Here is a 57,671-nt window from a genome sequence, read left to right on the forward strand (position 1 = left end):
GGCCACCGGCTCCAGGGCGAGGACGTACACCGCCGCCTGCCGCGCCGCGGCGCCCACCTTGGCGGCGTCCGCCGAACCGTCGATCATCGGGAAGGACTTGATCTCGACGACCGTCCAGCTGCCGTCCGGATGCACCACCACCGCATCCGGCTCCACATAGGCGGGCGAGCCGGCCACCTCGACGGCCAGCATCGGATGGTCGAGCAGCGCCCAGCCGCCGGCCGCGGTCGCCTCGCGCAGCGCCAGCGCCGTACGTGCCGTACGGCCCTCGGGACCGGCCGCGGACAGATCGGGGGTGGCGACCTCCTCCGGGGCGGGCGGCGGGGTGCCGGGCGCCAGCCGTTCGTGCAGCAGCCGCAGCAGGTCCGTGCCGCCGTCGGACTTCACCCGTGCCTCGAAGGCGTTGCCGCGGACGATCGCGAACTGGGACTGGCCGTACGCCGCGGGCGAGCCCAGCGCCTGGGCCAGCGCGCCCTTGTCGACGCCCGCCCCGTCCAGCAGCGCACGGCGGCGGCAGCCGGGGTTGGCGGCCAGTGCGGCGAGCGCGCGGGCGTCGAGGGGGCGGGGGCGGACACCGGGGCCGCGCAGCTCGGCGAGCCTGGCCCGGCTCGTGCGAGGGGATGCCCCCGGCCGCGGGCCCGGTGCCGCCGGCCGCTCCGGCGAGGGGGCGGCCGACGCGGGTCGACTGTCGCGGAAAACGTTCACCCGCCGAAGTCTCGCATCCGCCGCTGACATGCGGGGCGACCGCCCGCGGACCGGCCGTCCGCGCGGGCCGCTCCCCGACGGCGCCCGTACGCCGTGGGGCAGCCCCTGCCGGACCGCCCCGGACCGTACGAGTCCGCTGGTCGGCGGCAGGACGGCCGCCCCGGCCGGGGACAAATCGACCCGGTGCGCGATGATGGAAATCCCGCGGTCGACGCCGCCCGCACCGAGCAACGACAAGCCGAGAAGTCGGCGAGAGGTACGACCATGGCAGCGCGCATCTTCCTGGCCAGGCACGGGCAGACCGAGTGGTCCCGCTCCGGCAGGCACACCGGCCGTACGGACATCCCGCTGCTGGACGAGGGCCGGCGCGGCGCCAAGCTGCTGGGCGAGCGGCTGCACCACGCCCCCTGGGACGGCCTGCCGGGCGTCGAGGTCCGCACCAGCCCCCTGGTGCGCGCAGCGGAGACCTGCGAGCTGGCCGGCTTCGGCGACCGGGCCCGGCCGTGGGACGCGCTGATGGAGTTCGACTACGGCGCGTACGAGGGCCTGACGCCGGCCGAGATCAAGTCGGGGCGGCCGGACTGGCTCATCTGGCGCGACGGCGTGCCGGAGGGCGAGACGCTCGCCGAGGTCGCCGCGCGGGCCGACGAGGTCGTCGGCTGGGCGCGGTCGGCCGATCGCGATGCGCTGGTCTTCGCGCACGGCCACATCCTGCGCGCCCTGGGCGCCCGCTGGCTGGGCCTGGACATCTCCTTCGCCGCCCGCATCCGGCTGGAGCCGACCTCCCTGTCGGTGCTCGGCTGGGCCTACGGCGAGCCGGCGATCGAGCGGTGGAACGACACGGGGCACCTGGGCTGAGGGACACGGCCGGTTCCCGGGCCCGGGCCGTGCGGGCCGCCTGACGGCCCGTCGGGCCGGGCGGCCCGTCGGCCCGGGCGCCGTCAGCGGGCGGCGTCCGGGGCCCGGCCCCCGTCACCGTCGCCGTCCCCGGATGCGGCCGAGGCCGCGTGCCGCTCCAGGAAGCCGGCCACCGCCCCGCAGTCGCGGTGCGCGCGCAGCGTACGGGCGGTGTCGTCGAGCATCGTGCGGATCCGTGCCGAGCGGACCCGGGTCAGCAGCGTCAGCACCCGGTCCCCGGCCGCGGCGGCCTCCTCGGGGGCGCCGCTGTCCGCGAGGTCGCCGGCGAGCTCCGCGGTGAACAGGGCGATGTTGCGGCTGAAGTGGGGATCCTGCAGCGCCACCGCCCAGCGCGCGTGCTCCACCGCGCGCCCCGCCTCGCCCAGGGCCGCCCAGCACTGCGCCTGAAGGCCGGCCAGTTCGGCCTCGCCGTAGAACGTCATCCACTCCGGGTCGCTGTCCCGCGGCCCGCCCGCGAACAGCCGCTCCGCCCGCGCCAGCGCCTGCTCGCAGCCCGAGCGGTCCGCCAGCCCGGCCCAGCCGCCCGCCTCGCGCAGGGCCAGCAGCGACAGCAGGCGCGGCGAGGCCAGGTGCTTGGCGGCCTGCTGCGCGGCCTGCGCGGCGCGCACCGCCTCGCGCGGGCGCCCGGCGTCGCGGGCGAGAAAGGCCGTGTTGCAGAACGCGTGGGCCTCCAGGGCGGCGTCGCCGCAGACCCGGGCGGTGGCCAGCGCCTCGGCGTAGTGGGATCTGGCGTCGTCGAAGCGTCCCGAATCGTGGGCCAGCCAGCCGACGGTGATGGCGAGTTCGCCCGCCCCCGCATGCAGCCGGTCGGACACCGATCTGCGCCGGACGCCCGCGTCCAGCAGTTCGTAGGCGGCGCGCAGCGGTTGGGTGGCGCGGTGGTAGATGCCCTCCGCGCCGTGCCGGTCGTCCAGCAGCCGGATCTGCCGGACCGCCTCCTCGACGGCGGTGGCCTCGGCGGCGCCGACGCGGCCGCCGGATGCCGCGCGGGGGCCCGGCACGGGGGCGGAAACGGCGGCAGCGGCCTCGATGGGGTGCAGGGCGGCGAAGCCCAGGGCTGCTGCCGGGCCGCCGGTGATGAACGCGCGACGCAGCACGTCGCTCTCCTCGCAGATCTGGATACGGGTATCGCGGTGGTCGGGGTCGGTTGCCAGGGGTACGGCGCTGACCGCCGCCGTACGCGCCCCCCGTCCGCGTACCGCCTCGCGCGGCGCGAAGCCCATGTCGGGCAGCGTCAACCCCGGGAACATGTGCCGGAACACCCGCTCGTAGGCGTAGTTCGGGCACCGGATCTCCCCGGACTCGACGCGCCCCACATAGCGGGCGTCGCACGAGACCTGCTCGCCGATCTCACGGGCGGACCGTCGGACCGCCGCCGCGAACTCGCCCGGTGACAGCCGGCCGCGCAGCTGTCGGAAAGCGAGGTTCGGACGGGCGGGTACGGTGCGGGACGACGCTGAACTTGCTGCTGGCGACGCCATGGCGGACCCTCTCCGTGCCCTCTCCGTGCCATCAGGTGGCGTTGCCGCCTCCTGGCGGTGCGGCGGGTTGACCGTACCGGCTGTGATGGCTCCGATACGGAGAGTTTGGCCACAAACCGGATATCTCGCGCGCGATCTGCCATGAACTGCCATCCTTTGCAGCGTTACGCCGCCGTAGCTGTTGACACGCCTGACCGTTGAAGACGGTGTAAAGGGTCTGGTGCGTGCAGGAGGAGGGGTTCTCCGTGTGGGAGACCGGCGTGAGCAGGGGCGGCAACGGGTCCGCGGGCCAGGCCGTCGCAGACGGGGCACCGGCCGTTTTGGCGCAGTCGTGCGACCTCGTGACGGTGCCCGCCCGGCAGGGGCTGGAGGCCGTCGACATCCTCCGGCTGCGGGACGGGGTCGGCCCCGTCCTGCACGACGGCGCCTGCGACACCCTCGGCTTCCTGGTGCCCGCGGGCACGGCGGCGGGCTGGGACGTGCCGGGCAGCGCGTGTACCCAGACCTCCGGGCGGGGCATCGCGCTGGGCGCGCTGTGCGGTGAAGGGGCCGCGGCGGAGCCCCCGGTGACCGGCACCGGCTGGCTGGTGCCCCCGGAGGGTGCGGGCGCCGCCGCCACCGACCCGGCCGTGCTGCGCGCGGCGCTCGGCGAGGCGGCCCGCACCATCGAGGCCGTCGACCGCTGCCAGTGAGCGGCGCGGGGGCCGCCCGGCCGGTGCCGGACGGCCCCCGCGGGCCGGGTCGCCCGGGCCCTACGTCCCGTGCGGGGCCGGTGCGCCGTCCCGTGCCGGACGGGGGATGGTGGTGGCGCCGCGCCGGTCGCCGAGCCGGCGCTGTACGCCCCGCAGGAGGCGGGGCGCGGTGAAGTCCGCGCCGTGCACGAAGCGCATCGCCGGGCCGAAGGACGCGGCGGTCAGCGGCCCCGCGAAGAACAGGCCCGGCCAGGACGACTCGAATCCGGCGCTCAGTTCCGGCAGCCGGCTGCCGCCCACCGTCCGCAGCGCGCTGCGCACCTGCGGGGCGAGCAGCCGCAGCCGCCCGAGGTCGGGGCGGTATCCGGTGGCCGCCACCACGTGCTCGGTGTCCAGGGTGTCCGTCCGGCCGTCCGTATGGGTGAGGTGGAGCCGCACCCCGTCGCCCCGCGGGACCGCCGCCCGGATCCGGTGGTTCAGCAGCACCGGCACCGCCTGCTCGAAGCGCTCCCGCAGCCACCAGGCGCCGGCCGGGCCCGGCGCGGTCTCGGCGAGGCGCACCCGGGTCGCCGGGGGCAGGTGGCGCACCGCCCACGGCGCCCGCCACCACAGCCGGCCCAGCCGGCCGGTGCCCGGCCCGAAGGGCGGGCCGCCGCGCTCCGGCGGCTGCGGCGGGGAGGCCCAGCGCAGCCGGTCGGCGCGGGCCACGAGGCGGGGCCGGGCGCCCTGTTCGGCGAGCAGGGCCGCGGTCTCCAGCGCGGACTGACCGGAACCGAGCACGGTGAGGTGCTTGCCGGAGAAGCGGCGCAGCTCGCGGTGGTCGCTGCTGTGCGAGGCGAGGTGCGGGGGCAGTTCGAGCAGCGGCCAGGGACGGTTGGCGAACGGCATCGCGCCGACGGCGAGCGCCACGGTCCGGGTCGTGATCCGCTCCCCGGTGTCCGTCTCGACGCGGAAGCCGTCGCCGTCCGGGCGCACGGCGGTGACGGTGACCTCCTCGACCTGCGGCACCGCCCGTTCCCCGAACCATCTGCCGTACGCGGTGAAGGTGGCGAGGGGCAGCGGGGTGCCGTGCCCGGCGGCCGGGTCGTGGGCGGCGCGGTAGTCGGCCAGGGTGTGGCCGCCGTCCGGGGCGGAGAGGCGGGACGACCGGGACCCGGAGGTGAGGAGCATGCCGTCGGGCATGTGGTCGCGCCACGTGGCCATCGGCCGGCCCAGGACCCGCAGCCGCAGCCCGGCCGCCGCCGCATGGGCGGCGACCGAGAGTCCGTAGGGGCCGGCGCCCACCACCACGAGGTCGTACATGGAAGGTCCCTGCTCTTTCTGTTCGTGCGGGGCGGAGGGCTGTCGGGGACCGGTGCGCCGGACCGCGGGGCCCTGCGGAGCCGGCGGCCGGCGGGCACCGCGGCCGGGGCGCCCGCGCCGGGCCCGCTCGTTGGCCGGTCGCCTCGTGCCCGCGGCCGGCCGCACCGGCGGCACGGGGGGCGGGCGGCACCCGCGGTCGCGGCCCCGCCGGGGTGCCGTCCGCGCCGTCCGCACCTGCCTGCCCGGCGGCCGTCGGCCGGACAGCGCGGGGCGGCCGGCGGCCACGGCGGTGCCTACCGGTTCGGGAGCGGGGTCGGGTCGGGCGACCGGGACGGGTCCGGCAGCGAGACCGCCGCCGCGGGGAACGCCGCGGCCCGGCCCTGCTGCGGGGGCGCCGCCACGGGCGTCCGGCGCCGTGCCGGGGCGCCGGCCAGCGCCCGTTCGTACACGGCCATCAGGGCCTCGGCGCTGCGGCCGATGTCGTAGCGCCGCACCACCGGCGGGACCGGCAGCCGGCCCGGCCCCTGGCGCCGCAACTCCCGCAGGGCGGTGCCGAGTTCATGGACGCCGAGGCTGAAGCGGCGGGCACCGGGGGCCTGGTCGGCGGGCAGTTCGTCGACCGCCGGGCAGCTGCCGTGGAGCACGTGCAGCCCGGACCCGAGGGCCTCCAGGACGGCCAGCCCGAACGCCTCGTCCGGGGAGGGCGAGACGAAGACGTCGATGGCCGAGAGCAGGCCGGGGATGTCGGGGCCGTCGGCTCCCTGCCCCTCCGCCGCCCGTCCGCCGGCCGCTCGTCCGCCGGCTCCCCAGCCGCCGGCGCTCCGCCCGTCGAACGCGGCCTCGACCGCGCCGTCGCGCTCGCCCAGCAGATGGATCCGGTCGCCCGAGCCGAACTGCTCCGCCATCCGCCGCAGCGTCTCCCGCTCCGGCCCCGCTCCCGCCAACAGCAGGTGCACGCCCGGAAGCTGGGTCACCGCGCGGACCAGGACGTCGAACCGCTTGCCGGGCACCAGCCGGCCGGCGCCGCCGATCACGAACGCGTCCAGCGGCAGCCCCAGCCGGGTGCGGACCAGGGCACGGGCGGCCGGGTCGAAGGCGAAACGGCGCGCTTCGATGCCATTGGGCACCACATGGATCCGCTGCTCCGGCACGCCCCAGCGGCGCAGCCGGGCGGCGACGGTGTCCGAGACGGCGACCGTCGCCGTCCCCAGCCGTTCGGTGGCCCGGTAGAGCGTGCGGACGCCACGGGTCAGCCGGCGTCCCTCGATGACGGCGTCGCCGAGCGAGTGCTCGGTGGCCACCACGGCCCGTACGCCGGCCATCCGGGCGGCGATCCGGCCGTAGACGCAGGCCCGGTAGAGATGGGTGTGCACCAGGTCGTAGCCGCCGCCGCGGATCAGTCCGGCGAGGCGGGGGAGCGCGGTCAGGTCCCGGTCGCCGGTCATGCCGAGGTGGGTGACGGGGATGCCGTCGGCCTCGATGCCCGCGGCGACCGGGCCCGGACGGGTCAGGGTGACGACCTCGCAGTGGGCGGGCAGCCGGCGCAGCAGCAACCGCAGCTGCTGCTCGGCGCCGCCCACGTCGAGGTCCGTGATGACGTGCAGTACCTTCACCGGATGCCTCCTGAAGTAGCGGCCGGGGTCGTGGTCTCGTCCACGGGCAGCGCCCGCGCGAGGGCCGGTGCGCCCGCGCTCATCCGCGCTCCCGCCGCACCGGCGGGGCCGCGGTGCGCAGCAGGATCCTGACGTCCTGCCACAGCGACCAGCTGTCGATGTAGAGGTTGTCGAAGCGGGCCCGGTCCTCGACGGCGGTGCCGCCGTGCAGCCCGTGCACCTGCGCGAGTCCCGTGAGGCCCGGCCGCATCCGGTGCCGGGCGCCGTACTCCGGGTGGGCCCGGGTGCAGCGCTCGACGCAGGAGGGGCGCTCCGGGCACGGCCCGACCAGGCTCATCTCACCGCGCAGCACGTTCCACAGCCGGGGCAGTCCGGCCGGCGCGGTGCGCCGCAGCAGCCTGCCGGCCCGGCCCGTCCGGCCGTCGTCCGCCACGCCCGACGACGCCGCCTCGGGCGCGTCGCCCGGGCGCCGGGTCCGGAACGTCAGCAGGGTGAAGGGGCGCCCGCCGCGGCCGGTGCGTTGCTCGCGGACGAGCACGCCGGGCCCGTCGGCGAGCCGCAGCGCCAGCGCCCAGCCCAGCAGCAGCGGGGCCGCGAGCACCAGCGCCGGGCCGGCCAGCGCCAGGTCCAGCACCCGCTTTGCCGGGCCGCCGTGCCGCGGCGGGGAGGTGTCCAGCCGCCGGCAGGCGAAGCCGCCCCACCGGCCGGTGTCCGCGTACGGGGTGCGGCCCTCGCGGGCGGCCGCCGGGCCGGCCAGCCAGATCGCCGAACCCTGGTCGACGAAGCGGCGCAGCAGCGCGGCGGTGTGCGGGTCGGCGTACGGCGGCAGCGTGAACACGGCGTCCCGCACGGTGTGCTGGATGACGGCGCGGGTGATGTCCCGCGCGGAGGTGAGCCGCGGCAGACCCCCGCGGGCCGGGGGCAGCGCATCGGACCCGCCGGGCGGCGCCGGAGCGACGATGCCGACCGGGCGCAGGCCGTACTCGGGGTGGGCGTGCAGCACCGCGGCCAGCCGCCGGGCGGCCGGGTCGGTGCCGACGATCAGAGTGGCGCGCGGTCCGCGGCGGGCGGCGTTGCGGCGCGCCCGGTGGACGGTGGCCCGGCCGGCGCAGACCAGCAGGGTGTGTGCCGCCACCGCGCCCCCCAGTACGGCCGGCGGCAGCGCCCGCCCGGGATGGAGCGCGGCGAGCACCGCGGCCACCGCGCACCAGCAGACGGCGGACCGGGCCAGCAGCGCCGGCAGGTCGTTCGGCACGCTCGGGGCGGGGCCGGGACGGTAGAGGCCGGCCCGGGCGTGGAGCAGCAGCACGCCCAGCACCACGGCGGCGGTCGCGGCCGGTGCCGTCCCCGTGCCGGGGACCAGGAGTGCGGTGCCCGCGGTGGCCAGGCAGTCGGCGGCGAGCAGCGGGGCGACGGTCCGCCGCCGTGCGCCGCGGCCGGGCCGGGGCGGGGGCAGAGTGGCGCGGCCCGGCCCGCGGGGCGGCCGGACGGCGGCGGCCGGCCGGGGCAGGGCCGACGGGGGGAGGGCCCCGGCACGAGGCGGCGCGTCCGCGCGCTCCGTCGTCATCGGCCGACCCGCTCCCGGCTCTCCGGGCGGACCGCGCTCTCCGGGACGGCCGCACCGAGCAGTTCGCGGTACAGCCCGAGGACGGCGGCCGCGGTGTCCCGCACGTCGTACGCCGCCCGCATGTGCTCCAGCGCCCGGTGGCCCAGCGTCGCGCGCAGCCCGGGGCGGGTCAGCAGACCGCAGACGGCCCGGGCCAGGGCGGCCGGGTCCGTGGGCGGCACCAGGCAGTGCGGCGCCGCGCCGGGCGGCAGGCACTCCCCGGCCCCGCCGACGTCGGTGACCACCACGGGCCGGCCGCAGGCCATCGCCTCCAGAGGGGCCAGCGCCCTGCCCTCCCCGCGGGAGGGGAGGACGACCAGATCTGCCGCCCGGTACCAGGGGACGGCGTCGCGCGCCGCACCCGCGAACCGCACTCCGGGCGGTGCGGCGGCGTGCAGCAGCTCGCGGTCCGGGCCGTCGCCGACCAGGACCAGCCGGGCGCCGGGGACGGCGGCGGCGACCGCCGGCCACGCCCGCAGCAGCGAGAGCTGGCCCTTTCGCGGGCACAGCCGCCCCACGCACACCACCAGGGGCGCGTCCGGCGGCAGATCACCGAGGGCGGGCAGGTCACGGCGGAGCGCACGCCGCACCGCGTCCTCGCGGTACGCGGGCGCGCAGCGGTCCAGGTCCACCCCGTGGGGGATCACCGCCCACCGGGCCGGCACCCCCGCTTCGGACCCCCGCAGCCGCTCCGCCCCGCTCGCGCACAGCACCCGGTCCGCCCAGCGCGCGGCGTACCGCTCCCAGCCGAGCACCGGCCGCGCCGGCGTCCCGCCGGGTCCCTCGAAGGGCCAGGAGTGCGGCTGATGGACCGTCGGGATACGGCCCCGGACGGCCAGGCGGGCGGCGAACCCGGCCCTGCCGCCGTGGGTGTGGACGAGGTGCGGGCCGACCCGGCGGATCAGCCGGGCCAGCCGTCCGGTCTCGACGGCGAGCGCCGGGCCCGGGGACGGGCGGGCCGGCCAGGGGACCACGTCGGCGCCCGCCGCCGCGGCGTCGCGGTGCAGCGTGCCACCGGGCGGCGCGGCGACCACGGACCGCACGCCCGCCGCCGCGTGGCACCGCACCAGGTCGGTGACGACCCGGGCGACCCCGCCGTCGACGGGCCGGGAGACATGGAGAACCGTTGGCCGCTCTGGGCACTGCAGGTCTTGCGGCAGCACGTACTGCTCCCCTGATGACCGGGCGGACAGAACTCTGCGGGAATTGCCGGGGGCGCGCCGTTCAGTGCCTGGTATTGGTCTGCAGGAAGAGCGCGCCGAGCAGATATCCCGGATTGCTGGTGGTGAAGCGGAAGGTGAGCCGGTCGCCGCCGGGCCGCAGCGCGGGCGTGATGTCGAATACGTCGGAATCGAATCCGAGGGTGTTGCGGTGGGCGGGCAGCCGCTTCGTCTGCCGGCCGAATTCGGTGATCGTCGAGTTCATCACGTCCCGCGCCGGATTCGCGGCATCGTGCACCCTGTGCGCAGGGTGCCGGCCCGCCCGGACGGAGAGCGCATCCTTTCCGCGGCCGCGGTCGGCGTCGTATGCCACGACACCGGCCCGGCCATGCGAATGCGCCGGGATATTCAATCCGTTCAGCCGAACAGAAAAACTGCGATGGCCGGGTCCGAGCGGCTGGAATCCGTCCCACAGGACGATTCTGCGCAGCGGCTGCCTGCTGTTCTCGTACGCGGCCACCAGCGTCCAGCCGCCCCAGGTGCCGGCCGGGGAACCACCCTTCGCGACATTGATCCGGCCCACGGTGTAGGAGCCGGCGCCGCTTTTCCGCACCAGGTCGGTGACGTCCGCCGACGCCTGGAAGCCGTCGGCCGACGAGGTGGTGCGACGGCCGGTCGGTGTGTCGGCGAGCACCTCCTTGTAGTGGCCGCCGGGCCCGGCGAGCAGCACCCGCCCGTTGTCCCTGGCCCGCTTGTGCGTGCTGCCCCGCAGGTTGCCGCCCCAGTACAGCCGGGCGTAGCTCACCCGGGAGCCGGCCGGGAGGCGCAGCCGCGCGGTGCTGGAGTTGCCGGTGCGGGCGTCGGAGTCGACATCGGCGAACGCCGTCCGGTACGGGCTCTTCCGGCCGGCGCCGCTCTGCTGGGCGGCCGGGCACGGTCCGGCCGCGCGGCGTCCCGCTGTGGTGCAGGCGATCGCGGAGTTGGCCGCCCGGGCGATACCGCCGTGCTGGGTCACGTGATAGCGCTCGGTGAAAGGAATTCGGGTGGATTCCCCGGGTGCCGGTGCGGCCGACGCCGAAGACAGGGCGGCGGACAATGCCAAGGAGGCCACTGCGCATACGGCGCCGCGCGCGGTGCGGTCCAGCGACTTCGGCATGTCTTCCTCTCCGACTTCAATCAGTCAAACTGGAGAACACTCTGACAGAAATCATGTTGGAATCCGCGGCAGGCACGCCGGACCCCCTCGGGGATTCCGCGCCATGGAATACCGGCTCCGCCGGCGCCACCGGAGTTTCTGCCAGAAGGGCTAAGATTTTCCCGGACGAGGGAACGTCCGCACCCCTGACTCATTTCGCTCGTTGTGACCGGTTGCCCCATTCACACACTGAAAGGAGAATGGGATGAATCGGTTTACCAAGACCGCCGCAACGGCTGCGGTCGGCTGCGCCATCGTGCTAAGTGGCGCAGGCGTCGCCTCGGCCAGCGGGGACGGCCACCATGGCCGTAACGGTCGTCACCACGACCACGATCGTTACCGTAACGACCATCGCAATCTCTTCGCCCACCGGAGCGGTGCCAACGCGGCGGGCTTCGCCGCGGGCTCCCCGGGCATCCTGAGCGGCAACAACATCCAGGTCCCGATCAACATCCCGATCAACCTGTGCGGCAACAGCCTCAACGTCGCCGCCCTGTTGAACCCGGCTTTCGGGAACATCTGCGTCAACCGATGACCCGGCGCCGGTCCGCCAGGGATGTCGGGCCGGCATGGGTCGCACAGTGCAGTCGGCGGATCGCCCCGGCCTCGGTCGCGGGTGGTCCGCCACTCTGCCGCCCGGCGCCCACCCGCCCCGCAGCCGGTCGTTCCTACCCCGCTGACCAGCGGATACGGCCTGCCGGGCAGGGGTCATACTGGGGTGCATGGCGAAGAGCAGACGCGGGCGCGGCGGACCGGAACCCGTCACCGAGACGGTGGACGGCGGGCTCGCCGAGCTGCGGCCCGACCGCGACCGGCCGCGCGGCTGGACGCTGCTGATCGACGGTGCCCCGCAGTCCCATGTGGACCTCGACGAGCCGTCGTATCTCGACTTCTCCTACCAGCGGCGGCTGGGACACATCGCCGACCTCGCGGGATCCCCGGGCAAACCGCTGCGCGTCGTCCATCTCGGCGGCGGCGCCCTGACCCTGGCCCGCTATGTCGCGGCCACCCGCCCGCGGTCCACCCAGCAGGTGGTGGAGATCGACGCCCCGCTCGTCCACCTCGTGCGCCGCCGGCTGCCGTGGGACAGCGGCTGGCGGATACGGGTGCGCGGCGGCGACGCCCGGGCCGGCCTGGCGAAGGTCCCGGACGGCTGGGCGGACCTGGTCATCGCCGATGTCTTCGGCGGCGCCCGCACGCCCGCACACCTGACCAGCACCGAGTTCCTGACGGAGGCGCACCGGGCGCTGCGGCCCGGCGGGTTCTACGCGGCGAACCTCGCGGACGGGCCGCCGCTGCGGTTCCTGCGCGGCCAGATCGCCACGGCCCGTACGGTCTTTGCCGAGCTGTGCCTGACCGCCGACCCCGCCGTCCTGCGCGGCAAGCGCTTCGGCAACGCCGTGCTGCTCGCCGCCGAGGGGTCGCTGCCGGTCGCCGAACTCACCCGGCGGGCGGCCACCGATCCGCAGGCCGGGCGGGTCGAACACGGCCGGGCGCTGCTGGACTTCACCGGCGGCGCGGCCCCGGTCACCGACCTCACGGCCCTCGCCTCGCCCGCCCCGCCGGCCGCGGTCTTCGACTGACGCCGGGTGCCGGGCGCCGGGTGCCGGGGCGCAGGGACGCCTGGACGCCGGGCGATCGGGCCGTCGTGCCGCCCGGCCGTGCGCCGCGGCGGGTGCGGCGCTACGTCCCGTGGTCCGTGGTCTCCACCGTCGGCGGATGCCCGTTCCAGGTGCAGAACACGGACGTGTGGGCGGCACCGCCGGAGAAGTCGACCCGGATCCACCCGTCCTGCTTCCACACCTGCATCTCCCAGCCCGAGTTCGGCGTCGCCGACACCAACTCGGCCGCCCGGCTGCCCATGTCGAAGACCACCCGCCCGCCCGCCGTGGCGTAGCTCTTGACGCGGCCGTCGGCGGCCGGCGCGGAGCTGCCCGGCGAGGAGCCGCCGGGGTGGCGCGACCGGGGGGCGCCGCTGTGGGACGGGGTGGCCCGGGGCGACGGCGTGCCCTTGTCGGGCACCGGGCCGCGGTCGGGCGAACGGGACGGCTTGGGGCGGTGGGTGGAGGAGACGCGCGGTGCCGCGGCGGCGTCGTCCCCCGTCGTCGAGGACGCCATCCGGCCGGAGAGCGGCAGTGCGCGCGGCGCGTCGTACGCCGTGCCGGACAGCACGGTGTGCACCCCGAACCACGACAGGGTGACCGCGGCGCCGGTCGCCAGCGTCCAGGCCGCCGCATGAACCAGTCCTCGTTGCATCCGGCTCATACTGCACCACCCGACCGCCCTGTTGCAGCCCGTCGCGTACGCCGGAGTGCGCCGCCCGGACGTCAACCTCGGACGGGGAACCCCGCCCGAATGGCGTACGGTGCCGCCCATGGCACGTGTGCTCGTCGTCGAGGACGACCAGTTCGTACGCTCGGCTCTGATCCGGCATCTGACCGAGGCCGCCCACACGGTGCGCAGCGTGGGTACCGCGCTGGAGGCGCTCCGCGAGGTGGCGCACGTCGGCTTCGACGTCGTCATCCTCGACCTCGGCCTGCCCGACCTGGACGGGGGCGAGGCGCTGAAGATGCTCCGCGGCATCACCGACGTCCCTGTGATCATCGCCACCGCCCGGGACGACGAGGCGGAAATCGTCCGGCTGTTGAACGACGGCGCGGACGACTACCTCACCAAGCCGTTCTCCGTCGAGCACCTCTCGGCCCGGATGTCGGCCGTACTGCGCCGCTCCCGGGCCACCGCGGCCGGCGCAAAGCCGCCCTCACGAGTGATACGGGTCGGCGGCCTGTCCATCGACCCGCTGCGCCGGCAGGCCGAACTCGACGGCACCGCACTCGATCTGACCCGCAGGGAATTCGACCTGCTGGCCTTCCTCGCCGGGCGCCCCGGCGAGGTCGTCCCGCGCCGGGAACTCCTCGCCGAGGTCTGGCAGCAGTCCTACGGCGACGACCAGACCATCGACGTCCACCTGTCCTGGCTGCGCCGCAAGCTGGGCGAGACCGCGGCCCGGCCCCGGTACCTGCACACCCTGCGGGGCGTCGGCGTGAAGCTGGAGCCGCCGCAGTGAGCCGGGGGCACCTCCCGGCGGCAGCCGGGGGAGCGCGCGAGGGCGCCGGGCCGCAGCGGACCGGGGGCCCCTCCCGGGCCCTTGGGGCGCCGGGGGAGAAGGCCGCACTTGTGCGCCTCGCGGGCGGAGCGGCAAAGGGTCAGACACCGTGAGATGGGCCCTGGTCAAGGTGGCGCTGGCGGTCACCACCATGGTCGTGGTCGCGTTCGCCGTCCCCCTCGGACTGGTCGTCAAGGAGCTGGCCCGCGACCGCGCCTACGGAAGCGCCGAACGGCAGGCCGCCACCATCGGCCCGGTCCTCGCCATCACCACCGACCGCACCCAGCTGGAGCGCGCCGTCGCCAGCGCCGAGACCGGCCGCGGCGGCCGGATCGGCGTCCATGTCCCGGCGAGCGGCAAGGACGGCAAGCCCGCCGAGATCGGCTCCCGGCGGGCCGCGCAGCGCGACGTCGAGGCCGCCGCGAAGCTCGGCCGGGCCTCCATCTCCCCGGTGCGCGGCGGCTCCTCGCTCCTCCAGCCGACCGCCGTCGCCTCCGGCATCGCCGTCGTCGAGGTCTTCGTCCCCGACGCGGCGCTCACCAACGGCGTCGCCACCTCCTGGGTGGTGCTCGCCGGCGTCGGCCTCGCGCTGGTCATCGGCTCGGTGGCGGTGGCCGACCGGCTGGGCACCCGGATGGTGCGGCCCGCCAAGCGGCTGGCCGGCGCCGCCCACGACCTCGGCAAGGGCAGGCTCGGCGTCCGCGTCCCGGAGGACGGCCCCAAGGAACTGCGGTCCGCGGCCAGCGCCTTCAACTCCATGGCCGACCAGGTCGTCCAACTGCTGGCCAACGAACGGGAACTGGCCGCCGACCTCTCGCACCGGCTGCGCACCCCGCTGACCGTGCTCCGGCTCAACGCGGCCTCCCTCGGCGACACCCCGGCCGCCGAGCAGACCCGGGCCGCCGTCGCGCAACTGGAGCGCGAGGTCGACCAGATCATCCGCACCGCCCGCGAACAGAAGGCCCAGTCCCGGCAGGCGGCCGCCGCGGCCGGCTGCGACGCCGCCGAGGTGATCCGCGAGCGGATGGGCTTCTGGTCGGCGCTCGCCGAGGACGAGGGCCGCACCGTGCGCACCGCCGGCGCGGACCGCCCCGTACGCGTCCCCGTCGGCCGGCCCGAACTCGCCGCCGCCCTGGACGCGATGCTCGGCAACGTCTTCCGCCACACCCCCGAGGGCACCGCCTTCGCGGTCGACGTCCACAACGCGGAGGACGCGGTGATCGTGCTGGTCTCGGACGCCGGCGGCGGCATCGCCGACCCGGACGCGGCGCTGCGCCGCGGGCACGGCGGCGGTGGGGACGGCTCCACCGGCCTCGGGCTGGACATCGTGCGGCGGCTGGCCGAGTCCACCGGTGGCGATGTGCGCATCGGCCGCTCCGTCCTGGGCGGCACCGAGGTGCGGGTCTGGCTGGCGCTGGACGGCCGGCGCGCCCCCGGCGCCCGCCGCGGCCACCGGCTGCGCCGCACGCTCGGCGGCCGGCGCCGGCGGACCGCGCCCACCGGCTCCTGAACCCGCCGGCCTCCGGGTCCCGAACCCGCCGGCCTCCGGGTCCCGAACCCGCCGACCTATGGGTCCCGAACCCGCCGCCGACCGGGCATGTGCCCCTGGCTCTTAACCACTCCCTTCCGCTTCCTTAAGGCGTTCATAAGTCCACCAACCTCCGCACCATTACCGACATTTGTCCGTTTCCCTGTCGCTAGCGTGCGGGACGCACCACGGTGCACCCCCCGCCCCCCATGTGACGACAGGCAGGCACGAGATGAGTTCCTCGGCACACCGCCGGCGCAAGAGCCGCACCACCAAGCTGATCGTGAGCGGCGCGGCCGCCGTGGTCGCGGCCGGCGGCGCCTTCGCCGTCGCCGGATCCGCCCTGGCCGCCAAGGCACCGCGGACCACCGGCACCGGTCAGGCCGCCCCCAGGGCCGCCGCCGGCTTCGCCCCGTACGTCGACACCTCGCTCGCCCCCGCCCACGACCTGGCCGGCACCGCCCGCAAGACCGGGGTGAAGAACTTCAACCTGGCGTTCGTCACCTCCGGCGGCGGCTGCACCCCCAAGTGGGGCGGCGCCGGCGAGCTCGGCAGCGACCCGGTGGCCCGGCAGATACCCGCCCTGCGCAAGGCCGGCGGCGACGTCCGGGTCTCCTTCGGCGGCGCCACCGGCTCCGAGCTCGGCCTGGCCTGCGGCTCCGCGGGCGAGCTGGCCACCGCGTACGGCAAGGTCATCGACCAGTTCAAGCTCACCAAGGTCGACTTCGACATCGAGGGCGGCGCCCTGCCCGACACCGCGGCCAACACCCGCCGCGCCCAGGCCATCACCCAGCTCCAGAAGAAGCACCCCGGCCTGGACGTCTCCTTCACCCTGCCGGTCATGCCCGAGGGCCTGACCCAGGACGGGGTGAACCTGGTCGCCGACGCCAAGAAGAACGGTGTCAAGATCTCCGCCGTCAACATCATGGCGATGGACTACGGCTCCTCCTACAGCGGCGACATGGGCACCTACGCCATCCAGGCCGCCACCGCCACCCAGGGCCAGCTGAAGAAGGCCCTCGGCCTGAGCGACGCGGCCGCCTGGAAGACCGTGGCCGTGACCCCGATGATCGGCGTCAACGACGTCCAGAACGAGGTCTTCAAGGCCGACGACGCCACCCAGCTGGTGAAGTTCGCCAAGGGCAAGCACCTGGCCTGGCTGTCGATGTGGTCCGCCACCCGCGACCAGGCCTGCCCGGGCGGCGCCGGCACCTCCGCCCAGCCGACCTGCAGCTCCGTCGAGCAGCGCCCGCTCGCCTTCACCAAGGCCTTCGGCGCCTACACCGGCTGACCCCCACCGACGGCCCGGCCCCCCAACCGCGCCGTCCGCCCCAGGCGGGGCGCAGCGGATCCCCCCACCGCTGCGCCCCGCCGTCGTCCTCCGCCGCGCGCCGCATTCCGGCCCGCACCGGCCCCGCGCCACCCCGGGATCTCCCACCGCCCTTCCCGGCGTGGAAGCCGCCGGCGCTCCACCGTGCCCTCGGGCCGGCCTCCAGGCCACCACGGTCGTCCGCCACCCGCGAGGATCACCACAGCCGCGAAGATCACCGCGGCCCCTCCCCGGCCCGGCCGTGACCACCGGCGACGTCCTCTCCCCGGTGCCCGTCTCCGTCGCCGTCGCGGCCAAGGGGCGCGACGTCCCGGCCACCGCGGTCGGCGGCAGCTGACGGTGACCGGCCGAGGCAGACCGCCACGGTCCGGGCGGCCGCCGAGCCCCCCGTCGCCGGACTGCGTGCCCTCGGCGGTACGGCACCAGGCTGATCTTCGTCGCCGGCACCGGCTCGCTGCGGCCCCCGGACGACCCCGCGGGCCGGACGCGGAGGGACCACCGGAATCCCTGCTGCAGATCACGCGCGCTCCGCCCCGCCGGCAGACCCTTCACCGTCGGCGACCGAGCCGCGACCCCGGGCTCCTCGCCCGCCCGCGCTCCCGCCCGCACAAACGCCAAGGCCCCCGACCTGAGGTCGGGGGCCTTGATGTGGGGTGAGTAACGGGACTTGAACCCGCGACATCCTGGACCACAACCAGGTGCTCTACCAGCTGAGCTATACCCACCATGACCGGTGCTGTGTGGTTCTTTTTCCCCACCGGCTGAGAAAAAGTGTACAGGGTCCGAAGGGGTGCTCGCGCCCAGGTTTCGTGTCCCGGGGCCGAGGGCGTGTCGTGCGCGTCACGGCGGACCCGCCGGGACGTGCACGACACGCGCCCTGTGCCCTGCTACGGCGTGGACTGCGGCTCAGCAGGAAGGACGTGCTTGGCGGCGATGGCCTTCGCGGTGTCCGAGTCGGGGCCGGGCTGCGGCACGAAGACCGCCTCCCGGTAGTAGCGCAGTTCCGCGATGGATTCGCGGATGTCCGCCAGCGCCCGGTGGTTGCCGTTCTTGTCCGGGCTGTTGAAGTAGGCCCGCGGATACCAGCGCCGGGCCAGCTCCTTCACGGACGAGACATCGACGATCCGGTAGTGGAGGTAGTCCTCCAGCGTCGGCATGTCCCGCAGCAGGAAGCCGCGGTCGGTGCCGACGGAGTTGCCGCACAGCGGCGCCTTCCGCGGCTCCGGCACATGCTGCTTGATGTACGCAAGCACCTGTGCCTCGGCCGCCTCCAGCGTCGTCCCGCCGTCCAGCTCCGCCAGCAGGCCGGAGGCGGTGTGCATCTGGCGCACCACCTCGGGCATGGTGCCGAGCGCCTCGGCCGGGGGGCGGATCACCACATCCACCCCGTCGCCCAGCACATTCAGCTCCGAGTCGGTGACCAGTGCGGCCACCTCGATGAGCGCGTCGTTCGCCAGCGAGAGCCCGGTCATCTCGCAGTCGATCCACACCATGCGATCGTTCATACATCTCACCCTACGGGGCGTTCGCGCTGTCCGGGCAGCACGGGGCGGACCGCTCCCCTCCCCACCGGGGATTCGGGCAGCCGGGCGGCGTAGACGTCCGACTGCGGTTTGCCCGCTTCGCCCGCTTCGGCGGATCCCAGGCCGTGGCCGGCCATCGCCGCGGCGGAGAACCGCTCCGCTCCCGCGCCCAGGGTCGCCCGCTCGCGCTCCGGCCGGTCGGCGCGCTCGGCACGCTCCGGTCTGAGCACGGGTTCGGCCGCCCCGTTCTGCGGTCGCCGTGCGCGGTAGGCCGCCCGGTAGGCGGCGGGCGAGGCGCCCAGCTGCCTGCGGAAGTGGCCGCGCAGGGCGACCGGTGAGCGGAAGCCGCAGCGCCCCGCGACCTCGTCCACCGAGTAGTCGGAGGTCTCCAGCAGCCGCTGGGCCTGCAGCACCCGCTGGGTGATCAGCCACTGCAGCGGAGCGCTCCCCGTCAGGGACCTGAAGCGCCGGTCGAAGGTGCGCCGGCTCATATAGGCACGCGCGGCGAGCGTCTCCACGTCGAACTGCTCGTGGAGGTGCTCCAGTGCCCAGGCGACGACCTCGGCCAGGGGGTCGGCGCCGATCTCTTCAGGTAATGACCTGTCGAGGTAGCGCTGGTGTCCCATGTCCGAGGCGGTGCGCCGGGGCGGCACGACGAGCCGGCGGGCCAGCGCGTTCGCGGCGTCCGCGCCGTGGTCGGTGCGCACGATGTGCAGACACAGGTCGATGCCGGCCGCGGTTCCCGCGGACGTGAGCACATCGCCGTCGTCGACGAAGAGCTCGCGGGGATCCACATGGACGGACGGATAACGCTTGGCGAGCGTCGGCGCGTACATCCAATGGGTCGTGGCCGGGCGGCCGTCGAGCAGTCCGGCCGCGGCGAGGACGAACGCCCCCGTGCACAACCCGACGATTCTGGCCCCTTCTTCATGCGCGCGGCGCAGCGCGTCGAGCGCCGCGGGCGGCGGCGCCTGGGTGATGGAGCGCCAGGCCGGCACGACGACCGTCCCGGCACGGGAGATCGCCTCCAGCCCGTAGGGGGCTGACAGTTCCAGCCCCCCGGTCGTGCGCAAAGGCGCATCTTCGCCCGCGCACACAAGCAGCCGGTACCGCGGAACGCCTGCGTCCTGTCGGTCGATGCCGAAGACCGAGAGCGGAATGGAGCTCTCGAAAATGGGGCCGCCGCTGAAGAGGAGCACCGCGACTATTTCGCGGCGTCGTCGGGCGGCGAGCTTGCGTGCGGCATCTGGTACGGCAGCGGAGTCCTGGCTCATGGCACTTAAGCCCCCCTCGGTCGTCTCGCCCTCTCGGTCCTGCACAGTTCCCCCGCCGTTACTACCAAGATCGAATCTACTGTGTTCCGTGAGGATGGAGTGCCAAGTTCACCACCCGCTGGTATGTCGATATGGCAACTTGGCGCGAAGCATTCGATCACGAAGCGTTCCACTCGTCGGGCCTACATGGGAAGTACGCGTCTCGGCTCTGCCCGTTCGCAGTAGGGCACAACCATGCCCAGCGGTCCTTTCCTCCCTGCTCACACCAGGGTTGAGGGGTACTCAAGGCAAGGTACTGACCTCGGCCGGAAGTTGGCTGAAAACGGTCGCGCGCAGACTTGCAAGCGCCTCAGTCGACCGGCGTACGCCCTTCGGAGTGCCGACCGCCCTCGTGCGCCGTCGGGCCCAGATAGGCGCTTCTGTCCCGGTGTCTTCCGGTCTCGCGCACCCGGATCCGGGCCGCGGTCCGTTCGGATTGCCGCAGCAGCGCGCGGCAGGCACAGGCCACCGCGGCCAGACCGGCGGCGGTGCCGGCCGCTCCGGCCCAGGAAACACCGCTGATGATCAGTACGAGGGGTACCAGGGCGCAACTGAAGGCGCCCCAGCGCATGACATCGCTCACTGGGTCGGGTGATCTGTCGGACGGCATCGGCACCACGTGCTCCCCTCGGACGGGCTGCTACTACAACGCCGCCGACGATCATGGGTCACCGTGAGGGGTACGTACGGGGGCAGGCCGGGGCATTGCCATCCGCGCCACGCTCCGGCATGCTCCGGGGAACGTTCGAGGCCCCACCCACCTCGCGCGGGCGCTCCGCGTCCGCGGCGGGCTCTGGGCAGCGGGGGAGTGGCGCCGTACTCTTGGGGTATCGGGTTGGGAAGATGATTCCCAGTCGTATCGTTCCTCTTTGAACTATGGCTCCCGCGCCTCGATCGAGCCAGCTCAGTCAACTGCCGGATCAAGTCAATCGCTGTTCCCCGTTCGCCCCTCCGCAAGAGGACGCCCTCGCCGAGACACCAATGGCCGGTCACGAAATTCCCGAACCCGCGGACCGCAAGCAGGTCGCCGATCCGATGGCTGACCTCGAAGCGGCGGAAAAGACACGCCATTCCTGCGACCCCGCGTTCCGGCACGGCGTCGTGGTCGGCTTCGACGGATCCATGTCGAGCGAGCGGGCGTTGGCGTATGCAATCGGTATGGCCCGGCGGCTCGGCTCCGGGTTGATCATCGTCCATGTGGCCAACCGGCTGCCGACGACCGTCTGGGCGGGCTGTGAGCCGCCGGTCTTCGTGGACGTGCCCGATCACCGCACCGAAGTGCTCGGCTTGGAGCTGGCCTGCGCCGATCACCTCACCGAGGTCCCCTGGATCCTGGTCGAGCGCGGCGGCGACATCTGCCACGAGCTGGAGGAGGTCGGCCGGGAGTACGAGGCCGACGCGATCGTGGTCGGCTCCACCCACGGCATCGTCGGCCGGATCTTCGGCTCGGTGGCCGGCCGGCTCGCCCGCCGGGCGCAGCGCCCGGTGATCGTGATTCCCTGACGCGCCCGTCGCGCGCCGCCGCCTCGCCCCGTCGTGCGCCGTCCCGCCGCGCGCCGCGTCCGCGCGGTGCCGCGCGTCCCCCCGCGCCTCCCGACGTGATCAATTCTCCGCGGCTTGCGCACAGTTGAGGGGGCGTCATGAGGATTGTGCGCAGCCGCATTTCTGCCCGCGTGCGCAGGTGAATTGTGCGCCGGCGAGGGGTAGAAAACGGTCACGTGGGCGCGCCGCATCACGGGCCCGGCGGCCGCGCGCACGGCAACTTCGTGCTGCCGGCCGGGAAGTGACGGTTCCCGGGGCGGCGGCATCCCGCCGGCGTATGGGCGACGCCGGCAAAGGGGAGGCAGCGGCTCCGCGCGCGTATGGTGGCACGCCCGCGGAGCCGCGGCCCACCCCTTCTTCGCCTGAACCGGCGCCGCTTTCGCGGAGCTGGTCGAGCGCCGTGGGGGCCGGGCAATCGCCGCTCCGGTGGGACGGGGGACCGCCGTACTTCCCCCGGGTGCTTATTCCACCGTCACGGACTTGGCGAGGTTGCGGGGCTTGTCGATGTCCCGGCCCAGGGCCAGCGCCGTGTGGTAGGCGAGCAGTTGCAGCGGAATGCCCATCAGGATCGGGTCCAGCTCGGGCTCGTTCTTCGGCACGACGATGGTGTGGTCGGCCTTCTCCTGCTCCTGGTGCGCGACGGCCAGGATGCGGCCGCTGCGGGCCTTGATCTCCTCCAGGGCGGCGCGGTTCTTCTCCAGCAGGTCGTCGTCCGGGACGATCGCCACGGTCGGCATCGCGGGCTCGATCAGGGCCAGCGGGCCGTGCTTGAGCTCGGAGGCCGGGTAGGCCTCGGCGTGGATGTAGGAGACCTCCTTGAGCTTCAGGGAGGCCTCGCGGGCCACCGGGTAGCCGCGCACCCGGCCGATGAACATCATCGACTTGGCGTCCGCGTAGGCGGCCGACAGCTTCTTGATCTCTTCCTCGCCCTTGAGGATCTCGTCGATCTGGCCGGGCAGCTTGCGCAGGCCCTCGATGATCCGCTTGCCGTCCGCGACCGACAGGTCACGGATGCGGCCGAGGTGCAGGGCGAGCAGCGCGAAGGAGACCACCATGTTGGTGAAGCACTTGGTGGAGACCACGCAGACCTCGGGGCCGGCGTGGACGTAGATGCCGCCGTCGGTCTCCCGGGCGATCGCCGAGCCGACCACGTTGACCAGGCCCAGCACCCGGGCGCCCTTGCGCTTGAGCTCCTGGACGGCCGCCAGCACGTCGTAGGTCTCACCGGACTGGGAGACCGCCACGTAGAGGGTGTCGGGGTCCACGACCGGGTTGCGGTAGCGGAACTCGGAGGCCGGCTCGGCGTCCGAGGGGATCCGGGCCAGCTCCTCGATCATCTGCGCGCCGATCTGGCCCGCGTGGTACGAGGTGCCGCAGCCGAGGATCTTCACCCGGCGCACGCCGCGCGCCTCGCGGGCGTCGAGGTTGAGGCCGCCGAGGTGCACGGTGGAGAAGCGGTCGTCGATCCGGCCGCGCAGGGCGCGGTCCACCGCGTCGGCCTGCTCGGAGATCTCCTTGTGCATGTACGTGTCGTGGCCGCCCAGGTCGTAGGACTCGGCCGCGTACTCGACGGTCTCCGGGGCGGACGTGGTCCGCGAGCCCTCGGTCGTGTACGTGCGGTAGTCGTCGGCCTTGAGGGTGGCCATCTCGCCGTCGTCGAGGGTGACGACCTGGCGGGTGTGCGAGACCAGCGCGGCGACGTCCGAGGAGACGAACATCTCGTGCTCGCCGATGCCGAGGACGACCGGGGAGCCGTTGCGGGCGACCACGATGCGGTCGGGGAAGTCGGCGTGCAGCACGGCGATGCCGTAGGTGCCCTCGATGTGGCGCAGCGCCTCGCGGACCCGCTCCTCCAGCTTCTCGGCCGTGGAACGGCCGATCAGGTGGGCGAGCACCTCGGTGTCCGTCTCGGAGGCGAAGACGACGCCCTCGGCGGTCAGGCGGGTGCGCAGGTCGGCGGCGTTGTCGATGATGCCGTTGTGGACGACGGCGACCTTGCCCTCGGTGTCGAGGTGCGGGTGGGCGTTCTCGTCGGTGGGCGCGCCATGGGTGGCCCAGCGGGTGTGCGCGATGCCGGTGGAGCCCGCGAAGCGCTTCGGCAGCCGCGACTCCAGCTCACGGACCCGGCCCTTGGCCTTGGCCGTCTTCAGGCCGCCCGCGGCCTTGCCGGTGCCCTTGGCGTGGATGGCGATGCCCGCGGAGTCGTAGCCCCGGTACTCCAGGCGCTGCAGGCCCTCCAGAAGCAGCGGAGCAACATCGCGTTTGCCGATATAGCCGACGATCCCGCACATGAAAGTGACCCTCCGAGAAGAACGTTGTGGCAGTTGTGGCAATGTCCGTGCCGCCCGGCGTCCCGGGCGTGGCCGTCAGCCGTAGACGAGGCGGCGCAGTTGGCGGGACGAGAGATCGGGCGGGGCCACGGCGCGGTGCGGCATCTCGTGGCGGATCCGTTCGAAGATCTCCTCGTTGCGCAGTCCCTGGGACTGCAGCTCCCGGTGGCGCCGGCGGACGAACTCCTCCGTCGTCTCGTCGAAGTACGACAGCACATCGAGCACCACCCGGGTGGCCTCACCGCGCTGCAGCGGTGTGCTGCGCACCAGGTGGTCCACCAGGTCTTCGTGCGGCGCGTCAGCGCTGCGGTTACGGCGTTCGAGCACCCGTCGATATTGCGGGGCGCGGAGCGGAATCGCAAGAAATCTGCCCGCTATCGGGCACGTCCCCGATTTGGCGGCCGGAAAGTGGTCGGAACCTTGACCGGAATCGAGGCTCACGGTACGCATGGTCACCGTTCGGTCGCTCCATGCCATGCACGTCGTCCTGTACGAGGTTCGCCGAAGGGAGCGTCGATGAGACGCCGCAGACTGCTGTTCTCGCTGCTGCTGGTCGCGGCGGCGGGGCTGGGAACCGCCGCCGTACCGCCACCGGGGGCCGCCGGCGCCGCCTCCCGGGCCGCCACTCCACTGGACCAGGTGATCCCCGCGCCGGCGTCCGTGCGCAGCACGGGGGACGCGTACACCCTCGGCGAGGGCACCCGCATCCGGGTGCCCGGCGGCTCCGCCGAGGCCCGGGGCGTGGCCGGCTATCTGGCGGGGCTGCTGCGGCCCGCCACCGGCTTCGGCCTCCCGGTGACCACCAAGGACGGCCGGGACGGCATCGTCCTGCGCCTCGGCGGCAGCGGCACCGGGGACCTGGGCCGCGAGGGCTACCGGCTGACCTCCGGCGGCCGCGGGGTCACCCTCAGCGCCGCCCGCCCGGCCGGCCTCTTCCACGGCGTCCAGACCCTGCGCCAGCTGCTGCCGGCCGGCGTGGAGCACGAGCGCGCCGTACGCGGGCCCTGGCGGATCGCCGGGGGCACCATCACCGACTCCCCGCGCTACGCCTACCGCGGGGCGATGCTGGACGTCTCCCGGCACTTCTTCACCGTCGCGCAGGTCAAGCGGTACATCGACCAGCTCGCCCTGTACAAGATCAACAAGCTGCATCTGCACCTCTCCGACGACCAGGGCTGGCGGATCGCCCTCGCGTCCTGGCCGCGGCTCGCGACCTACGGGGGCTCCACCCAGGTCGGCGGCGGCCCCGGCGGCCACTACACCAAGGACGACTACCGCGAGATCGTCCGCTACGCCGCCGCCCGCTACCTGACCGTCGTGCCCGAGATCGACATGCCGGGCCACACCAACGCGGCGCTGGCCTCCTACGCCCCGCTCAACTGCAACGGCCAGGCACCGCCGCTCTACACCGGCACCAACGTCGGCTTCAGCTCGCTGTGCGTCCCCAAGGAGGAGACGTACGACTTCGTGGACGACGTCCTGCGCGAGCTGGCGGCGATGACCCCCGGCCGGGCGCTGCACATCGGCGGCGACGAGGCGCACTCCACCAGCCATGACGACTACGTGACCTTCATGGACAAGGTGCAGCCGGTGGTCGCGAAGTACGGCAAGAGCGTGATCGGCTGGCACCAGCTGACCGGCGCGCACCCGGCGAAGGGCGCCGTCGCCCAGTACTGGGGCTACGACAAGACCGGCACGGCGGAGCGCACCCAGGTCGCCGACGCCGCCAGGAACGGCACCAGGCTGATCCTCTCGCCCGCCGACCGCGCCTACCTCGACATGAAGTACGACAGGAACACGCCGCTGGGCCTGAACTGGGCCGGCTACGTGGGCGTCCAGCGGTCCTACGACTGGGACCCGGGCAGCTACCTCGACGGGGCGCCCGCGGGCTCCGTCCTCGGCGTCGAGGCGCCCCTGTGGTCGGAGACCCTCTCCACCTCCGCCCACATCGAGTACATGGCCTTCCCGCGGCTGCCCGGCATCGCGGAGCTGGGCTGGTCCCCGGCCCGCACCCACGACTGGGACGACTACAAGGTGCGGCTGGCCGCCCAGGGGCCGCGCTGGGACGCGCTGGGCATGAACTACTACCGCTCTCCGGAGGTGCCCTGGCCCGCGAGGTGAGGGACCGGGCCGGCCGGGCGTCCGACGGCGCCCGGCCCGGCTCGCGAGCAGCGGGCGCCGCTCCCCGGCGCGCCGGCCGGCCCCGGGGTGGCAGGGGCCGGCCGGCTGGGACGCCGGGTCAGGCGCCGACGCCCAGCTCCCGGGCGATCAGCATCCGCTGGACCTCGCTGGTGCCCTCGCCGATCTCCAGGATCTTGGCGTCCCGCCACATCCGGGCGACCGGGTACTCGTTCATGAAGCCGTACCCGCCGTGGATCTGGGTGGCCTCGCGGGCGTTGTCCACCGCGCTCTCGGAGGAGTAGAGCTTGGCGAGCGCGGCCTCCTTCTTGAAGGGCTCGCCGTGCACCAGCCGGGACGCGGCATCGCGCCAGGCCAGCCGGGAGGTGTGGGCGCGCATCTCCATGTCGGCGATCTTGAACTGGATGGCCTGGTTGGTGCCGATGGCGCGGCCGAAGGCGTGCCGCTCCTTGGAGTAGCGCACCGACTCGTCCACACAGCCCTGCGCCAGGCCGGTGGCCAGCGCCGCGATGGCGATCCGGCCCTCGTCGAGGATCCGCAGGAACTGGGCGTACCCGCGGCCCTCCTCGCCCAGGAGGTTGCCGACCGGGACCCGGACGTCGGAGAAGGACAGCTCGCGGGTGTCGGAGGCGCTCCAGCCGACCTTGGAGTACGGGGCGCCGACCGTGAAGCCGGGGGTGCCGGACGGCACGATGATCGAGGAGATCAGCGGGCTGCCGTCGTCCTTGCGGCCGGTGACGGCGGTGACCGTGACCAGACCGGTGATGTCCGTACCCGAGTTGGTGATGAAGCACTTGCTGCCGTTGATCACCCAGTCGTCGCCGTCCCGCACCGCGGTGGTGCGGGTCGCGCCGGCGTCCGAACCGCCGTCCGGCTCGGTCAGGCCGAAGGCGCCGAGCACCTCACCGCTGCACAGCTTGGGCAGCCACTCGCGCTTCTGCTCCTCGGTGCCGAAGTGGTAGAGCGGCATGGCGCCCAGCGAGACGCCGGCCTCCAGGGTGATGGCCACCGAGGAGTCGACCCGGGCCAGCTCCTCCAGGGCGATGCCGAGCGCGAGGTAGTCGCCGCCCATCCCGCCGTACTCCTCGGCGAACGGCAGGCCGAACAGGCCCATCCGGCCCATCTCCTGCACGATCTCGTACGGGAACGCATGCTGCTCGTAGTACTCGCCGATCTTCGGGGCGACGACGTCGTGTGCGAACGCCTCGACGGTGCGCCGGAGTTCTTCCAGCTCGGCGGGCAGACGGTGGTCCAGGGACATGAGGGTCACTCCTTGTGGGAGAGGGCGCGAAGGGTGCGGGAGGGGCTCGGCCGGCCCAGGACGTCCGCCATCCACACGCTGGTGGCGGCCAGTCGGTCCAGGTCGACCCCGGTCTCGATGCCGAGACCGTGCAGCATCCACACGAGGTCCTCGGTGGCGAGGTTGCCGGTGGCGCTCTTGGCGTAGGGGCAGCCGCCGAGGCCGCCCGCCGAGGCGTCGATGGTGGTGATGCCGTGCTGCAGCGCGGCGAAGGTGTTGGCGAGGGCCTGCCCGTAGGTGTCGTGGAAGTGCACGCCGATACGGGAGGTGGCCACGCCGGCCTCGTTGAGGGAGGCCAGCAGGGTCTGCACATGACCGGGGGTGGCCACGCCGATGGTGTCGCCCAGGCTCAGCTCGTCGCAGCCCAGGTCGAGCAGCGCCCGGCAGACCCGGACGGTCTGGGCGACGGGCACCGGGCCCTCCCAGGGGTCGCCGAAGCACATCGAGAGGTAGCCGCGGACCTGCACCTTGGCGTCCTTGGCCCGCGCGACGACCGGCGCGAACATCGCCAGCGCCTCGTCGACCGTGCGGTTGAGGTTGGCCTTGGCGAAGGACTCGGTGGCGCTGCCGAACACGGCGATCCGGCGGGCGCCCAGGGCGAGCGCACGGTCCAGGCCGCGTTCGTTGGGCACCAGCACCGGGAGCCGGTGCGGATCGATGCCGTCCAGCTGCGGGAACAGCTGCTCCGCGTCGGCGAGCTGGGGCACCCACTTGGGGTGGACGAAGCTGGTGGCCTCGACGGTCGGCAGGCCGGCGCCGACGAGCCGGCGGATGAACTCGGCCTTGATCTCCGTGGGCACCACGGTCCGCTCGTTCTGCAGGCCGTCGCGCGCGCCGACCTCATGGATCCGTACGCGGGTGGGCAGCCCCTCCGCGGTGACCTCCATCGGCAGTCCGGCTGCGGTCATCGGGCGCTCCCCTGCTCGTCCTCGGGCGCCGTCGCGGGCGCGGCGGCCTGGTCGCGGTCCTCGTGCGGAGTGAGCACGGCCAGGATCTGGTCCATGGCGACGGTGCTGCCGGCGGTGACGTCCAGTTCGGTGACGGTGCCGGCGTGCGGCGCGGAGATGACGTGCTCCATCTTCATCGCCTCGACCACCAGCAGGCCCTGGCCCGCGGCCACCTCGTCGCCGACGGCCACCTTGACGACGGTGACGGTGCCCGGCATCGGGGCGGCCAGGGTGTCCGCGCCGTGGGCCCCCGCGGCCCCGCGCAGCGCGGCGGCCACCGGGTCGTAGGAGGTCACCTGCCAGGAGTCGCCGTCCCGGCCGAGCCAGTCGCCGCTGCGGCGGAAGCTGTGCAGCACCCCGTCGACGGTGACCCGTACGCCCTCCGGGGTGACCTGCCCGGACGGGCCGCCGGGCGCTGCGTCGTGGGCGACGGGGTCATGGCCCGGGACGCGCAGCCAGTGGCGGACGGGCGCGGGCTCGCCGCCGAGGCGGAAGCCGTTCGGCGCGGCGAACGGGTCGCGCCAGCCGCCCTCGGCCACCGCCGGCTCCAGGGCGGCCTGCCGCACCGCCGCGGCCGCCGCGTACACCTCGTCCGGCACCGCGGCGTCGACCAGCCCGGCCGCCTCGCGCTCCACCAGCCCGGTGTCCAGCTCGCCGGAGACCACGTCCGGATGGGCCAGCAGCCGCCGCAGGAAACCGGCGTTGGTGGTCACGCCGAGGGTGACCGTCTCCGCCAGCGCGGCCCGCAGCCGGCGCAGCGCGCTCGCCCGGTCCGGGCCGTGGGCGATGACCTTGGACAGCATCGGGTCGTAGCGGCTGCCGACCTCCACGCCCTGGGACAGGCCGGAGTCCGTGCGCAGCCCGTCGCCCTGCACCTCGTGCAGGGCCAGCACGGTGCCGCCGGTCGGCAGGAAGTCCCGGGCCGGGTCCTCGGCGCAGATCCGGGCCTCGATGGCGTGCCCGGTGAGGGTGATGTCCTCCTGGGCGTGGCGCAGGTGCTCGCCGGCCGCGACCCGCAGCTGCCACTCGACCAGGTCGATGCCGGTGACGAGCTCGGTGACCGGGTGCTCGACCTGGAGGCGGGTGTTCATCTCCATGAAGTAGTAGGAGGCCGGGTCCTTGCCCGGGACGATGAACTCGACGGTGCCGGCGCCGCGGTAGCCGCAGGAGCGGGCCGCCTGCACCGCCGCCTCGCCCATCGCGGCGCGGGTCGCCTCGTCCAGCAGGACCGAGGGGGCCTCCTCGATGACCTTCTGGTGGCGGCGCTGGAGGGAGCACTCGCGCTCGCCGAGGTGGATGACGTTGCCGTGGCCGTCCGCCAGCACCTGGATCTCGATGTGCCGGGGCCGGTCGATCCAGCGCTCGACGAGCAGGGTGTCGTCGCCGAAGGAGGAGCGGGCCTCGCGGCGGGCGGAAGCGATCTCGTCGGCCAGCAGCGCCTCGTCGCGCACCAGCCGCATGCCCTTGCCGCCGCCGCCCGCGGACGGCTTGAGCAGCACCGGCATGCCGATCTCCCGGGCCGCGGCGGCCAGTTGGCCGTCGTCCAGCCCGCTGCCGGAGGAGCCGGGCACGACCGGGACGCCGGCCTCCCGCACCGTCTCCTTGGCCCGGATCTTGTCGCCCATCAGCTCGATGGCGTCGGCGGACGGGCCGATGAAGACCAGCCCGGCGTCCGCGCAGGCCCGGGCGAAGGCGGCGTTCTCGGCGAGGAAGCCGTAGCCCGGGTGGACCGCCTGGGCGCCGGTCCGGGCGGCCGCGTCCAGCAGCCGTTCCACGGACAGGTAGCTCTCGGCGGCCGGGGCCGGGCCGATGCGGACGGCGGTGTCGGCCTCGCGGACGTGGCGGGCGTCGGCGTCGGCGTCGCTGAAGACCGCGACCGAGCGGATGCCGAGGGCGCGCAGCGTGCGGATGACGCGGACCGCGATCTCGCCGCGGTTGGCGATCAGCACGGTGTCGAAATTGGTGGCCATTGCTGGGGACATCCCTCTCACATCCGGAAGACGCCGTAGCCGGGCGCGGTGCGGTCCTTCTCGGGCAGCGGGGCGTTGGCGCAGGCGGTCAGCGCCAGCCCCAGCACCTGCCGGGTCTCCAGCGGGTCGATCACGCCGTCGTCCCACAGCCGCGCGGTCGCGTAGTAGGCGTTGCCCTGGGTCTCGTACTGCTCGCGGACCGGCGCCTTGAAGGCGGCCTCCTCCTCGGCGCTCCACTGTTCGCCGTGCGCCTCCAGCTGGTCGCGCTTGACGGTGGCGAGGACGGAGGCGGCCTGTTCGCCGCCCATCACCGAGATCTTGGCGTTCGGCCACATCCACAGGAAGCGGGGCGAGTAGGCCCGGCCGCACATGGAGTAGTTGCCCGCCCCGTAGGAGCCGCCGATGACGACCGTCAGCTTGGGCACGCGGGTGCAGGCCACCGCCGTCACCATCTTCGCGCCGTGCTTGGCGATGCCGCCGGCCTCGTAGGAGCGGCCCACCATGAAGCCCGAGATGTTCTGCAGGAACAGCAGCGGGATGCCGCGCTGGTCGCACAGCTCGATGAAGTGGGCGCCCTTCTGGGCGGATTCGGAGAACAGGATGCCGTTGTTGGCGACGATGCCGACCGGGTGGCCGTGGAGGTGCGCGAAGCCGGTGACCAGCGTCGTGCCGTACTCCGCCTTGAACTCGGCGAAGCGCGAGCCGTCCACCAGCCGGGCGATCACCTCGCGGACGTCGTAGGGCGTACGGGAGTCGGCGGGCACCATGCCGTAGAGCCCGGCCGGGTCGGCCTTGGGCTCCTCGACGGTCCGCACGCTCCACGGGAGCGGCTCGCGCTCGCCGAGCGTGCCGACGATGGTGCGCACCAGGCGCAGGGCGTGCGCGTCGTCCTCGGCGAGGTGGTCGGTGACCCCGGAGGTCCTGGAGTGCACCTCGCCGCCGCCCAGCTCCTCGGCGGTGACGACCTCGCCGGTGGCGGCCTTCACCAGCGGCGGCCCGCCCAGGAAGATCGTCCCCTGGTTGCGGACGATCACGGCCTCGTCGCTCATCGCCGGGACGTACGCGCCGCCCGCCGTGCAGGAGCCGAGGACCGCGGCGATCTGCGGAATCCCCGCACCCGACATCCGCGCCTGGTTGTAGAAGATCCGCCCGAAGTGCTCCCGGTCGGGGAAGACCTCGTCCTGCATCGGCAGGAAGGCGCCGCCGGAGTCCACGAGATACAGGCAGGGCAGCCGGTTCTCCAGGGCGATCTCCTGCGCCCGCAGGTGCTTCTTGACCGTCATCGGGTAGTAGGTGCCGCCCTTGACCGTGGCGTCGTTGGCGACGATCACCGTCTCGCGGCCGGAGACCCGGCCGATGCCGGCGATCACGCCCGCGGCCGGCGCGGCCCCGCCGTACATCCCGTCCGCGGCCAGCGGCGCCAGCTCCAGGAACGGCGAGCCCGGGTCCAGCAGGGCGTCCACCCGGTCGCGCGGCAGCAGCTTGCCGCGCGCGGTGTGCCGCGCCCTGGCCTTCTCGCCGCCGCCCAGCCGGGCCGCGGCGAGCTTCTCGCGCAGCTCGGCGGCCAGCTCGCGGTGCGCGGCCTCATTGGCCCGCCAGGAGTCGGACGCCGGATCGGCGGTACTCCCCAGCACCGGTGCCTGCTCCATCAGTACGAGCCCCCTTGCTCGGTCGACTGTCCCGGTGCCGCGGTCCGCGGCTGCCGGGCCATCCGGGTTAATGGGCGTTAACCACATGTGGCTTCAGGTTAACGAGCACTAACCCGGCTGTCTACAATCGACGGCATGAGTAATGCGCAGGCCCCCGCCCCGACCAGCCGCCGCGAGCAGATCCTCAAGGAGGCCGCCCGGCTCTTCGCGGAGCGCGGCTTCCACGGCGTCGGCGTGGACGAGATAGGGGCGGCCGTGGGCATCTCGGGCCCGGGCCTCTACCGGCACTTCGCCGGCAAGGACGCGATGCTCGCCGAACTGCTCGTCGGCATCAGCGAGCGGCTGCTGGAGGGCGGCCGGATGCGGGTGGCGGAGGGCGGCGAGAGCCCCGAGGCGGTGCTGGACGCGCTGATCGACGGCCATATCGACTTCGCGCTGGACGACCGGCCGCTGATCACCCTGCACGACCGGGAGCTGGACCGGCTGCGGGAGGCCGACCGCAAGCGGGTCCGCCAGCTCCAGCGGCAGTACGTCGAGCTGTGGGTGGCGGTGGTCCGCCGGGTCCACCCGGTCCCCTCCGAGTCCCGGGCCCGCGCCGCGGTGCACGCCGTCTTCGGCCTGCTCAACTCCACCCCGCACCTCGGCCGGCCGGGCGCCCTGCCGGGCCGCACGGAGATGGCGGAGCTGCTGCACCGGCTGGCGCTGGGGGCCTTCGGCGCGGTGGCCGGGGAGCCCGCGGGCGGGGAACCGGCGGCGGGGGAGTCGATCGCGGTGGGTGTGCCGGGGGCGTAGCGCGTACGGGGCGGGGCGCGGCGCGTACCGCAGGGACGGGTGGCGCGTACGGGGCGGGTGTGTGGCGTGGCCCACCGGTTCCGTTCGCCTCTGGACAGCCTTAGTGACTGGCCGGTAGCTTTCGCTTCAGAGGAAGCTGAGCAAGCGCTTAGCCAGACGCGGCGGTCTAAGGAGGCCATGGCATGCGCCGTACGGTGTTCAACGAGGATCACGAGGCGTTCCGGGAGACCCTGCGGGCCTTCATCGAGGCCGAGGTCGTGCCGGTGTACGACGAGTGGTTCGCCGCGGGCCAGGCGCCGCGCGACTTCTACTACAAGCTCGCCGAGCTGGGCATATTCGGCATCCGCGTGGACGAGGAGTTCGGCGGCGCGGGCATCGACTCGTACAAGTTCGAGGCCGTGATGTACGAGGAGACCGCCCGCGCGGGTGTCTCCTTCGGCGGCTCCGGCGTCCATGTGCTGCTCGGTCTGCCGTACATCAAGATGCTCGCCACCGACGAGCAGAAGAAGCGCTTCCTGCCGAAGTTCGTCTCCGGTGAGGAGATGTGGGCCCTCGCGATGACCGAGCCGGGCACCGGCTCCGACCTCGCGGGCATGAAGACCACCGCGAAGCTCTCCGAGGACGGCACGCACTACGTCCTCAACGGCGCCAAGACCTTCATCACCGGCGGCGTGCACGCCGACCGCGTCATCGTCTGCGCCCGCACCGCCGCGCCGAAGGAGGACGACCGCCGCTTCGGCATCTCCCTCTTCGCCGTCGACACCAAGAGCGAGGGCTACTCCGTCGGCCGCAAGCTGGACAAGCTCGGCCTGAAGACCTCCGACACCGCCGAACTGGCCTTCGTCGACGTCAAGGTCCCGGTCGAGGACCTGCTGGGCGAGGAGAACAAGGGCTTCTCCTACCTGGGCCTGAACCTCGCCTCGGAGCGCTGGGGCATCGCCTTCGGCGCCTACGCGCAGGCCGCGGCGGCCGTCCGGTTCGCCAAGGAGTACGTGCAGGAGCGCACGATCTTCGGCAAGACCGTCGCCTCCTTCCAGAACACCAAGTTCGAGCTGGCCGCCTGCCAGGCCGAGGTGGACGCCGCGCAGGCCGTCGCCGACCGCACCCTGGAGGCCCTGGACGCGGGCGAGCTGTCCCCGGCCGAGGCCGCGAGCGCCAAGCTGTTCTGCACCGAGGTCGCCCACCGTGTGATCGACAAGTGCCTCCAGCTGCACGGCGGCTACGGCTACATGAACGAGTACCCGATCGCCCGCCTCTACGCCGACAACCGCGTCAACCGCATCTACGGCGGCACCAGCGAGGTCATGAAGTCCATCATCGCCAAGTCCATGGGCCTCTAGGCCGTAAGGGCACCGTGCACGTGAACGACGCACTGAGGTCGCTGCTCGATCTGCTCGCCCTGGAGCGGATCGAGCAGGACATCTTCCGCGGTGAGAGCCGCGCCTCGGTCGTGCCCCGGGTCTTCGGCGGCCAGGTCGCCGCCCAGGCCCTGGTCGCGGCCGGCCGCACGGTCCCCGCCGACCGGCCGCCGCACTCCCTGCACGCGTACTTCCTGCGTGCGGGAGACCCCGGTGCCCCCATCGTCTACACCGTCGACCGGATCCGCGACGGCCGGTCCTTCACCACCCGGCGGGTCGTCGCCGTCCAGCACGGTCAGCCGATCTTCCACCTCTCGGCCTCCTTCCAGGTCCACGAGGAGGGCCTGGAACACCAGGAGCCGATGCCGCCGGCACCGGATCCGCTGACCCTGCCCACCCCGGCCGAGATCCTGCCGCGGCACGCCGGCCGGTACCTCACCCCGGCCGTCGCCGACCGGCTGCTGGAGGCCCGGGCCGCGATCGACCTGCGGTACGTCGACGAGCCGCCCTACGCCACCGTCGGCGAGGTGCGCGAGCCCCGCTCCCAGGTCTGGTTCCGCACCAACGGCGACCTGGACAAGGCCCTCGCGGACGGCGCCGACTGCGGCGACACCGTCACCCGCCCCCTGCTCGACATCTGCCTGGTCACCTACGTCTCCGACATGACCCTGCTGGACTCGATCCTGCTCGCCCACGGCCGCGGCGGCTGGGCGGTCGGCGACGTGGTCGGCGCCAGCCTCGACCACGCGATGTGGTTCCACCGCCCGCTGCGCGCCGACGACTGGCTCCTCTACGACCAGGAGTCGCCCACTGCCCAGGCGGGGCGCGGGCTGGGGAAGGGGCGGATCTTCACCTCCGACGGTCAATTGGCGGTTTCGGTGATCCAGGAGGGGGTCATCCGGGTGCCGCGGGGTTAGGGTCCCTCACTCCGGCGTGAACTCGTACTGGAGTTCATGGAGATGGCCCGCTTTGACCATGATGGTGGCCTCGATGGGCCGCTCGCCGTCGCTGTAGACGACTCGCAGGGTCCGGAGGACGGGCAGGTTACCGGGAAGGCGGAGGGCCTCGTACTGCTCCTGAGTGGGCACCCGGGCGGAGACCCGGTCGACGCTGAGGCGGGGCGGGTAACCCAGCTCGGCCAGGAGAGTCGGCGTACCGCCCTTGATCCTGCGGCGTTCCGTCATCGCGGTACCACGGGCGAGGTCCAGCGGGTAGTAGGACTTGACCAGTTCGACCGGCTCGTCGTCGATGAAGAGGATCTGGCGGCGGAGCAGCGCTGTGCCACCGTCCGGGAGGCCCAGGGCCTCTGCGGCGTCACTGGGCGGCGTGACCTCGGTGACCTCCAGCAGCTCGCTGTGCGCCCGACCGCCGCGCTTCGTCGCCTCGGCAAGCCAGCGGTACTGCTCGCCGGCGCCGGCCGGTGCCACGAACGAAGCGGGGCGCATGGTCTGCTGCCGGTGTTCCCGTACAGTCACCGCCGCTCCGGCGCGACCCACGACCAGGCGTTCGTCCTTGAGCAGCTGGAGCGCTTTCTGCACGGTGGCGCCGGAGGCGTCGAACCGTTCCTTGAGATGCGTCGTGGAGGGCAGCTTCGCGCCCGGTTCAAGGTCGCCCGCGTATGCGAACGTTCCGCTCGTCACCCAATGGGACGACGGACGGCATACGGGCAGCGAGTCCGGGACCGTGCCGACCAGTTCGGCGAGTATGCCGTCGGTCGTGGCCGCGATGCTGCGCGACCTGGACGTGAGCGACGGAACGCGGGTGCTCGAAATCGGCACCGGCACGGGATGGAACGCCGGGCTCCTTGCTCACCGGCTGGGGAGCGGGAACGTGGTCAGTGTCGAGATCGACGAGGCAGTTACCGGTCGGGCCCGGGGAGCGTTGCTGCGCGCCGGCCTTCACCCCAGGGCAGTCCACGGGGACGGCGGGGACGGGTGGCCGGACGGGGCACCGTATGACCGGGTGATGGTGACGGCAGGGGTGCGAGCTGCTTCGCCGCGCTGGCTGGAGCAGTCACGGCCGGGCGCGGTCATCCTTGCCCCCTGGGGCACCCACTACAGCGACCAGGACGCACTTGTCCGGTTGACCGTGGAGGAGGACGGCTCCGCGTCGGGTCCGTTCCTGCGCATGGTCGAGTTCATGAAGCTGCGGGACCAGCGCTTGGACTGGAACCGGTTCAGGGAGCACGTCCCGGATTTCCCCGGCGACGCCGACGTTTCCCTTACGACGGTTGCTCTGCCGGACCTGGGGGACCGCTACGAGCCCGCACGGTTCGTCATGGGGCTGTGCGTGCCCGGCTGTGCCCACGTCGTCAACAGGTCGGACAGCGGAACCGCGAAGGCGTGGTTCTTCGACCTGACGAGCCGGTCATGGGCCGCCACTGTTTTCCGCAAAGGCGAACCGGGGGCCACGGTCTACCAGTCGGGGCCGCGTCGCCTGTGGGACGAAGTGGAGGCGGCCCTCCGATGGTGGGCCGGCCGGGGCGAGCCGGGCCACACCCGGTTCGGTCTCACCGTCACCGCGGAGGGGCAGCGGGTGTGGCTGGACGACCCGGCCGACTCCTGGGCCATCTGAGGAACGGGACCGACTCTCATGTCGCGTGCTTGCCGGTGCAGCGCCACGACGACGGGCGGCCTGCTGCCACGTGTATTGCGTTGTGCGCCCAGGAATGCGGCCCATAAGGTCACCGGCATGTCATTGCGTCTTCGTATGCGTCAAGCACTGCCCGAAGCCATGCGCGCCCGTGACAAGGCTGCGGTGAGTGCCCTGCGTGCCACGCTTGGCGCGCTGGACAACGCGGAGGCGGTGCCGGTGGACGAGGCCGGGCTCCGGGGGGTGGCTCTTGAGCATGCGCCGGTGGGCGCCGGTGCCACCGAAGCGGCGCGGCGTGAGCTGAGTGAGCGCGGTGTGGTGGACGTCGTACGTGCCGAGGCTGCCGAACGGCTGGAGGCCGCGGCGCAGTTGACCGCACCAGCGCATGCTGACCGCGCCGCGCGGCTGCGCGCGGAGGCTGCCGTGCTGCTTCGGTTCCTTGAGGCTCCTTGAGGGCCCGGTGTCTCCCAGGAGCCGCCTGGGGACTCTCCGGGGACTGCCCAGGAGCCGCCTGCGGGCTCTCTGGGGACCGCTTAGGACCCACGAAGGAACCACGAAAGACCCGCAAAGGACCGCCCAGGGCACGGCGCCGTCCCGGCCCCGCTCGCTCAGGCAAGCCCCGCCGCGTCCAGCAGATAGGCGGTCAGCGGGTCGTAGTGGCGCGGGCTCAGGACGTGGTCGTCCAGGGGGATCGTCACCTGGAGGGTGCCCTCGGATTCGGCGAGGAAGAGGGCCGGGTCGTTGCAGTCGGCGAAGCCCACCGCGTCGATGCCGCGCTGGCCGGCGCAGCCCGCCCAGCCGTGGTCGGCCACCACCAGGTCCGGCAGCGGGCGGCCCTCGCGCTCCAGGCCGTCCAGGACGGCGGCCATCGGCTCGGGGGAGTGGGTGTGCCACAGGGTCGCGCCGCGCTCCAGCATCGCCACGTCGGCGAACTGGAAGACCATGCCGTCGTCCGCCCGCAGCCCGTCCGGGATGACGACGATCTCGCAGCCCGCCGCGCGCAGCGCCTCGGCCGTCGCCCGGTGCACATCGAGCAGTCCGCCCGGGTGGCCGGTCGCGAACAGCACCCGCTGCCCGTCGGCGGCCGCCTTGCGCAGCACCGCGGCCGCCCGGTCCAGCGCGTCCACGGTCAGCTCGGGGTCGATGGTGTCCTGCCCCTGCCGGTGGTGCGGGTCGTCGATGACCCCGCAGCGCTCCGCCATCACGGCCAGCACATCCTGCTCGTCCGTCCAGCGGTCGCCGAACTCCAGGCCGAACCAGTAGTGGCGCTCGCCGTTGGCGAGTCTGCGGTAGTGGGAGAGGTTGTTCTCGCGGGGAGTGGCGACCTCACCGGCGATCCGGGTCCGTACGAGGTGGTCGACGAGTTCGGCGCGGGAAGGGGCGGCGGCTGCGGAGGCTATCGGCATAGCGCCCATTGTGCCCGTACGCCTCTTCCGGGGCGGTGGAGTCCCGCAGCCCGGACACCGGGGTGCGGATGCCGGAGCGGGGGCACCGCGTTGCGGACGGCGGGGTGGGCGGCGGAGGGGAGCCTCCGGTCGCTGCCCGGTCTCTGCCGGGGCGCTGCCGGGGCGGCTGCTCCGGCCGCCGGCCCGAGGGCGGTCGCTGGCCGAAATGTCGAACGGGCCGGCCGGCGTCTCCGGAAATGTCCATGTGCCCCGGGCGCCGTCCTCCCTACGCTCGCCTCATGACCACCGCAGCCAGCGCATCCAACGAGCCCGTGGGCCCCGTCGACTCCTCCCGCATCCCGCGGTACGCCGGGCCCGCGACCTTCGCCCGACTGCCCCGCCTCGACGAGGTCGGCGGCCGGGCCGATGTGGCCGTCGTCGGTGTCCCCTTCGACACCGGTGTCTCCTACCGCCCCGGCGCCCGCTTCGGCGGCAACGCCATCCGTGAGGCGTCCCGCCTCCTGCGCCCCTACAACCCGGCCCAGGACGCGTCCCCGTTCGCGCTGGCGCAGGTCGCCGACGCGGGCGACATCGCCGCCAACCCGTTCAACATCAACGAGGCCGTGGAGACGGTCGAGGCCGCGGCGGACGACCTGCTGGCCTCCGGCGCCCGCATGATGACCCTGGGCGGCGACCACACCATCGCCCTCCCGCTCCTCCGCTCGGTCGCCAAGAAGCACGGCCCGGTCGCGCTGCTGCACTTCGACGCCCACCTGGACACCTGGGACACCTACTTCGGCGCCGAGTACACCCACGGCACCCCGTTCCGCCGCGCCGTCGAGGAGGGCATCCTCGACACCTCCGCGCTGTCCCACGTCGGCACCCGCGGCCCGCTCTACGGCAAGAAGGACCTCGACGAGGACGAGAAGATGGGCTTCGGCATCGTCACCTCGGCGGATGTCATGCGCCGCGGGGTGGACGAGGTCGCCGACCAGCTCCGCCAGCGCATCGGCGACCGTCCGCTGTACATCTCCATCGACATCGACGTCCTGGACCCGGCGCACGCCCCCGGCACCGGCACCCCCGAGGCCGGCGGCCTCACCTCCCGCGAGCTGCTGGAGATCGTGCGCGGGCTGTCGTCCTGCAACCTGGTCTCGGCGGACGTCGTCGAGGTCGCCCCGGCGTACGACCACGCGGAGATCACCTGCGTGGCCGCCTCCCACACCGCGTACGAGCTGACGACGATCATGTCGCGGCAGATCGCGGCGGCCCGTCAGGGGCAGTAGGCCGCGGACCGGAGGTGCCGCGGGGCCCGGTCCCCGCGGCACCGGCCGCATCGGGTGGATGACGCTCGGCCCGCCACGCAGGGGTGGCGGACCGGGCGTTTGCCTTCTGGGCGGTTGCGCCGGGGTCGGTGCCGGTGCGGCCCGGGTGCCCCACTCCCCCTCCGGCCCCCGTCCCGTCGCCCTCAGTCCGGTACGGAGCCGCTGCCGCGGTCCAGTGCGCGCAGCGCGAACCACAGCTCCATGCGGACGTCGGGGTCGTCCAGGTCGGTGTCGAGGAGGCCGGCGATACGGGTGACGCGCTGGCGGACGGTGTTGCGGTGGATGCCGAGTGCGGTCGCGGTGCGGTCCCAACTGCCGTGCAGGGAGAGCCAGTTGTGGAGGGTGGTGAGGAGGGCGGGGGAGTCGGCCAGCGGGGCCAGCAGGGCCTGGGCGTGTTGCCGGGCGTCGGTGGGGGCGACGAGGGAGGTGATGCTGTGGGGGCCGGGGGCGCGGTGGCGTACCAGGGCGGCGTGGCCCGCGAGGGCGCGGCGCAGGGCGGAGGCGGCATGGCGGTCGGCGGCCGGCAGTTCCGCGACCGGGGCGGGCTCGCTGATGCCGAGCGTCCAGCCGGGGTGCGCGGTGATCTCCTGGCCGGCCGGGACCAGGGCGCGCAGGGCGGGGACGGAGCCGGGGGCGGTGCCCGCCCCGGTGCGGGAGCCGGGGGACGGCTCGGTGCCGGAGGGCGTCGCGGTGCCGGGGGATCTCTTGGCGCCCGGGGGTGGCGTCCTGCCGTCGGAGGGTGTCCCGGTGGCCGTGGCCGGTGTGGTGGCGGTGTCCGGCGCGACGAGCGGGGTGCCCAGGGCGGCGGCCAGTGAGGCCGCCGACTCGGTGGTGTCGCGGCGGCGTTCGGCGTGGACGACGGTCCAGAGGGGAGAGCCGAGGAGCGGGGCGACCTCGGCCGGGCGGGCGCCGAGGAGCAGCCGGACCAGCGCCGCGGCGTGCCCGGCGGCGACCGGGCCCTGCTCGGTGGCCGGGCCGGTGATCAGCGAGAGGAGCACGGCGGCGACGCCCGCGATGGTGTGCGCGGGCGGGTCGTGCGGATCCGCGGCGACCACCAGGGCCCGCGCCCGGCTGCCGCGGGCGCGCCCCGTCAGGGCGTAGGCGGACAGGGAGGTGCCGGGGAGGGTGTCGGTCGCCGAGGACGGGCCGCCCGCGCCGACGACCTGCGCGAGACGGCCGGCCGCGGCCCGGACGGCGGCGTCGGGGCGCGGGCCGGCGGAGCCGTGCTCCGCGCCGTCCGGGGCGAGCAGGGCCGTCCAGCCGTGCACATGGCGGGCCAGGGCGCGCAGCACGGCGGTGGCGGGGCCGGGGCGGGCGGCGGCCGCGGCCAGCGCCCGCTGGGCCTCGCTGAGGCGGGTCAGCTCGCGGTGCCGGGCCTGGGTGACCGCCTGCCACACGGCGCTCTCGACGGCGGTGAACGGGGTGCCCGCCGGGACCTCGACGAGCGGCAGGCCGTGCCGGTCGCAGGCCGCCACCAGGGCCTGGGGGACGGTGTCGTGCACCGGCGCGATCCCGAAGCCGAGGGCGGCGGCACCGGCCGCGACCGTACGGGCGGCGTAGCCGTCGAGGTACGCGTCGAGAGCGGGGTGGTCGAGGGCGGGACCCGGTGCGGCGGTGGCCGCCGGGGCGCCCGTACCTGCTGCCCCTGTCCCGCCCGCGTCCGCGGTGCCCGCCGTCCCCGTCGCGCCCGCCCCCCTCGTCACCTCGGCCAGATGCAGTCCCGCCGTCAGCAGCATCTCGCCGCCCAGGAGGTACGGGACCGGGTCGGCCATCTCGGAGGTGTGCACCCAGTGGATCGCGACGCCCTCGCGGGGGCCGGCGAGCTGGCGCAGGCCCAGGTCCGTACGGGCGAGGAGGGCCGCGAGCGGCACCGGTGGGGTGGACGGCGGCGGCAGAGGGGGTGGCATGTGCGGACCATCCACATCGGGGAGTGGTGAATGGAGGAAACGTACACTTCAGCGTCGCCTTCGCGCCTCCTAGGGTCAACCCCCGAGGCGCGGCGCCCGGACGGGACCCCCGCTCGCCGGGCGCCCGCCGCCTCACCCCGTACACCCTCGCCCCGCACCCCCCACATCCCCTCGCATTTCCCCCTCGGCGCAGTTGGAAGGGATGGCCCATGGCTGTCGACTATGCGGTGATCGTGCTCTATTTGGCCGGAATGCTCGCCATGGGCTGGTGGGGGATGCGGCGCGCCAAGTCCAAGAGCGACTTCCTGGTCGCGGGCCGCCGCCTGGGCCCCGTCATGTACTCGGGCACCATGGCCGCGATCGTCCTCGGCGGCGCCTCGACCATCGGCGGCGTGGGGCTCGGCTACCAGTACGGCCTGTCCGGCGCCTGGATGGTCTTCACCATCGGCCTGGGGCTGCTGGCGCTGAGCGTCTTCTTCTCGGCGCGGATCGCCCGGCTGAAGGTCTACACGGTCTCCGAGATGCTGGACCTGCGCTACGGCGGCTCCGCCGGGATCATCTCCGGCGTGGTGATGTGGGCGTACACGCTGATGCTGGCGGTGACCTCGACCATCGCCTACGCGACCATCTTCGACGTGCTCTTCGGCATGGACCGCACGCTGTCGATCGTCCTCGGCGGGGCGATCGTCGTCGCGTACTCCACGCTCGGCGGGATGTGGTCGATCACCCTCACCGACATGGTCCAGTTCGTCGTCAAGACGATCGGTGTGCTGCTGCTCCTGCTGCCCATCGCCGTGATCAAGGCGGGCGGCTTCGCCGAGATGAAGGCGCAGCTGCCGCACGACTACTTCGCGCCGCTCGGCATCGGCGGGCAGACGGTCTTCACCTACGTCCTGATCTACTCCTTCGGCATGCTGATCGGGCAGGACATCTGGCAGCGGGTGTTCACCGCGCGCGGCGACAAGGTGGCGCGCCTCGGCGGCACCGCGGCCGGTACGTACTGCCTGGCCTACGCGCTGGCCGGCGCGGTCATCGGCACCGCGGCCAAGGTGCTCTACCCGCACCTGGGCAGCCCGGACGACGCCTTCGCGACGATCGTCAAGGACGCGCTGCCGGTGGGCGTGCGGGGGCTGGTGCTGGCGGCGGCGCTGTCCGCGGTGATGTCCACGTCCTCGGGCGCGCTGATCGCCTGTGCCACGGTCGCCAACAACGACATCTGGTCCCGGGTGAAGGGCGCCGTCGCGCTGCGGCGGCGCACCGCCGCGGGCGGGGCCGGCGACGGCGGGGCGGAGCCCGGCACGGAGCAGGCCGGGGACGGTGACGGGGCCGGGGCGCACGACGAGGTGCGCGGCAACCGCGTCTTCATCCTCCTCATGGGCCTCGCGGTCATCGTCATCGCGATCGCGCTCAACAATGTCGTCGAGGCGCTCACCCTCGCCTACAACGTCCTGGTCGGCGGCCTGTTGGTGCCCATCCTCGGCGGGCTGCTGTGGAAGCGGGGCACCGCCGCCGGCGCGCTCGCCTCGGTCGCGGTCGGCGGACTGACCGTCGTCGGCCTGATGGTCTCGCTCGGCGTCCTCGCCAACGAGCCGATCTACTACGGGCTGATCACCTCGCTCGTGGCGTATGTGGTGGTCAGCCTGTGCACCAGGCCCACGGATCCGGCGGTGCTGGACGCCTGGCGGGCGCGGCTGGCCGGCCGTGCGGACGGCGGCGGTGCGGACGGCGACCCGGGAGCCGGGGCGTCCTCCGGCGCGGCGGCCGGCGCGCCGGCCGCACCGGACGACGAGCCGGAGGGGGACACGGCCGGGGCGGTGGCGCTGGCACTGAAGCTCCCCTTCGCCGCCCGACGGGCCTGACCCCCGCGGTCCGACGGGCCCGGCCCTCCGCACTCCGGCCGGCCCGGCCCGTCCCGGCCCGCGACTCCCCCCCGTCCCGCACGTCCTCGTCCGCTCGTGAGTCCGTACGTCCCCGACGCCCTCGTCCGCCCGCAGACCCCTGCAACCCGCACGCCCCCGTCCGTCCGGCAAGGAAGGCAGTACGCATCCATGAGCACCACCACCCCCACGCCCCCGCAGCACCGGCGCAACGGCGGTGACCTGGTCGTCGAGTCGCTGGCCGCGCTCGGTGCCGGGACCGTCTTCGGGCTGCCGGGGCAGCATGCGCTCGGGGTGTTCGACGCGCTGCGCCGCTCGGCGCTGCGCTACGTCGGGCTGCGGGTGGAGAACAACGCGGGCTTCGCCGCCGACGCCTACGCCAGGGCCACGCACGGGGTCGCGCCGCTGCTGGTCTCCACCGGCCCCGGCGCGCTGATGACGCTGGCCGCGCTGCAGGAGGCGGCGGCCGGCTCGGCGGCCGTACTGGCCATCGGCAGTCAGGTCCCGCTGGCCGGGATGGGCGGCGGACGCCACGGCTACCTCCATGAACTCACCGATCAGAGCGCCTCGTTCCGGGGCGTGGTCAAGTCCGTCCACACGGCGCGTACGGCCTCGCAGATCCCCTCGGCGGTGGCCGCCGCCTGGGAGTCGGCGCTGAGCACCCCGCACGGGCCGGTGTGGCTGGAGATCCCGCAGGACGTGCTGCTGGCCGAGGCCGATGTGCCGCCGGTGACCGAACTGACCGCCAGGCCGAAGGAGTTGCTGCCGCGGCCCGAGCTGATCGCGGCGGCGGCGACCCGGCTGACCGAGGCCCGCCGGCCGGTCATCCTGGCGGGCGGCGGGGTCGTACGGGCCCGGGCCGAGGCGGAGCTGCTGGCGCTGGCCGAGCAGTTGGGGGCGCCGGTGGCCACCACCTTCGGCGGCAAGGGCGCCTTCCCGTGGGAGCACCCGCTGTCCCTCCAGTCCTGGCTGGAGGACCGCTACACCACGACCTTCCTGGAGGACGCGGACACCCTGCTGGTCGTCGGCTCGGGGCTGGGGGAACTCTCCTCGAACTACCACACGTTCCGGCCGCTGGGCCGGGTCGTCCAGATCGAGGCGGACCTCGGCAAGCTGGAGTCGAACCACGCCGCGCTGGGCATCCACGCGGACGCGCGGGCGGCGCTGGCCGCGTTGGTCAAGGAGGTGGGGGAGCGGGAACCCCGGGATGCCGGCCGGACCTGGGACGCCGGCCGGACCGGGGGCGTGGGCGCGCCGACACCCGAGGCGGCGGTGTCCGACCTGCTGGTGCGGGTCCGCGACCGGATCGCCGGGCAGCACCTGGACCTGGAGCAGCAGGTGCTGGCCTCGGTGCGGGAGGCGCTGCCCGACGGTGCGGTCAGCTGCTGGGACATGACGATCCTCGCCTACTGGGCGTGGTCCGCCTTCGATCCGCGGCGCACCAACGCGCTGCATTCGGCCCAGGGCGCCGGCGGACTGGGCTACGGCTTCCCGGCGGCGCTGGGCGCGGCCGTCGCCGATCCGGAGCGGCCGGTGCTGGCGGTGTCCGGCGACGGCGGCGCGATGTACTCGATCGCCGAACTGGCCACCGCCCGGCAGTACGACCTGCCGGTGACCTGGCTCATCGTGGACGACGGCGGCTACGGCATCCTGCGCGAGTACATGACCGACGCGTTCGGCGCGGCCACCGCCACCGAGCTCGCCCGGCCGGACTTCGTGGCGCTGGCCGAGTCGTTCGGCGTCCCCGCGGTCCGTACGGACCCGGAGCGGCTCCGTACGGACCTGGCGGCGGCGCTCGCGGCACCGGGGCCCTCGGTCGTCGTGCTCCCGGCCCACCTGCGGATGTTCGCGCCGACGCACCAGGGCTCCTGACGACACACGACCGCAACACCCGCGGACCGCGGGAGGTTTCACCGCTTCAACCGGTGGGCAGTACGCTCCTACCGAACCAAACGGGCTGCCCATCCCTCCTCGGGGTGCGCAGCCCGTCGTGTTGTGGTGATCTGCGGTCTGTGGCCATGGCGGTGGCTGTGCTGTGGCTCGTGGTGCCCCGGACAGGGATCGCCGGACCTGTGCCGCTCCCCGCGCGGGACGTGCCAGGCCCGGGGTGGCCCCGACCTAAGGGGTCCCCATGAGTACCAGCGTTCAGTCACCGTCGCAGGAGCTGCTGCAGACGTCTCTCCTCTCCGGCCAGGTGGCGTCGGCTGCCATGGCGGGGGAGGTGGGCGGGCCGGCGGCGATGCACGTCTTCCTGGCGACCACGACCATCCCCGTCGGCACCAACCCGGTCGGGCTGGCGTTCATCCCCAACGGTGACCTCTACGTCACCAACTCCGGCTCGAACAACGTGCAGACCATCGACACCGCCACGGACACCGTCATCGGCGCCGCGATCCCCACCGGCACCACGCCGGTCTGGCTGACCGTCGCCCCCAACGGCAACGCCTACGTCCCCAACAACGTCTCCAACACCGTGACGGTGATCGACACCGCCACCAGCACCGTCCTCACCACGATCGCCCTCAGCGGCGGCCCCGCCGGGGCGGCGGTCATCCCCAGCGGCAACGTCTACGTCAGCCGCTTCACGGCGAACAGCGTGCAGGAGATCGACACCGCCACCAACACCGCCGTCGGGGCCGCGATCCCCACCGGCAGCGGCCCCGTCGGGATCGCGGTCGCCCCCAACGGCAAGGCCTACGTCGCCAACCGCAACGCCAACAACGTCACCGTGATCGACACCGCCACCGCCACCGTCCTCACCACGATCCCCGTCGGCAGCGGCCCGAACTTCGTGGCCATCGCCCCCAACGGCAACGCCTACGTGGCCAACGTCAACTCCAGCAACGTGACGGTGATCAACACCGTCTCGGACACCGTCGTCGGTGCCCCGATCCCCGTCGGCACCAACCCGTGGGGCATCACGGCCGGCGCAGACGGCCACGTCTACACCGCCAACCGCGGCTCCAACGACGTCACGGTGATCGACAGTGTCACCAACATGGTCATCGGCGCCCCGATCCCCGTCGGCAGCCAGCCCATCGCCCTGGTGGTCGCTCCCAACAACAAGGTCTACGTCACCAACATCGCCGGGGCCAACGTCAGCGTCATCCAGTTCGACCCGACGATCACCAGCATCACCCCCAACAGCGGGCCCATCGCGGGCGGCACGCCGGTGACGATCACCGGCACCAACCTGACCGGGGCGAGTGTCACCATCGGCGGCAACCCCGCCACCGGCGTGACGGTCAATGCCACCGGTACGCAGCTCACGGCGATCACCCCGCCCGGGGCGGCAGGTCCCGCGGACGTCACCGTCACCACGCCCGGCGGCAGCGCCACGCTGGTGGGCGGCTTCACCTACCTGCTGCCCGTCCACGCCACCTCGCTGACGGCGACCCCGGCGCTGACGAAGCTGTTCCCGCCGCACGTGTACTTCCCGTTCCTGACGGCCACCCTGACCGACCAGGTCACCGGCCTTCCGGTGCCGGGCCAGCCGATCCTCTTCAAGGCCGGCAGCAACGTCCTGGGCATCGCCAACACCGACGCCCAGGGCGTCGCCCGGGTGAACGAGACGCTCACCCTGACCCTCATCCTCCTCAACCACGGCTATGAGGTCAGCTTCGCCGGCGCGGTCACCCCGACGGCCATCCTGTCCCCGTCCAGCGCGACGGCCGGCGTCGTCGAACCCTGACCTCCCGTCCGGCCACCGGCCGGCGAACAGCAGGCGTGACACCGGCCTGGTCGTGGGCAACTGTCCACGGCCAGGCCGGTGTTCGTGCAGCAGCGGCGCTGCCGGGGGCTAGGGGGTGTCTCTCTCTCGCCCGGCAGCACCCACGCGTCCCTGCAGCAGCCGTGACAGGGCCGCGTGCACCTCCTCGACCGAGCGGTCCGGCTGGAAGGACTGCCAGTCCAGGGCGGCGACCAGGACCATGCCCAGGAGGGCGGAGGCGGTGAGCGGGATGTCGAGCTCGTCGGAGAGCTCACCGGTCTCCACGGCCTCGCGCAGGACGGCCTCGACGACGGACTGGGCGCGGCCCCGTACGGAGGTGAGGGTGGCGCGCCAGGTGCGGTTGGTGCGCCACAGCTCGGCGACGTAGAGCTGGATGAGGGCGGGGGAGCAGGCGATGAAGTCCAGGCCCGCGCGGATCATGGCGTCCAGGGCGTCGACCCGGGTGCCGCCGCGGGCCGCCGTGCTGTCTGCGGCCCGGCGCAGCGAGTCGGCGAGCAGGTCGATGCCGTCCCGCAGCAGCTCCTCGTAGAGGACGTTCTTGCTGGCGAAGTTGTAGTAGACGGTGCCCTTGGCGACGCCGGCACGGTCGGCGATCTCGTCGACGGTGGTGGCGGAGAAGCCCTGTTCCGCGATGAGGGTCACGGCCGCGTCGAAGAGCCGGCGGCGCGTCGAGGTGCGGCGGGTGACGGGGGAGGCCCCCGGGGCGGTGCCGTTGCCGGCACCGCCCCGGGACCCCTGGGACACGCTCACAGGCTGAGTTCCGGGTGCAGGTCCTTCATCCGTACGACCTGCCGGCTGCGCGCCGCGAGGGCGGTGAGCGCCAGCGCGCCGAGGGTGAAGGCCACGAGGACCCCGCAGCCCTGCTGGACGATGGCCAGGTCGCCGCCGGTGATCAGCCGGCGCAGGCCGTCGACCACGTAACTCATCGGCAGGAACGGGTGGATGGCACCGAAGAACCCGGGGCTGGTCTGCACCGGGTAGGTGCCGCCCGCCGAGGTCAGCTGGAGCATCAGCACGACCAGGGTCAGCACCCGGCCGGCCGGGCCGAAGAACGCGCCCAGCAGCTGGATGATGGCGGTGAAGCAGGCCGTGGCCAGCAGCAGGAAGCCGACGGTCCCGGCCGTGCGGGCCATCTCCAGGCCGAGGCCCCAGTGGAGGACGGCCATCAGGGCCAGCACCTGCACCACGCCGATGGCGTAGGCCGGCAGCCAGGAGCCGAGGGCGATCCGCCAGCCCGGTGCGCCCGCGGCCAGCGCGCGCTTGCCCAGCGGCTGGAGCAGCATGAACGCGACCATCGCGCCGACCCACAGGGAGAGCGGGATGAAGTACGGCGCCAGGCCGGTGCCGTAGTTGGGCGCCTTGTGCATCGACTTGGCGGCCAGGTCGACCGGGTCGGCCATCACCTCGGTGCGGGCGTCGCGGTCCTTCTTGTTGTAGTCCGGGATCTTGGCGACGCCGTCGTGCAGGCCGTCGGCCAGCTGGTTGGTGCCGTCCTTGAGCTTGAAGAGGCCACCGGTGAGCTTGTCGGCACCGTCCTCGGCGCTGCCGACGCCGCTGTGGACCTGGCCGGCCCCGTCGGCGACCTTGCCCGCGCCGTCGGCGAGGCTGCCGATGCCGTCCGCGAACAGGCCCGCGCCCTCGGAGACCTTGTGGGCCCCGGCGTTGAGCGCGTTGATCTGGCGGATCGCGGTGTCCGCGCGCTGCCCGATGCCCGGTGCCTGCTCGGCGACCATCTCCGCGCCCTGGTGGATCTCGCGCAGCTTGGCCCGCAGGTGCCCGAAGTCCGCCCCGGAGGCGGCGTCGTCCGCCTTCTGGGCCGCGTCGGCGGCCGCCTTGGTGCCGTCCGCGACCGCCTTCAGGTCGGTGCAGTTCGGGTCGGTGTCCAGCAGTCCGCCGCAGCGGTCCTGGTAGACGTCCGCGGCCTTGTCGGCGCTCTTGCGGGTCTCGGAGGCGGCCTTGGCGGTTTCGCCGGGCACGGTGTCGAGGACGTCGCCGATGGTCTCGGTGGCGTCGGCGACGAACTGCGCGCCCCGGCCGATCTCCTTGCCGTGCTCGCGCAGGAAGGGCAGATCCTTCTTGGCGAGGCCGTGGACCTTCTCGGCGAGCTGCTGGGTGCCGTCGGCGACCCGGCCCGCACCCTCGCGCAGCTCCCGGGCCTTGGCGACGGCCGTGGTGGCGCCCTTGCTCAGGTCACCGGCGCCCTTGCTGACCTTGCCGGCACCCTCGTGGAGCTTGCCGAGGCCGTCGGCGAGGTCCCCGGAGCCCTTCTTGGCCTTGCCGACGCCCTGGTCGACCTTCCCGGCCCCGTCCGCCGCCTCGGCGGTCTTGTCGTGCAGGTCGGAGAACGAGATGAAGATCTTGTCGAGCATGGCCCGCGCGGAGGTGGCCGAGGTCTTGGCGCGCACCTCGGAGAAGACCGTCTTGGAGATCGAGCCGACGACGTAGTTGTTGGCGTCGTTCGTACGGACCTTGAGCGCGCCGGTCTGCGGGGTCTTCCCGGAGCTGGAGACGATCCGCTTGCTGAAGTCCTCGGGGACGGTCAGCGAGAGGTAGTACGTGCCGTTCTCGACGCCCTTGGCGGCGTCCGCGGAGCTGACGTCCTCCCAGTGGAACTTCTTGCTGTCCTTGAGGTTCTCGGCCAGGTCGTCGCCCGCGTGGATCTTCTTGCCGTCGGAGGTGGCGCCCCGGTCGTCGTTGACGAGGGCCACCGGGATCTTGTCCAGGCGGCTGTAGGGGTCCCAGAAGGAGCACAGGTACAGGGCCCCGTAGAGCAGGGGGATCAGCATCAGGGCGATCAGGCCCAGTCGGGGCAGCTTGCCCCTGCTGAAACGCCTGAGCTCAAGCGCGGCCAGTCTTGGCGAACGCATGCGCCGCTTCCTCCTCGGTGGTGTCGGGCTCGTCCTGCTCGGTGGTGCGGGGCTCGTCCTGGGCGGGGGCGGGCTCGTCCCCGGTGGCGGTGGACTCGTCCTCGGCGGCGGGGGCCGCGGCGTGGGTGTCCTTCCGCGCGGTGCGGACGAGCAGTGCGTCTGCGGGGGCGTCGCTGCCGGCCGCCACGACGGTGGTGCCCTCCCGGGTGATCTCCCGCAGCATCTGCCAGGCCTCGGCGCGCTCGGCCTCGGAGAGCTTGAGGTCGACGTCGTCGACGGCCAGCAGCCGCGGGCCGTGCATCATCCCGAGCGCGACGGAGAGGCGCAGCGCCTCGATCCGCTCCAGGTCGCGCACGGCCGTCCGCAGCCCCTTGGGCAGGGTGTCCGGGTCGAGCCGGACGGCGGCGAGCGCGGCGTCGATCCGGGCCCGGGTGGCCTCCTTCTGGCGCCTGCTCCAGGGGAGCCACGCGCCGAGGCCCTGGAAACGGTGGCCCAGCAGGGCCTGTTCCCTGAGGTGTTCGCCGACCGTGAGGGCCGGTTCGAGGTCGACGACGCCCGGGACGTGGGCGATGGCGGTGCGGCTGCGCACCGTGCCCATCCGCTGGGGCAGCGGGAGTCCGGCGACCGTCGCCGTGCCCTCGGTGATCCGCATCCGGCCGGTGAGGGCCAGCAGCAGACAGGTGCGGCCGGAGCCGGAGGACCCCTGCACCGCGATCAGGGTGCCCGGTTCGGCGGAGACGTCGATGCCCCGGAAGGCCCACCCTCTCGGGCCCTCCACTCCGATCCCCCTGGCGTCGACCGCCGCCCCCTGGCGGGTGGTGTTCACAAACACCCCTCCCCTTTTGATCTGACTGGTCAGTCTAAAAGTGTGCCGCATGCGGGGCCTTCTTGACCAATCGGGGTGCCCGGAGAACACGGTCGGGCAAATTCGTGCCCATCGGCCCGTGACCCGAACGGGGGAACCGTCCTAGGGTGCCGTGCAGGCGGGGGCCTGATGATGTTCAAAGTGATGCCCGTGCCGCGGTCATGCGGCACGGGTGCGCGCATACGACGGAGAACCATGGAACATTCGGCACAGCACCCCGCAGGCCCGCCCCCGCGGCAGCCGGCGGAGCACGTTCCCGAGGCCGGGCAGCGCTCCGGCCCGGTGGCGCGCCGCTCCCGCAAACTGGCCGCCCCGCTGCTCGCCACGGCCCTGGTCGCGGTCCTCGCGCCCGTATCGGCCTCGGCCTCCGCACCGCGGCCCGCGCCCCGGCCGGCCGGCAGCGCCCAGGGCCCCTGCCTGAAGGGCGACGACAGCGACGGCTGGACCGCCACCAGCACCAAGATCGACCCCAAGGACAGCCACCACGCCTTCGTCGGCAACGGCTACCTCGGCCAGCGGGTGCCGCCCAACGGCACCGGCTACGCCGCGCCGGGCGGTACGACCGGCTGGCCGCTGAAGACCCCGGAGTACGACGGCTCCTTCGTCTCCGGTCTGTACGCCAAGGGGCCCAAGGACGTGAAGGGCCGGCAGGCCATCGCCGCCCTCCCCACCTGGAGCACCCTGGACGTCGCCACCGGCGGCGCGCACCCCGACACCTTCTCCTCCGCCACCGCGCCCGGCCGGATCTCGCACTACCGCCAGACCCTCTCGCTGCGCTGCGGCTTCGTCCGCACCTCGCTGACCTGGACGGCCGCCGACGGCCGCGCCACCGACCTGGTCTACGACGTGCTCGCCGACCGCAACGACGCCCACACCGGCGCCGTACGCCTGCGGATGACGCCCCACTGGAGCGGCTCGGCCACCGTCACCGACCGCCTCGACGGCCGCGGCGCACGCCGGATGGCACCGTCCGGCACCGGGTCCGCTGCCGCGGGCACGGACAGCGGCGGCAAGGAAACCGGCGGCAAGGAGCCCCGCGGCAAGGAAGCCGGCGGCGGGGAGTCCGGCCGCACCATGGACGTCGGGTTCCGCACCGACGGGACGAAGACCGAGGGCGCGGTCGCCTCGACCCTGCGCACCGGGCCCGGGGTACGCGCGGGCCGGCCCGGCCCCGCCCCGCGAGCGGAGGGGCTCGGCAACCGGCAGCGGGTGTCCTTCCCGGTCCGCGGCGGCCGCTCGTACGAGCTGACCAAGTACGTCGGCGTGGACACCGCCCTCACCTCCCGCTCCCCGCGTGCCGACGCCGACGCCGCCTCGCGCCGGGCCGCCGACCGCGGCTGGGACGCCCTCTTCGCCCGGCACGCCGCCGCCTGGCAGCGGCTGTGGCGCAGCGACATCGAGGTGAAGGGCCGGCGCGATCTGCAGTCCTGGGTGCGCTCGGCGCAGTACGGACTGCTCTCCTCCACCCGCGCCGGCAGCGGCAACAGCATCGGCCCCACCGGCCTGACCAGCGACAACTACGCCGGTGAGGTCTTCTGGGACGCCGAGACCTGGATGTACCCGGGCCTGCTCGCCGCCCACCCCGACCTCGCCAAGTCGATCGTCGACTACCGCTACAAGACCCGGGACGGGGCCCGCGCCAACGCCAGGAAGCTGGGCTACAAGGGGCTGTTCTACCCCTGGACCAGCGGCAGCAAGGGCGACCTGTGGAACGAGTGCCACAGCTGGGACCCGCCGCACTGCAAGACCCAGAACCACCTCATGGGCGACATCTCCCTCGCCACCTGGCAGTACTACCTCGCCACCAAGGACACCGCCTGGCTGAAGTCCCGCGGCTGGCCGGTCCTCAAGGGCATCGCCGAGTTCTGGGCCTCGCGGGCCACCCACAACGCCGACGGCAGCTACTCCGTGAAGAACGTCGCCGGCCCGGACGAGTACAGCAACGGCGTCAACGACGGTGTCTTCACCAACGCCGGCGCCGCCACCGCCCTGCGCCACGCCACCCGCGTCGCCGCCATCCTCGGCGAAAAGGCACCGGCCTCCTGGAAGACCATCGCCGACAAGCTGCGCATCCCCTACGACAGCAAGAAGAAGATCTTCGAGCAGTACGCCGGGTACAAGGGCACGACCATCAAGCAGGCCGACACCGTGCTGCTGATGTACCCGCTGGAATGGCCGATGTCGCAGACCCGGGCCGCCCGCACGCTGGACTTCTACGCCGGGCACACCGACCCGGACGGCCCGGCCATGACGGACTCGGTGCACGCCATCGACGCGGCCGGGATCGGCGAGCCCGGCTGCTCGACGTACACCTACCTGATGCGGTCCATCCAGCCGTTCGTCCGCGGGCCCTTCGACCAGTTCTCCGAGGCGCGCGGCGACAAGGCCGGAGCCTCGGACCCGCACGCCGGCAAGCCCGCACAGGACTTCCTCACCGGCAAGGGCGGCTTCCTGCAGACCTTCACCCACGGGCTGACCGGGCTGCGGCTGCGGGAGAACGCGGTGCGCCTGGACCCGATGCTGCCGCCGCAGCTGTCCCGGGGCGTCACCCTGCGCGGTCTGCACTGGCAGGGCCGGACCTATGACATCGCGATCGGCGCGCACCAGACCACCGTGCGGCTGACCGCCGGTGCGCCGATGCGGATCGAGACGCCGGAGGGCGACAAGATCGTCAGCCGGGGGGTGCCGGCCGTCCTGAAGACCCGCCGCCCGGACCTCGCGGCGACCTCCAACGCGGCCCGCTGCACCTCCGCCGAGGCCACCTCCGAGGAGCCCGGTCTGTACGCGGGCGCCGCGGTGGACGGCAACGCCACCACCGCCTGGGTGCCCGACTCGGCGAACGGCACCCTCACCGTCGACCTCGGCCGGACCACCCGCGTCGGCCAGATCACCCCGCACTGGAACGCGACCCGGCCCGCGTCCTACCACGTGCAGGTCTCCCGGGACGGAAAGCACTGGTCGGGGACCGGATATGCGGGAAAGACGCCGGCCCGGTACGTCCGGGTCGTGGTGCACGGTGACCAGGCCAAGGGGAAGGACGGCAAGCCGAAGCCGCATCCGGGCATCTCGGAGCTGACGGTGGAGCGGGTGAAGTAGCCCGCTCGGGAACACCGGCGCGGACGGCCCCCTTCCGGACCACCCGGGAGGGGGCCGTCCCGCGTGCGGACACCTGCGGGGAGCACCGGCCCGGCCGGTGAATTGTTGCGGCGGGATGAAATCCGCCCCCCGCGGTGTTGGTGCCAGGCGTCAAGTGTCGAGGGCGCAGGAGGCACCGGGTGGCGGGGACGGACAACAAGCGAGTGGGCTGGGCGCGGCGGCTGATCCGCGACTGCTGGCAGTACCGGAAGGACGTGCTGCTCGCCCTGGGGTCCTCGCTCGCCGGGATGGCCGTGCTGGCCCTGGTCCCCCTCGTACCGAAGCTGATCATCGACGACGTCATCGTCACGCACGAGCGCGCCCTCGGCCCCTGGGCCGGCCTGCTGGTCGTCGCCGCGGTCGTGGTCTACGTCCTCACCTACATCCGCCGCTTCTACGGCGGCCGGCTCGCCCTGGACGCCCAGCACGACCTGCGGACCCGGATGTTCGGCGCGATCTCCCGGCTCGACGGGCGGCGCCAGGACGAGCTGAGCACCGGCCAGGTCGTCGGCCGCGCCACCAGCGACCTCCAGCTCATCCAGAGCCTGCTGTTCATGCTCCCGATGATGATCGGGAACGTCCTGCTGTTCGTGATCTCGCTGGTCGTGATGGCGGTGCTCTCGCCGATGCTCACCGTCATCGCGCTGGCCGTCGCCCCCGCCCTGTGGTTCATCGCCCAGCGCAGCCGCGCCCGGCTCTTCCCCGCCACCTGGTACGCCCAGGGGCAGGCCGCCGCCGTCGCCGGTGTGGTGGACGGCGCGGTCTCCGGCGTCCGGGTCGTCAAGGGCTTCGGGCAGGAGGAACAGGAGACCGGCAAGCTGCGCGAGGTCAGCCGCCGGCTGTTCGCCGGCCGGCTGCGCACGGTCCGGCTCAACGCCCGCTACACCCCCGCACTGCAGGCCGTACCGGCGCTCGGCCAGGTCGCGATGCTGGCCCTCGGCGGCTGGATGGCCACCCAGGGACAGGTCACCCTCGGCACCTTCGTCGCCTTCTCCACCTACCTCGCGCAGCTGGTCGGCCCGGTCCGGATGCTGGCGATGATGCTGACCGTCGGCCAGCAGGCGCGGGCCGGCGTGGAGCGGGTCTACGAGCTGATCGACACCGAGCCGTCGATCACGGAGCGGCCGGACGCGCACGAGCTGCCCGCCGGCGTCCCGGCCACGGTCGTCTTCGACCGGGTGACCTTCGGCTACGCGCCGCTGCACGACGGCGCCGGTCCCGCGGACGGTCCCGCCGAGGACGCCCCGGCGGGCGACGGGCCCGCGGGGGCTGCGAGCGACGACCGCCCCCTGCGCCCCGTCCTCGACGACTTCTCGCTGCGCATCGAGGCCGGTGAGACGGTCGCCGTGGTCGGCACCTCCGGCAGCGGCAAATCCACCGTCTCGCTGCTGCTGCCCCGCTTCTACGACGTCTCCGCGGGCCGGGTGCTGGTCGGCGGCCACGACGTGCGGGACCTGACCCTTCCGTCGCTGCGGGCCGCCATCGGCCTGGTGCCCGAGGCCAGCTTCCTGTTCTCCGACTCCGTGCGCGACAACATCGCCTACGGCAATCCGGACGCCACCGACGAGCAGGTGCGCGCCGCGGCCCGCGCGGCCCAGGCCGACGGCTTCATATCCGAGCTGCCCCAGGGCTACGACACCAAGGTCGGCGAGCAGGGGCTGACCCTGTCCGGCGGCCAGCGGCAGCGCGTCGCCCTGGCCCGCGCCATCCTCACCGACCCCCGCCTGCTGGTCCTGGACGACGCGACCTCCGCGGTCGACGCCCGGGTCGAGCACGAGATCCACGAGGCGCTGCGCGGCGTCATGGCCGGCCGCACGACCCTGCTCATCGCCCACCGCGCCTCCACCCTCGCCCTCGCCGACCGGGTCGCCGTCCTCGACGGCGGGCGGCTGGTCGACATCGGCACCCAGGAGGAGCTGGCGGAGCGCTGTCCGCTCTACCGCAGGCTGCTGACCGACCCGGAGGAGCTGGGCGGCGTCGAGCGCGACCCCGCGGGCGAGCTGGCCGGGGCCCTCGACGGCGAGTTCGCGGCCGGCGTGCCGGACGAGGGCGCGGCAGTGGACGGCGACGGGCCCGAGGGCGCGGCCGACGGCGCGGCCGCCCGGCCCGGGCCGGGCGGCACCATCACCCCCGAGCTGTGGGTCCGCCGGGAGCAGGAGGCCGAGGCGGGCGGGGCCGGGATGGCGGCCCGCGCGGCCGTCGCGGCCGGGCCCGGCATCGGCGCCGCCATGGCCGGCCTCCCTGCCACCCCCGAACTCCTCGCCCAGGTCGCCGCGCTGCCGCCCGCGACGGAGACCCCGGACGTCGACGAGGAGCGGGCCGTGCGCCCCGAGCGCTCCTACGGACTGCGCCGGCTGCTGCACGGCTTCGGCGGTCCGCTGGCCTTCGCGCTGGCACTGGTCGCCCTGGACGCGCTGGCCGGGCTGCTGCTGCCGGTCCTGATCCGCCAGGGCATCGACGAGGGCGTCCGGCGCGGCGCGCTGGTCGGGGTCTGGACCGCCGCCGGGATCGCCCTGCTCGTCGTCCTGGCGCAGTGGGCCGCGCAGATCGGCGGCAACCGCATGACCGGGCGCATCGGCGAGCGCGTCCTCTACTCCCTCCGCCTCAAGATCTTCGCGCAGCTCCAGCGCCTCGGCCTCGACTACTACGAGCGCGAGCTGACCGGCAAGATCATGACCAGGATGACCACCGACGTGGACGCCCTGTCGACGTTCCTGCAGACCGGCCTGGTCACCGCCCTGGTCTCGATGCTCACCTTCTTCGGCATACTCGTCGCCCTGCTGGCCATCGACCTCCAGCTGGCCCTGGTCGTCTTCGCCACCCTCCCGCCGCTGATCATCGGCACCTACTTCTTCCGCAAGCAGAGCGTGAAGGCGTACGAGCTGGCCCGCGAGCGGATCAGTGTGGTCAACGGCGACCTCCAGGAGAGCGTCGCCGGGCTGCGCATCGTCCAGGCGTTCCGGCGCGAGGGCCGCGGCACCGAGCGGTTCGCCGCCCGCAGCGACGCCTACCGCCGGGCCCGGGTGCGCGGCCAGTTCCTGATATCCGTCTACTTCCCGTTCGTCCAGCTGCTGTCGTCCGTGGCCGCGGCGCTGGTGCTGATCGTCGGCGCCGACCGGGTCGGCTCGCACACCCTCACCGCCGGTGCGCTGGTCGCCTACCTGCTCTACATCGACCTGTTCTTCGCCCCCGTCCAGCAGCTCTCCCAGGTCTTCGACGGCTACCAGCAGGCGTCCGTCTCCCTCGGCCGCATCCAGGAGCTGCTGCGCGAGCCGACCACCACCCCGGAGGCCGACCGGCCCCGCGACGTGCCCGCGCTGCGCGGCGACATCACCTTCGACGGGGTGCACTTCCACTACGGCGGAGGCGACGAGCCGGCGCTGGCCGACGTCGACCTGACCATCCCGGCCGGTCAGACCGTGGCCTTCGTCGGCGAGACCGGCGCCGGCAAGTCCACCCTGGTCAAGCTGGTCGCGCGGTTCTACGACCCGTCGGCGGGTGCCGTCCGTGTCGACGGCACCGACCTGCGCGAGCTGGACCTGACCGCCTACCGCCGCCGCATCGGCGTGGTCCCCCAGGAGTCCTACCTCTTCGCCGGCACCGTCCGCGACGCCATCGCCTACGGCCGCCCGGACGCCACCGACGCCGAGGTGGAGGCCGCCGCGCGGGCCGTCGGCGCCCACGCGATGATCGCCACCCTCGACGGCGGCTACCTCCACGAGATCGCCGAGCGCGGCCGCAACCTCTCGGCCGGCCAGCGCCAGCTGCTGGCGCTGGCCCGCGCCGAACTCGTCGACCCGGACGTGCTGTTGCTGGACGAGGCCACCGCCGCCCTGGACCTGGCCACCGAGGCGGTCGTCAACCAGGCCACCGACCGCCTCGTCGGACGCCGCACGACCCTCGTCGTCGCCCACCGCCTGACCACCGCGGCCCGCGCGGACCGCGTGGTGGTGCTCGACCGCGGCCGGATCGCCGAGGACGGCAGCCACGCCCAACTGCTGGCCCGCGACGGCCGCTACGCGGAGCTGTGGCGCACGTTCACCGGCGAGGAGGAGGAACTCGCGGCCTGAGGGGCCCCGCGCCGTGAGCCGACCCGCCGAAACGTGCCAGGGTCTGGTGGCCCCCTCCCCGCGCCGATAGGTTCAGCCCGACCTTTGCTATCCCAAGGGGAGGGTGCATGCGCAAGGCCACCAGATGGCTGCTGTCGCTCGCGGTGCTCATAGGCACGGCGGGAGCCGGCAGCGCGCCGGCGGGAGCGGCCACCGCCGCCGAGCCGAAGACCGGGGACATCAAGGACCGGATCCTGTCGATCCGGGGCATGAGCCTCGTCGAGGAGAAGCCGGTCGACGGCTACCGCTTCTTCGTCCTGAACTACACCCAGCCGATCGACCACCGGCACCCGTCGAAGGGGACCTTCCAGCAGCGGCTGACCCTGCTGCACAAGTCGGTCGACCGCCCGACGGTGTTCTTCACCTCCGGCTACAACGTC

The 57,671-nt window shown here is 73.7% G+C and carries 44 protein-coding genes and 1 tRNA gene (2 of these 45 running past the window's edge); 21 read left to right on the forward strand and 24 right to left on the reverse strand.

Features of this window, described 5'->3' with window-relative positions; translation table 11 throughout:
* Positions 1-705 carry the 5' portion of a hypothetical protein gene (locus AB0411_RS14280; protein WP_403147554.1) on the reverse strand. Its footprint begins 573 nt before the window's first position, so the window shows 705 of its 1,278 coding nt (coding positions 1-705); its start codon is at positions 703-705; its stop codon lies beyond the left edge, outside the window.
* A gap of 264 nt (positions 706-969) precedes the next feature.
* Here AB0411_RS14280 and AB0411_RS14285 point away from each other — a divergent pair, with 264 nt between their 5' ends.
* Positions 970-1,563, forward strand: a complete 594-nt coding sequence (locus tag AB0411_RS14285; RefSeq protein ID WP_366417576.1) for a histidine phosphatase family protein — start codon at positions 970-972, stop codon at positions 1,561-1,563.
* A gap of 83 nt (positions 1,564-1,646) precedes the next feature.
* On the opposite strand, the gene AB0411_RS14290 is transcribed toward AB0411_RS14285, so the two are convergent.
* A complete protein-coding gene (locus AB0411_RS14290) occupies positions 1,647-3,104 on the reverse strand; it encodes a tetratricopeptide repeat protein (RefSeq protein ID WP_366417577.1) in 1,458 nt (485 codons plus the stop codon).
* 224 nt (positions 3,105-3,328) lie between these two features.
* Between AB0411_RS14290 and AB0411_RS14295 the strand changes: the two genes are divergently transcribed.
* Entirely contained in the window at positions 3,329-3,796 is a 468-nt protein-coding gene (locus AB0411_RS14295; protein ID WP_366417578.1) for a hypothetical protein, read from the forward strand.
* A 60-nt stretch (positions 3,797-3,856) separates the two neighbouring features.
* On the opposite strand, the gene AB0411_RS14300 is transcribed toward AB0411_RS14295, so the two are convergent.
* The 5 genes from AB0411_RS14300 to AB0411_RS14320 all read right to left on the reverse strand — a co-directional run bounded on the left by AB0411_RS14300 (position 3,857) and on the right by AB0411_RS14320 (position 10,492).
* Entirely contained in the window at positions 3,857-5,098 is a 1,242-nt protein-coding gene (locus AB0411_RS14300; RefSeq protein ID WP_366417579.1) for an NAD(P)-binding domain-containing protein, read from the reverse strand.
* Between the two features lie 293 nt (positions 5,099-5,391).
* Positions 5,392-6,711, reverse strand: coding sequence for a glycosyltransferase (locus tag AB0411_RS14305; RefSeq protein WP_366417580.1), 1,320 nt, complete (start codon positions 6,709-6,711; stop codon positions 5,392-5,394).
* Between the two features lie 79 nt (positions 6,712-6,790).
* Positions 6,791-8,278 (reverse strand): sugar transferase, encoded by a 1,488-nt coding sequence (locus AB0411_RS14310; RefSeq protein ID WP_366417581.1) that lies wholly within the window; start codon positions 8,276-8,278, stop codon positions 6,791-6,793.
* Positions 8,275-9,480, reverse strand: a complete 1,206-nt coding sequence (locus AB0411_RS14315; protein ID WP_366417582.1) for a glycosyltransferase family 4 protein — start codon at positions 9,478-9,480, stop codon at positions 8,275-8,277. Before AB0411_RS14315 ends, AB0411_RS14310 begins: the two co-directional genes overlap by 4 nt.
* A 61-nt stretch (positions 9,481-9,541) precedes the next feature.
* Positions 9,542-10,492 carry a hypothetical protein gene (locus AB0411_RS14320; protein WP_366417583.1) on the reverse strand — a complete coding sequence of 317 codons (951 nt, stop codon included), beginning with the start codon at positions 10,490-10,492 and terminating at the stop codon, positions 9,542-9,544.
* A gap of 385 nt (positions 10,493-10,877) precedes the next feature.
* Between AB0411_RS14320 and AB0411_RS14325 the strand changes: the two genes are divergently transcribed.
* The gene (locus tag AB0411_RS14325) at positions 10,878-11,207 is read left to right on the forward strand and encodes a chaplin (protein WP_366417584.1); all 330 of its coding nucleotides are present in this window, start codon (positions 10,878-10,880) and stop codon (positions 11,205-11,207) included.
* A 187-nt stretch (positions 11,208-11,394) separates the two neighbouring features.
* The gene (locus AB0411_RS14330) at positions 11,395-12,255 is read left to right on the forward strand and encodes a spermidine synthase (RefSeq protein WP_366417585.1); all 861 of its coding nucleotides are present in this window, start codon (positions 11,395-11,397) and stop codon (positions 12,253-12,255) included.
* 100 nt (positions 12,256-12,355) lie between these two features.
* On the opposite strand, the gene AB0411_RS14335 is transcribed toward AB0411_RS14330, so the two are convergent.
* Positions 12,356-12,928: a hypothetical protein gene (locus tag AB0411_RS14335; protein ID WP_366417586.1), complete on the reverse strand. Its 573-nt coding sequence runs from the start codon at positions 12,926-12,928 to the stop codon at positions 12,356-12,358.
* Positions 12,929-13,046: 118 nt separating this feature from the next.
* Here AB0411_RS14335 and AB0411_RS14340 point away from each other — a divergent pair, with 118 nt between their 5' ends.
* The 3 genes from AB0411_RS14340 (at position 13,047) to AB0411_RS14350 (ending at position 16,597) form a co-directional block, all read left to right on the forward strand.
* Positions 13,047-13,739 carry a response regulator transcription factor gene (locus AB0411_RS14340; protein ID WP_086717062.1) on the forward strand — a complete coding sequence of 231 codons (693 nt, stop codon included), beginning with the start codon at positions 13,047-13,049 and terminating at the stop codon, positions 13,737-13,739.
* Between the two features lie 148 nt (positions 13,740-13,887).
* Positions 13,888-15,288, forward strand: coding sequence for a sensor histidine kinase (locus AB0411_RS14345; RefSeq protein WP_366417587.1), 1,401 nt, complete (start codon positions 13,888-13,890; stop codon positions 15,286-15,288).
* Between the two features lie 250 nt (positions 15,289-15,538).
* On the forward strand, positions 15,539-16,597 hold the full coding sequence (locus AB0411_RS14350) for a chitinase (protein WP_403147537.1): 1,059 nt from the start codon (positions 15,539-15,541) through the stop codon (positions 16,595-16,597).
* Between the two features lie 688 nt (positions 16,598-17,285).
* Here the strand turns inward: AB0411_RS14350 and AB0411_RS14355 are convergent.
* The 4 genes from AB0411_RS14355 to AB0411_RS14370 form a co-directional block, all read right to left on the reverse strand.
* Positions 17,286-17,361, reverse strand: a tRNA-His gene (locus AB0411_RS14355).
* 162 nt (positions 17,362-17,523) lie between these two features.
* Positions 17,524-18,141 carry an oligoribonuclease gene (gene orn / locus AB0411_RS14360; RefSeq protein ID WP_366417588.1) on the reverse strand — a complete coding sequence of 206 codons (618 nt, stop codon included), beginning with the start codon at positions 18,139-18,141 and terminating at the stop codon, positions 17,524-17,526.
* Between the two features lie 5 nt (positions 18,142-18,146).
* The gene (locus AB0411_RS14365; RefSeq protein WP_366417589.1) at positions 18,147-19,433 is read right to left on the reverse strand and encodes a GlxA family transcriptional regulator; all 1,287 of its coding nucleotides are present in this window, start codon (positions 19,431-19,433) and stop codon (positions 18,147-18,149) included.
* 349 nt (positions 19,434-19,782) lie between these two features.
* Entirely contained in the window at positions 19,783-20,055 is a 273-nt protein-coding gene (locus tag AB0411_RS14370; RefSeq protein ID WP_366417590.1) for a hypothetical protein, read from the reverse strand.
* A 398-nt stretch (positions 20,056-20,453) separates the two neighbouring features.
* On the opposite strand from AB0411_RS14370, the gene AB0411_RS14375 reads away from it, so the two are divergent.
* Positions 20,454-20,975 carry a universal stress protein gene (locus tag AB0411_RS14375; protein WP_018093093.1) on the forward strand — a complete coding sequence of 174 codons (522 nt, stop codon included), beginning with the start codon at positions 20,454-20,456 and terminating at the stop codon, positions 20,973-20,975.
* Positions 20,976-21,475: 500 nt separating this feature from the next.
* Here the strand turns inward: AB0411_RS14375 and glmS are convergent, their stop codons facing one another.
* Both glmS and AB0411_RS14385 read right to left on the reverse strand, forming a co-directional pair.
* Positions 21,476-23,305, reverse strand: a complete 1,830-nt coding sequence (gene glmS, locus AB0411_RS14380; RefSeq protein WP_366417592.1) for a glutamine--fructose-6-phosphate transaminase (isomerizing) — start codon at positions 23,303-23,305, stop codon at positions 21,476-21,478.
* Positions 23,306-23,380: 75 nt separating this feature from the next.
* The gene (locus AB0411_RS14385) at positions 23,381-23,671 is read right to left on the reverse strand and encodes a hypothetical protein (protein WP_366417593.1); all 291 of its coding nucleotides are present in this window, start codon (positions 23,669-23,671) and stop codon (positions 23,381-23,383) included.
* Between the two features lie 189 nt (positions 23,672-23,860).
* Here AB0411_RS14385 and AB0411_RS14390 point away from each other — a divergent pair, with 189 nt between their 5' ends.
* Positions 23,861-25,465, forward strand: a complete 1,605-nt coding sequence (locus tag AB0411_RS14390; RefSeq protein ID WP_366417594.1) for a beta-N-acetylhexosaminidase — start codon at positions 23,861-23,863, stop codon at positions 25,463-25,465.
* A gap of 118 nt (positions 25,466-25,583) precedes the next feature.
* Here the strand turns inward: AB0411_RS14390 and AB0411_RS14395 are convergent, their stop codons facing one another.
* Genes AB0411_RS14395 through AB0411_RS14410 form a run of 4 tightly spaced genes read right to left on the reverse strand, consistent with a single transcriptional unit; the run spans position 25,584 to position 31,349 of the window.
* Entirely contained in the window at positions 25,584-26,744 is a 1,161-nt protein-coding gene (locus AB0411_RS14395; RefSeq protein ID WP_366417595.1) for an acyl-CoA dehydrogenase family protein, read from the reverse strand.
* Positions 26,745-26,749: 5 nt separating this feature from the next.
* Positions 26,750-27,691 (reverse strand): hydroxymethylglutaryl-CoA lyase, encoded by a 942-nt coding sequence (locus AB0411_RS14400; protein ID WP_366417596.1) that lies wholly within the window; start codon positions 27,689-27,691, stop codon positions 26,750-26,752.
* Positions 27,688-29,700, reverse strand: a complete 2,013-nt coding sequence (locus AB0411_RS14405) for an acetyl/propionyl/methylcrotonyl-CoA carboxylase subunit alpha (protein ID WP_366417597.1) — start codon at positions 29,698-29,700, stop codon at positions 27,688-27,690. Before AB0411_RS14405 ends, AB0411_RS14400 begins: the two co-directional genes overlap by 4 nt.
* Before the next feature lie 17 nt (positions 29,701-29,717).
* A complete protein-coding gene (locus AB0411_RS14410; protein ID WP_366417598.1) occupies positions 29,718-31,349 on the reverse strand; it encodes a carboxyl transferase domain-containing protein in 1,632 nt (543 codons plus the stop codon).
* A 135-nt stretch (positions 31,350-31,484) separates the two neighbouring features.
* Here AB0411_RS14410 and AB0411_RS14415 point away from each other — a divergent pair, with 135 nt between their 5' ends.
* The 3 genes from AB0411_RS14415 (at position 31,485) to AB0411_RS14425 (ending at position 34,416) form a co-directional block, all read left to right on the forward strand.
* Positions 31,485-32,141: an SACE_7040 family transcriptional regulator gene (locus AB0411_RS14415; RefSeq protein ID WP_366417599.1), complete on the forward strand. Its 657-nt coding sequence runs from the start codon at positions 31,485-31,487 to the stop codon at positions 32,139-32,141.
* 182 nt (positions 32,142-32,323) lie between these two features.
* Positions 32,324-33,481 (forward strand): acyl-CoA dehydrogenase family protein, encoded by a 1,158-nt coding sequence (locus AB0411_RS14420; protein WP_366417600.1) that lies wholly within the window; start codon positions 32,324-32,326, stop codon positions 33,479-33,481.
* Positions 33,482-33,501: 20 nt separating this feature from the next.
* Positions 33,502-34,416: an acyl-CoA thioesterase gene (locus AB0411_RS14425; protein WP_366417601.1), complete on the forward strand. Its 915-nt coding sequence runs from the start codon at positions 33,502-33,504 to the stop codon at positions 34,414-34,416.
* Positions 34,417-34,422: 6 nt separating this feature from the next.
* Here the strand turns inward: AB0411_RS14425 and AB0411_RS14430 are convergent, their stop codons facing one another.
* Positions 34,423-35,169, reverse strand: a complete 747-nt coding sequence (locus AB0411_RS14430) for a GntR family transcriptional regulator (protein WP_366417811.1) — start codon at positions 35,167-35,169, stop codon at positions 34,423-34,425.
* A 55-nt stretch (positions 35,170-35,224) separates the two neighbouring features.
* Between AB0411_RS14430 and AB0411_RS14435 the strand changes: the two genes are divergently transcribed.
* Together AB0411_RS14435 and AB0411_RS14440 are read left to right on the forward strand one after the other, a co-directional pair.
* On the forward strand, positions 35,225-36,073 hold the full coding sequence (locus AB0411_RS14435; RefSeq protein ID WP_366417812.1) for a methyltransferase domain-containing protein: 849 nt from the start codon (positions 35,225-35,227) through the stop codon (positions 36,071-36,073).
* Positions 36,074-36,232: 159 nt separating this feature from the next.
* Positions 36,233-36,544, forward strand: a complete 312-nt coding sequence (locus AB0411_RS14440; protein WP_366417813.1) for a hypothetical protein — start codon at positions 36,233-36,235, stop codon at positions 36,542-36,544.
* A gap of 155 nt (positions 36,545-36,699) precedes the next feature.
* Here AB0411_RS14440 and AB0411_RS14445 read toward each other — a convergent pair whose 3' ends face one another.
* Positions 36,700-37,497 carry a phosphatase gene (locus tag AB0411_RS14445; RefSeq protein ID WP_366417602.1) on the reverse strand — a complete coding sequence of 266 codons (798 nt, stop codon included), beginning with the start codon at positions 37,495-37,497 and terminating at the stop codon, positions 36,700-36,702.
* A 278-nt stretch (positions 37,498-37,775) separates the two neighbouring features.
* On the opposite strand from AB0411_RS14445, the gene speB reads away from it, so the two are divergent.
* The gene (gene speB, locus AB0411_RS14450) at positions 37,776-38,762 is read left to right on the forward strand and encodes an agmatinase (RefSeq protein ID WP_260638870.1); all 987 of its coding nucleotides are present in this window, start codon (positions 37,776-37,778) and stop codon (positions 38,760-38,762) included.
* Positions 38,763-38,944: 182 nt separating this feature from the next.
* Here the strand turns inward: speB and AB0411_RS14455 are convergent, their stop codons facing one another.
* Positions 38,945-40,708: a helix-turn-helix domain-containing protein gene (locus tag AB0411_RS14455; protein ID WP_366417603.1), complete on the reverse strand. Its 1,764-nt coding sequence runs from the start codon at positions 40,706-40,708 to the stop codon at positions 38,945-38,947.
* A 209-nt stretch (positions 40,709-40,917) separates the two neighbouring features.
* Between AB0411_RS14455 and AB0411_RS14460 the strand changes: the two genes are divergently transcribed.
* The 3 genes from AB0411_RS14460 to AB0411_RS14470 all read left to right on the forward strand — a co-directional run bounded on the left by AB0411_RS14460 (position 40,918) and on the right by AB0411_RS14470 (position 46,276).
* Positions 40,918-42,567 (forward strand): sodium:solute symporter, encoded by a 1,650-nt coding sequence (locus AB0411_RS14460; protein ID WP_366417604.1) that lies wholly within the window; start codon positions 40,918-40,920, stop codon positions 42,565-42,567.
* A gap of 189 nt (positions 42,568-42,756) precedes the next feature.
* Positions 42,757-44,457: a thiamine pyrophosphate-binding protein gene (locus AB0411_RS14465; RefSeq protein WP_366417605.1), complete on the forward strand. Its 1,701-nt coding sequence runs from the start codon at positions 42,757-42,759 to the stop codon at positions 44,455-44,457.
* Positions 44,458-44,716: 259 nt separating this feature from the next.
* Complete coding sequence (locus tag AB0411_RS14470; protein WP_366417606.1) at positions 44,717-46,276, forward strand: IPT/TIG domain-containing protein; 1,560 nt, start codon at positions 44,717-44,719, stop codon at positions 46,274-46,276.
* A gap of 108 nt (positions 46,277-46,384) precedes the next feature.
* Here AB0411_RS14470 and AB0411_RS14475 read toward each other — a convergent pair whose 3' ends face one another.
* Genes AB0411_RS14475 through AB0411_RS14485 form a run of 3 tightly spaced genes read right to left on the reverse strand, consistent with a single transcriptional unit; the run spans position 46,385 to position 50,008 of the window.
* On the reverse strand, positions 46,385-47,059 hold the full coding sequence (locus AB0411_RS14475) for a TetR/AcrR family transcriptional regulator (protein ID WP_366417607.1): 675 nt from the start codon (positions 47,057-47,059) through the stop codon (positions 46,385-46,387).
* Positions 47,060-47,061: 2 nt separating this feature from the next.
* Entirely contained in the window at positions 47,062-49,182 is a 2,121-nt protein-coding gene (locus AB0411_RS14480) for a YhgE/Pip domain-containing protein (protein WP_366417608.1), read from the reverse strand.
* Complete coding sequence (locus AB0411_RS14485; RefSeq protein WP_366417609.1) at positions 49,154-50,008, reverse strand: ATP-binding cassette domain-containing protein; 855 nt, start codon at positions 50,006-50,008, stop codon at positions 49,154-49,156. Before AB0411_RS14485 ends, AB0411_RS14480 begins: the two co-directional genes overlap by 29 nt.
* 234 nt (positions 50,009-50,242) lie before the next feature.
* Here AB0411_RS14485 and AB0411_RS14490 point away from each other — a divergent pair, with 234 nt between their 5' ends.
* From AB0411_RS14490 to AB0411_RS14500, 3 genes are all read left to right on the forward strand, one after another.
* Positions 50,243-53,143: a discoidin domain-containing protein gene (locus AB0411_RS14490; RefSeq protein ID WP_366417610.1), complete on the forward strand. Its 2,901-nt coding sequence runs from the start codon at positions 50,243-50,245 to the stop codon at positions 53,141-53,143.
* Positions 53,144-53,322: 179 nt separating this feature from the next.
* Complete coding sequence (locus AB0411_RS14495; RefSeq protein ID WP_366417611.1) at positions 53,323-57,252, forward strand: ABC transporter ATP-binding protein; 3,930 nt, start codon at positions 53,323-53,325, stop codon at positions 57,250-57,252.
* A gap of 107 nt (positions 57,253-57,359) precedes the next feature.
* Positions 57,360-57,671, forward strand: the 5' end (the start) of a protein-coding gene (locus AB0411_RS14500; protein WP_366417612.1) for a S28 family serine protease. Its footprint extends 1,107 nt past the window's final position; 312 of the gene's 1,419 nt are visible here — the first part of the coding sequence; it begins with the start codon at positions 57,360-57,362; its stop codon lies beyond the right edge, outside the window.

It is taken from the genome of Streptomyces angustmyceticus (genome assembly GCF_040701845.1).
GTDB classification, from domain to species: domain Bacteria; phylum Actinomycetota; class Actinomycetes; order Streptomycetales; family Streptomycetaceae; genus Streptomyces; species Streptomyces angustmyceticus_A.

Bases quoted from the DNA above. Each gene is read 5' to 3' on its own strand.
- AB0411_RS14465 (WP_366417605.1), top strand. From the start codon at position 42,757: ATGAGCACCACCACCCCCACGCCCCCGCAGCACCGGCGCAACGGCGGT.
- AB0411_RS14335 (WP_366417586.1), bottom strand. From the start codon at position 12,928: ATGCAACGAGGACTGGTTCATGCGGCGGCCTGGACGCTGGCGACCGGC.
- AB0411_RS14455 (WP_366417603.1), bottom strand. From the start codon at position 40,708: ATGCCACCCCCTCTGCCGCCGCCGTCCACCCCACCGGTGCCGCTCGCG.
- AB0411_RS14445 (WP_366417602.1), bottom strand. From the start codon at position 37,497: ATGCCGATAGCCTCCGCAGCCGCCGCCCCTTCCCGCGCCGAACTCGTC.
- AB0411_RS14290 (WP_366417577.1), bottom strand. From the start codon at position 3,104: ATGGCGTCGCCAGCAGCAAGTTCAGCGTCGTCCCGCACCGTACCCGCC.
- AB0411_RS14490 (WP_366417610.1), top strand. From the start codon at position 50,243: ATGGAACATTCGGCACAGCACCCCGCAGGCCCGCCCCCGCGGCAGCCG.
- AB0411_RS14365 (WP_366417589.1), bottom strand. From the start codon at position 19,433: ATGAGCCAGGACTCCGCTGCCGTACCAGATGCCGCACGCAAGCTCGCC.
- AB0411_RS14340 (WP_086717062.1), top strand. From the start codon at position 13,047: ATGGCACGTGTGCTCGTCGTCGAGGACGACCAGTTCGTACGCTCGGCT.
- AB0411_RS14460 (WP_366417604.1), top strand. From the start codon at position 40,918: ATGGCTGTCGACTATGCGGTGATCGTGCTCTATTTGGCCGGAATGCTC.
- AB0411_RS14470 (WP_366417606.1), top strand. From the start codon at position 44,717: ATGAGTACCAGCGTTCAGTCACCGTCGCAGGAGCTGCTGCAGACGTCT.
- AB0411_RS14415 (WP_366417599.1), top strand. From the start codon at position 31,485: ATGAGTAATGCGCAGGCCCCCGCCCCGACCAGCCGCCGCGAGCAGATC.
- AB0411_RS14440 (WP_366417813.1), top strand. From the start codon at position 36,233: ATGCGCGCCCGTGACAAGGCTGCGGTGAGTGCCCTGCGTGCCACGCTT.
- orn (WP_366417588.1), bottom strand. From the start codon at position 18,141: ATGAACGATCGCATGGTGTGGATCGACTGCGAGATGACCGGGCTCTCG.
- AB0411_RS14405 (WP_366417597.1), bottom strand. From the start codon at position 29,700: ATGGCCACCAATTTCGACACCGTGCTGATCGCCAACCGCGGCGAGATC.
- AB0411_RS14300 (WP_366417579.1), bottom strand. From the start codon at position 5,098: ATGTACGACCTCGTGGTGGTGGGCGCCGGCCCCTACGGACTCTCGGTC.
- speB (WP_260638870.1), top strand. From the start codon at position 37,776: ATGACCACCGCAGCCAGCGCATCCAACGAGCCCGTGGGCCCCGTCGAC.
- AB0411_RS14390 (WP_366417594.1), top strand. From the start codon at position 23,861: ATGAGACGCCGCAGACTGCTGTTCTCGCTGCTGCTGGTCGCGGCGGCG.
- glmS (WP_366417592.1), bottom strand. From the start codon at position 23,305: ATGTGCGGGATCGTCGGCTATATCGGCAAACGCGATGTTGCTCCGCTG.
- AB0411_RS14435 (WP_366417812.1), top strand. From the start codon at position 35,225: ATGCTGCGCGACCTGGACGTGAGCGACGGAACGCGGGTGCTCGAAATC.
- AB0411_RS14480 (WP_366417608.1), bottom strand. From the start codon at position 49,182: ATGCGTTCGCCAAGACTGGCCGCGCTTGAGCTCAGGCGTTTCAGCAGG.
- AB0411_RS14310 (WP_366417581.1), bottom strand. From the start codon at position 8,278: ATGACGACGGAGCGCGCGGACGCGCCGCCTCGTGCCGGGGCCCTCCCC.
- AB0411_RS14330 (WP_366417585.1), top strand. From the start codon at position 11,395: ATGGCGAAGAGCAGACGCGGGCGCGGCGGACCGGAACCCGTCACCGAG.
- AB0411_RS14325 (WP_366417584.1), top strand. From the start codon at position 10,878: ATGAATCGGTTTACCAAGACCGCCGCAACGGCTGCGGTCGGCTGCGCC.
- AB0411_RS14375 (WP_018093093.1), top strand. From the start codon at position 20,454: ATGGCCGGTCACGAAATTCCCGAACCCGCGGACCGCAAGCAGGTCGCC.
- AB0411_RS14285 (WP_366417576.1), top strand. From the start codon at position 970: ATGGCAGCGCGCATCTTCCTGGCCAGGCACGGGCAGACCGAGTGGTCC.
- AB0411_RS14410 (WP_366417598.1), bottom strand. From the start codon at position 31,349: ATGGAGCAGGCACCGGTGCTGGGGAGTACCGCCGATCCGGCGTCCGAC.
- AB0411_RS14395 (WP_366417595.1), bottom strand. From the start codon at position 26,744: ATGTCCCTGGACCACCGTCTGCCCGCCGAGCTGGAAGAACTCCGGCGC.
- AB0411_RS14420 (WP_366417600.1), top strand. From the start codon at position 32,324: ATGCGCCGTACGGTGTTCAACGAGGATCACGAGGCGTTCCGGGAGACC.
- AB0411_RS14400 (WP_366417596.1), bottom strand. From the start codon at position 27,691: ATGACCGCAGCCGGACTGCCGATGGAGGTCACCGCGGAGGGGCTGCCC.
- AB0411_RS14350 (WP_403147537.1), top strand. From the start codon at position 15,539: ATGAGTTCCTCGGCACACCGCCGGCGCAAGAGCCGCACCACCAAGCTG.